57 protein-coding genes and 1 pseudogene (1 of these 58 only partly in view) are annotated in these 55,770 nt (G+C 64.5%); 29 read left to right on the top strand and 29 right to left on the bottom strand.

The window, feature by feature from the left end; all coding sequences use genetic code 11:
• Positions 1–1,235, top strand: partial view of a diaminopimelate decarboxylase gene (gene lysA / locus ACTRWG_RS11750; RefSeq protein ID WP_027235129.1) — the 3' portion only. 31 nt of this gene lie to the left of the window's left edge; only the last 1,235 of its 1,266 coding nucleotides appear in the window; the start codon falls outside the window, past its left edge; its stop codon occupies positions 1,233–1,235.
• A gap of 48 nt (positions 1,236–1,283) precedes the next feature.
• A complete protein-coding gene (locus tag ACTRWG_RS11745; RefSeq protein ID WP_027235128.1) occupies positions 1,284–3,896 on the top strand; it encodes a TIGR02302 family protein in 2,613 nt (870 codons plus the stop codon).
• A gap of 64 nt (positions 3,897–3,960) precedes the next feature.
• On the opposite strand, the gene ACTRWG_RS11740 is transcribed toward ACTRWG_RS11745, so the two are convergent.
• Positions 3,961–4,884 carry a zinc-ribbon domain-containing protein gene (locus ACTRWG_RS11740; RefSeq protein WP_027235127.1) on the bottom strand — a complete coding sequence of 308 codons (924 nt, stop codon included), beginning with the start codon at positions 4,882–4,884 and terminating at the stop codon, positions 3,961–3,963.
• Between the two features lie 220 nt (positions 4,885–5,104).
• Between ACTRWG_RS11740 and ACTRWG_RS11735 the strand changes: the two genes are divergently transcribed.
• Genes ACTRWG_RS11735 through ACTRWG_RS11720 form a run of 4 tightly spaced genes read left to right on the top strand, consistent with a single transcriptional unit; the run spans position 5,105 to position 8,007 of the window.
• Positions 5,105–5,782 carry a cell division ATP-binding protein FtsE gene (locus ACTRWG_RS11735; protein ID WP_027235126.1) on the top strand — a complete coding sequence of 226 codons (678 nt, stop codon included), beginning with the start codon at positions 5,105–5,107 and terminating at the stop codon, positions 5,780–5,782.
• Positions 5,779–6,678, top strand: a complete 900-nt coding sequence (locus ACTRWG_RS11730) for a cell division protein FtsX (protein ID WP_462829341.1) — start codon at positions 5,779–5,781, stop codon at positions 6,676–6,678. Before ACTRWG_RS11735 ends, ACTRWG_RS11730 begins: the two co-directional genes overlap by 4 nt.
• Positions 6,675–7,424, top strand: coding sequence for a lysophospholipid acyltransferase family protein (locus ACTRWG_RS11725; RefSeq protein ID WP_462829340.1), 750 nt, complete (start codon positions 6,675–6,677; stop codon positions 7,422–7,424). Before ACTRWG_RS11730 ends, ACTRWG_RS11725 begins: the two co-directional genes overlap by 4 nt.
• Positions 7,402–8,007, top strand: a complete 606-nt coding sequence (locus tag ACTRWG_RS11720) for a pyridoxamine 5'-phosphate oxidase family protein (RefSeq protein ID WP_027235123.1) — start codon at positions 7,402–7,404, stop codon at positions 8,005–8,007. Before ACTRWG_RS11725 ends, ACTRWG_RS11720 begins: the two co-directional genes overlap by 23 nt.
• A 118-nt stretch (positions 8,008–8,125) precedes the next feature.
• Here the strand turns inward: ACTRWG_RS11720 and ACTRWG_RS11715 are convergent, their stop codons facing one another.
• The 12 genes from ACTRWG_RS11715 to mdh all read right to left on the bottom strand — a co-directional run bounded on the left by ACTRWG_RS11715 (position 8,126) and on the right by mdh (position 20,831).
• Positions 8,126–8,434, bottom strand: coding sequence for an EthD family reductase (locus ACTRWG_RS11715; protein WP_259958496.1), 309 nt, complete (start codon positions 8,432–8,434; stop codon positions 8,126–8,128).
• Between the two features lie 78 nt (positions 8,435–8,512).
• On the bottom strand, positions 8,513–9,043 hold the full coding sequence (locus ACTRWG_RS11710) for a hypothetical protein (protein WP_462829339.1): 531 nt from the start codon (positions 9,041–9,043) through the stop codon (positions 8,513–8,515).
• A 54-nt stretch (positions 9,044–9,097) separates the two neighbouring features.
• Positions 9,098–10,489 carry a dihydrolipoyl dehydrogenase gene (gene lpdA / locus ACTRWG_RS11705; RefSeq protein ID WP_027235120.1) on the bottom strand — a complete coding sequence of 464 codons (1,392 nt, stop codon included), beginning with the start codon at positions 10,487–10,489 and terminating at the stop codon, positions 9,098–9,100.
• Between the two features lie 68 nt (positions 10,490–10,557).
• Positions 10,558–10,827: a hypothetical protein gene (locus ACTRWG_RS11700; RefSeq protein WP_027235119.1), complete on the bottom strand. Its 270-nt coding sequence runs from the start codon at positions 10,825–10,827 to the stop codon at positions 10,558–10,560.
• A gap of 226 nt (positions 10,828–11,053) precedes the next feature.
• Positions 11,054–11,446, bottom strand: coding sequence for an MAPEG family protein (locus tag ACTRWG_RS11695; RefSeq protein ID WP_027235118.1), 393 nt, complete (start codon positions 11,444–11,446; stop codon positions 11,054–11,056).
• Positions 11,443–11,742 (bottom strand): hypothetical protein, encoded by a 300-nt coding sequence (locus ACTRWG_RS11690; protein WP_129369869.1) that lies wholly within the window; start codon positions 11,740–11,742, stop codon positions 11,443–11,445. Before ACTRWG_RS11690 ends, ACTRWG_RS11695 begins: the two co-directional genes overlap by 4 nt.
• Positions 11,743–11,899: 157 nt before the next feature.
• The gene (odhB, locus tag ACTRWG_RS11685; protein ID WP_462829338.1) at positions 11,900–13,432 is read right to left on the bottom strand and encodes a 2-oxoglutarate dehydrogenase complex dihydrolipoyllysine-residue succinyltransferase; all 1,533 of its coding nucleotides are present in this window, start codon (positions 13,430–13,432) and stop codon (positions 11,900–11,902) included.
• 12 nt (positions 13,433–13,444) lie between these two features.
• Entirely contained in the window at positions 13,445–16,396 is a 2,952-nt protein-coding gene (locus ACTRWG_RS11680; protein ID WP_027235116.1) for a 2-oxoglutarate dehydrogenase E1 component, read from the bottom strand.
• A gap of 238 nt (positions 16,397–16,634) precedes the next feature.
• A complete protein-coding gene (gene sucD, locus ACTRWG_RS11675; RefSeq protein WP_027235115.1) occupies positions 16,635–17,519 on the bottom strand; it encodes a succinate--CoA ligase subunit alpha in 885 nt (294 codons plus the stop codon).
• Between the two features lie 13 nt (positions 17,520–17,532).
• Positions 17,533–18,360: a glycosyltransferase family 25 protein gene (locus tag ACTRWG_RS11670; protein WP_084299510.1), complete on the bottom strand. Its 828-nt coding sequence runs from the start codon at positions 18,358–18,360 to the stop codon at positions 17,533–17,535.
• Between the two features lie 12 nt (positions 18,361–18,372).
• A complete protein-coding gene (sucC, locus tag ACTRWG_RS11665) occupies positions 18,373–19,566 on the bottom strand; it encodes an ADP-forming succinate--CoA ligase subunit beta (protein ID WP_027235114.1) in 1,194 nt (397 codons plus the stop codon).
• A gap of 302 nt (positions 19,567–19,868) precedes the next feature.
• Positions 19,869–20,831, bottom strand: coding sequence for a malate dehydrogenase (mdh, locus tag ACTRWG_RS11660; protein WP_027235113.1), 963 nt, complete (start codon positions 20,829–20,831; stop codon positions 19,869–19,871).
• Between the two features lie 158 nt (positions 20,832–20,989).
• Here mdh and ACTRWG_RS11655 point away from each other — a divergent pair, with 158 nt between their 5' ends.
• Positions 20,990–21,745: a sulfite exporter TauE/SafE family protein gene (locus tag ACTRWG_RS11655; protein ID WP_462829337.1), complete on the top strand. Its 756-nt coding sequence runs from the start codon at positions 20,990–20,992 to the stop codon at positions 21,743–21,745.
• A gap of 77 nt (positions 21,746–21,822) precedes the next feature.
• Here the strand turns inward: ACTRWG_RS11655 and ACTRWG_RS11650 are convergent, their stop codons facing one another.
• Positions 21,823–22,137: a hypothetical protein gene (locus ACTRWG_RS11650; protein ID WP_259958505.1), complete on the bottom strand. Its 315-nt coding sequence runs from the start codon at positions 22,135–22,137 to the stop codon at positions 21,823–21,825.
• 349 nt (positions 22,138–22,486) lie between these two features.
• Between ACTRWG_RS11650 and ACTRWG_RS11645 the strand changes: the two genes are divergently transcribed.
• From ACTRWG_RS11645 to ACTRWG_RS11575, 15 genes are all read left to right on the top strand, one after another.
• Positions 22,487–23,341 carry an HpcH/HpaI aldolase/citrate lyase family protein gene (locus tag ACTRWG_RS11645; protein WP_462829336.1) on the top strand — a complete coding sequence of 285 codons (855 nt, stop codon included), beginning with the start codon at positions 22,487–22,489 and terminating at the stop codon, positions 23,339–23,341.
• 34 nt (positions 23,342–23,375) lie between these two features.
• On the top strand, positions 23,376–23,924 hold the full coding sequence (locus tag ACTRWG_RS11640; protein WP_260003118.1) for an NnrU family protein: 549 nt from the start codon (positions 23,376–23,378) through the stop codon (positions 23,922–23,924).
• Between the two features lie 22 nt (positions 23,925–23,946).
• Positions 23,947–24,150, top strand: a complete 204-nt coding sequence (locus tag ACTRWG_RS11635; protein WP_027235108.1) for a DUF1737 domain-containing protein — start codon at positions 23,947–23,949, stop codon at positions 24,148–24,150.
• A complete protein-coding gene (locus tag ACTRWG_RS11630; RefSeq protein WP_027235107.1) occupies positions 24,150–25,181 on the top strand; it encodes a MaoC family dehydratase in 1,032 nt (343 codons plus the stop codon). Before ACTRWG_RS11635 ends, ACTRWG_RS11630 begins: the two co-directional genes overlap by 1 nt.
• A gap of 126 nt (positions 25,182–25,307) precedes the next feature.
• The gene (locus ACTRWG_RS11625) at positions 25,308–26,009 is read left to right on the top strand and encodes a DUF1194 domain-containing protein (protein ID WP_027235106.1); all 702 of its coding nucleotides are present in this window, start codon (positions 25,308–25,310) and stop codon (positions 26,007–26,009) included.
• A gap of 194 nt (positions 26,010–26,203) precedes the next feature.
• Positions 26,204–26,587: a succinate dehydrogenase, cytochrome b556 subunit gene (gene sdhC, locus ACTRWG_RS11620; RefSeq protein ID WP_027235105.1), complete on the top strand. Its 384-nt coding sequence runs from the start codon at positions 26,204–26,206 to the stop codon at positions 26,585–26,587.
• A gap of 18 nt (positions 26,588–26,605) precedes the next feature.
• Entirely contained in the window at positions 26,606–26,977 is a 372-nt protein-coding gene (sdhD, locus tag ACTRWG_RS11615; RefSeq protein ID WP_008554201.1) for a succinate dehydrogenase, hydrophobic membrane anchor protein, read from the top strand.
• A 19-nt stretch (positions 26,978–26,996) separates the two neighbouring features.
• Positions 26,997–28,802 carry a succinate dehydrogenase flavoprotein subunit gene (sdhA, locus tag ACTRWG_RS11610; RefSeq protein ID WP_027235104.1) on the top strand — a complete coding sequence of 602 codons (1,806 nt, stop codon included), beginning with the start codon at positions 26,997–26,999 and terminating at the stop codon, positions 28,800–28,802.
• Positions 28,803–28,813: 11 nt separating this feature from the next.
• Entirely contained in the window at positions 28,814–29,593 is a 780-nt protein-coding gene (locus tag ACTRWG_RS11605; RefSeq protein WP_027235103.1) for a succinate dehydrogenase iron-sulfur subunit, read from the top strand.
• A 113-nt stretch (positions 29,594–29,706) separates the two neighbouring features.
• A complete protein-coding gene (locus ACTRWG_RS11600; RefSeq protein ID WP_027235102.1) occupies positions 29,707–29,976 on the top strand; it encodes a hypothetical protein in 270 nt (89 codons plus the stop codon).
• Positions 29,977–30,021: 45 nt separating this feature from the next.
• Positions 30,022–30,732, top strand: coding sequence for a ZIP family metal transporter (locus ACTRWG_RS11595; protein ID WP_027235101.1), 711 nt, complete (start codon positions 30,022–30,024; stop codon positions 30,730–30,732).
• 106 nt (positions 30,733–30,838) lie between these two features.
• Complete coding sequence (locus ACTRWG_RS11590) at positions 30,839–31,024, top strand: hypothetical protein (RefSeq protein WP_154667759.1); 186 nt, start codon at positions 30,839–30,841, stop codon at positions 31,022–31,024.
• 72 nt (positions 31,025–31,096) lie between these two features.
• Entirely contained in the window at positions 31,097–31,291 is a 195-nt protein-coding gene (locus ACTRWG_RS11585; RefSeq protein ID WP_027235100.1) for a hypothetical protein, read from the top strand.
• 323 nt (positions 31,292–31,614) lie between these two features.
• Positions 31,615–32,784, top strand: coding sequence for a type III PLP-dependent enzyme (locus ACTRWG_RS11580; protein WP_409359724.1), 1,170 nt, complete (start codon positions 31,615–31,617; stop codon positions 32,782–32,784).
• Between the two features lie 102 nt (positions 32,785–32,886).
• The gene (locus ACTRWG_RS11575) at positions 32,887–33,744 is read left to right on the top strand and encodes an urea carboxylase-associated family protein (protein WP_027235098.1); all 858 of its coding nucleotides are present in this window, start codon (positions 32,887–32,889) and stop codon (positions 33,742–33,744) included.
• Between the two features lie 206 nt (positions 33,745–33,950).
• On the opposite strand, the gene deoD is transcribed toward ACTRWG_RS11575, so the two are convergent.
• From deoD to ACTRWG_RS11560, 3 genes are all read right to left on the bottom strand, one after another.
• A complete protein-coding gene (gene deoD / locus ACTRWG_RS11570; protein ID WP_462829335.1) occupies positions 33,951–34,655 on the bottom strand; it encodes a purine-nucleoside phosphorylase in 705 nt (234 codons plus the stop codon).
• A gap of 18 nt (positions 34,656–34,673) precedes the next feature.
• On the bottom strand, positions 34,674–34,991 hold the full coding sequence (locus ACTRWG_RS11565; RefSeq protein WP_027235096.1) for an H-NS histone family protein: 318 nt from the start codon (positions 34,989–34,991) through the stop codon (positions 34,674–34,676).
• Between the two features lie 119 nt (positions 34,992–35,110).
• Positions 35,111–37,078, bottom strand: coding sequence for a protein meaA (locus ACTRWG_RS11560; protein WP_027235095.1), 1,968 nt, complete (start codon positions 37,076–37,078; stop codon positions 35,111–35,113).
• A 210-nt stretch (positions 37,079–37,288) separates the two neighbouring features.
• On the opposite strand from ACTRWG_RS11560, the gene ACTRWG_RS11555 reads away from it, so the two are divergent.
• The 7 genes and pseudogenes from ACTRWG_RS11555 (at position 37,289) to ACTRWG_RS11525 (ending at position 45,419) form a co-directional block, all read left to right on the top strand.
• Positions 37,289–38,401, top strand: coding sequence for an acyltransferase family protein (locus ACTRWG_RS11555; RefSeq protein ID WP_462829334.1), 1,113 nt, complete (start codon positions 37,289–37,291; stop codon positions 38,399–38,401).
• Between the two features lie 30 nt (positions 38,402–38,431).
• The gene (locus tag ACTRWG_RS11550; protein ID WP_027235093.1) at positions 38,432–39,862 is read left to right on the top strand and encodes a 1-acyl-sn-glycerol-3-phosphate acyltransferase; all 1,431 of its coding nucleotides are present in this window, start codon (positions 38,432–38,434) and stop codon (positions 39,860–39,862) included.
• Positions 39,863–39,975: 113 nt separating this feature from the next.
• The gene (gene ccrA / locus ACTRWG_RS11545) at positions 39,976–41,256 is read left to right on the top strand and encodes a crotonyl-CoA carboxylase/reductase (protein ID WP_027235092.1); all 1,281 of its coding nucleotides are present in this window, start codon (positions 39,976–39,978) and stop codon (positions 41,254–41,256) included.
• A gap of 371 nt (positions 41,257–41,627) precedes the next feature.
• Positions 41,628–42,347, top strand: a complete 720-nt coding sequence (locus ACTRWG_RS11540; protein WP_027235091.1) for a helix-turn-helix transcriptional regulator — start codon at positions 41,628–41,630, stop codon at positions 42,345–42,347.
• A 94-nt stretch (positions 42,348–42,441) separates the two neighbouring features.
• A complete protein-coding gene (locus ACTRWG_RS11535; RefSeq protein WP_027235090.1) occupies positions 42,442–43,083 on the top strand; it encodes an acyl-homoserine-lactone synthase in 642 nt (213 codons plus the stop codon).
• Between the two features lie 63 nt (positions 43,084–43,146).
• Positions 43,147–44,685: an ATP-dependent DNA helicase gene (locus ACTRWG_RS11530; protein WP_027235089.1), complete on the top strand. Its 1,539-nt coding sequence runs from the start codon at positions 43,147–43,149 to the stop codon at positions 44,683–44,685.
• Positions 44,682–45,419, top strand: a pseudogene (locus ACTRWG_RS11525) (SDR family oxidoreductase). Before ACTRWG_RS11530 ends, ACTRWG_RS11525 begins: the two are co-directional and overlap by 4 nt.
• 178 nt (positions 45,420–45,597) lie before the next feature.
• Here the strand turns inward: ACTRWG_RS11525 and ACTRWG_RS11520 are convergent.
• The 12 genes from ACTRWG_RS11520 to ACTRWG_RS11465 form a co-directional block, all read right to left on the bottom strand.
• Positions 45,598–46,383: a TIGR02186 family protein gene (locus ACTRWG_RS11520; protein ID WP_027235087.1), complete on the bottom strand. Its 786-nt coding sequence runs from the start codon at positions 46,381–46,383 to the stop codon at positions 45,598–45,600.
• 2 nt (positions 46,384–46,385) lie between these two features.
• The gene (locus ACTRWG_RS11515) at positions 46,386–47,309 is read right to left on the bottom strand and encodes a sulfite exporter TauE/SafE family protein (protein WP_027235086.1); all 924 of its coding nucleotides are present in this window, start codon (positions 47,307–47,309) and stop codon (positions 46,386–46,388) included.
• A 333-nt stretch (positions 47,310–47,642) separates the two neighbouring features.
• A complete protein-coding gene (locus ACTRWG_RS11510; RefSeq protein ID WP_027235085.1) occupies positions 47,643–48,608 on the bottom strand; it encodes an ABC transporter permease in 966 nt (321 codons plus the stop codon).
• Positions 48,608–49,702: an ABC transporter permease gene (locus tag ACTRWG_RS11505; RefSeq protein WP_027235084.1), complete on the bottom strand. Its 1,095-nt coding sequence runs from the start codon at positions 49,700–49,702 to the stop codon at positions 48,608–48,610. Before ACTRWG_RS11505 ends, ACTRWG_RS11510 begins: the two co-directional genes overlap by 1 nt.
• A 137-nt stretch (positions 49,703–49,839) precedes the next feature.
• Entirely contained in the window at positions 49,840–51,369 is a 1,530-nt protein-coding gene (locus ACTRWG_RS11500; RefSeq protein WP_259958526.1) for an ABC transporter ATP-binding protein, read from the bottom strand.
• The gene (locus tag ACTRWG_RS11495; RefSeq protein ID WP_259958527.1) at positions 51,366–51,719 is read right to left on the bottom strand and encodes a nuclear transport factor 2 family protein; all 354 of its coding nucleotides are present in this window, start codon (positions 51,717–51,719) and stop codon (positions 51,366–51,368) included. Before ACTRWG_RS11495 ends, ACTRWG_RS11500 begins: the two co-directional genes overlap by 4 nt.
• A 17-nt stretch (positions 51,720–51,736) precedes the next feature.
• Positions 51,737–52,732: a BMP family lipoprotein gene (locus ACTRWG_RS11490; RefSeq protein ID WP_259958529.1), complete on the bottom strand. Its 996-nt coding sequence runs from the start codon at positions 52,730–52,732 to the stop codon at positions 51,737–51,739.
• A gap of 155 nt (positions 52,733–52,887) precedes the next feature.
• A complete protein-coding gene (locus tag ACTRWG_RS11485; RefSeq protein WP_462829333.1) occupies positions 52,888–53,313 on the bottom strand; it encodes a GNAT family N-acetyltransferase in 426 nt (141 codons plus the stop codon).
• Positions 53,306–53,902 carry a tRNA (adenosine(37)-N6)-threonylcarbamoyltransferase complex dimerization subunit type 1 TsaB gene (gene tsaB, locus ACTRWG_RS11480; RefSeq protein ID WP_462829332.1) on the bottom strand — a complete coding sequence of 199 codons (597 nt, stop codon included), beginning with the start codon at positions 53,900–53,902 and terminating at the stop codon, positions 53,306–53,308. The genes ACTRWG_RS11485 and tsaB overlap by 8 nt, the downstream gene beginning before the upstream one ends.
• A gap of 21 nt (positions 53,903–53,923) precedes the next feature.
• Positions 53,924–54,490, bottom strand: a complete 567-nt coding sequence (locus tag ACTRWG_RS11475; RefSeq protein ID WP_027235078.1) for a NifU family protein — start codon at positions 54,488–54,490, stop codon at positions 53,924–53,926.
• Positions 54,491–54,559: 69 nt separating this feature from the next.
• Positions 54,560–55,159 carry a DsbA family protein gene (locus tag ACTRWG_RS11470; RefSeq protein WP_462829344.1) on the bottom strand — a complete coding sequence of 200 codons (600 nt, stop codon included), beginning with the start codon at positions 55,157–55,159 and terminating at the stop codon, positions 54,560–54,562.
• Positions 55,160–55,180: 21 nt separating this feature from the next.
• The gene (locus tag ACTRWG_RS11465) at positions 55,181–55,636 is read right to left on the bottom strand and encodes a universal stress protein (RefSeq protein ID WP_027235076.1); all 456 of its coding nucleotides are present in this window, start codon (positions 55,634–55,636) and stop codon (positions 55,181–55,183) included.
• Between the last annotated feature and the right edge of the window lie 134 nt (positions 55,637–55,770).

The following is a 55,770-nucleotide window of genomic DNA, read 5'->3' as shown; positions in this document are numbered from 1 at the left end:
TTTTCGCCGAAGACGTTCCCATCTCCGAGATCGCCGCGGCGGTGGGCACTCCGTTCTATGTCTATTCCACCGCGACCCTGCTGCGCCATTTCCGCCTGTTCGACGAGGCGCTGGAGGGCACCGATCACCTGGTCTGCTTTGCGATGAAGGCGGCAAGCAATCAGGCGATCCTGAAGACGCTGGCACAGGCGGGCGCAGGCATGGATGTGGTCAGCCAGGGCGAATACCTGCGCGCCAAGGCTGCGGGCGTTCCCGGCGACAGGATCGTCTTTTCCGGCGTCGGCAAGACGGCAGAGGAAATCCGCGTGGCTTTGACCGGCGGTATCCGCCAGTTCAACGTGGAATCCGAGCCGGAGATGGAGGTGATCAGCGCGGTGGCGCAGGAACTGGGCACCAAGGCCCCGATCACCATCCGGGTGAACCCGGACGTAGACGCCAAGACCCACGCCAAGATCGCCACCGGCAAATCCGAGAACAAATTCGGCATCCCGATTGCCCGCGCCAAGGAGGTCTATGCCCGCGCCGCCGCCCTGCCGGGGCTGGAGGTGGTGGGGATCGACGTCCACATCGGCTCCCAGCTGACCGATCTGGACCCCTTCCGGCTGGCCTACCAGAAGGTGGCGGAGCTGACGGAAACCCTGCGCGCCGAGGGCCACAACATCCGCCGCTTGGATCTGGGCGGCGGTCTTGGCATCCCCTACGAGCGCTCCAACAGCGCGCCGCCCTTGCCGGTGGAATACGGCCAAATGGTCAAGGAAACCCTCGGCCACCTCGGCTGCGAGATCGAGATTGAGCCGGGGCGGCTGATCGCGGGCAACGCGGGCCAGCTGGTCAGCAAGGTGATCTATGTGAAATCGGGCGAGGGGCGCGATTTCCTGATCCTGGATGCGGCGATGAACGACCTGATCCGCCCGGCGATGTATGAGGCGCACCACGACATCATCCCGGTCAGTGAGCCTGCGGCGGGCACCGAGAGCCAGACCTATGACATCGTCGGCCCGGTCTGCGAGACCGGCGATACCTTTGCCAAGCAGCGCGGCCTGCCGCCCCTGGCGGCGGGCGATCTGGTCGCCTTCCGCAGTGCGGGTGCCTATGGCGCAGTGATGGCGAGCGAGTACAACTCCCGCCCGCTGATCCCCGAAGTGCTTGTCCATGGGGATCAATTCGCGGTTATTCGCCGGCGCCCGGACTATGAAGAGATGATAAACCGCGATACCATCCCGGAGTGGCTCTGAAGCGATCCGGGCGCGATCCGGCGCGGGCCATCCTGAAACGAGGCCCGAATGCCCTTTGACAGACGTGCCGATCCTGTCCTGAAACGCCTGCGCTGGCCTGTGGCTCTGACGCGGGCGGGACTCGTGGCCGAACGCGCCATGCGCGCCTTCTGGCCGCTGGCCTCGGTGCTGATGGCGGCGCTGGCGGCGCTGATGCTGGGGCTGCACCAGCTGCTGCCGGACACCGTGGTCTGGATCAGCGCCCTTGCGGCAGTGCTTGCCGCCGCAACGGCCGTTGGCTGGGGCGCCTGGCGGTTCCGCTGGCCGTCCCGGGAGGCGGCGCTGGAGCGGCTGGACCAAACTTTGCCCGGCCGCCCCGTCAGCGCCTTGCTGGACACCCAGGCCATCGGCGCGGAAGATGCCGCTTCCATCGCCCTGTGGCAGGCGCACCAGCGCCGGATGGCCGAGGCCGCGGCCCATGCCCGCGCCCCCGCGCCTGATCTGAACGTCGCCTCCGCCGACCCCTATGCGCTGCGCTATGTCGCGGGGCTGTTTATGGCGGTTGCGCTGTTGTTCGGCTCGATCTGGCAGGTGGCCTCGGTCAAGGATCTGGGCACCGGCGGACCGGCTGCGCTGAGCGGCCCCGCCTGGGAGGGCTGGGCAGAGCCGCCCGCCTATACCCGCCTGCCGGTGCTCTATCTGAACGACCAGCCTGAAGGGGCGCTGAAACTGCCGGAGGGCAGCCGTGTCACCCTGCGCTTTTATGGCGAGGTCGGAGCGCTGACCCTGTCGGAGAGTGTCTCGGGCCCTGCCGGGGATCAGCCGTCGGCGCCCGAAGGTGCAGTGGCCTTTGACGTGACCCGCAACGGCGGCTTTGCCATCGAAGGCAGCGGTGGGCGCAGCTGGCAGGTGGAGGTGATCCCGGACCATCCTCCAGGCATCGCGGTGGCGGGCCAGCCGGAGCTGGAAAACGACGGTTACACCTCGCTGGCGTTCAGCGCCCGGGATGATTACGGCGTCGCCGGCGGGCAGGTGCGGGTCACCCTGGATCTGGCCGCGGTGGAGCGGCAGCACGGGCTGGCCGCTGATCCCGACCCGCGCGAGGCGCTGGTGCTGGACCTGCCGCTGCCGCTTTCCGGATCCCGCGAGGAATTCACTGAAAAGCTGATCGAGGATTTCGCCCGTCACCCCTGGGCCAATATGCCGGTTGTCTTCACCTTCTCCGCAATGGACGAAGCCGGCCAGTCTGCCGCGGCGGCGGGCTTTGGTGCGGATATGGTCACCCGCCGCTTCTTCGACCCGCTGGCGGCGGCGGTGATCGAACAGCGCCGCGACCTGTTGTGGGCGCGCGCCAACGCGCCGCGAGTGGCGCAGATCCTGCGCACCCTGTCGCACCGCCCGGACGGGCTGTTCCGCGACTATGGCGACTATCTGCGGCTGCGCACCATTCTGCGGCGGCTGGAAAGCTACACCGTGAGCGGCTCCGTCGCTGAACCGCGGCAGGAGGAGATTGCCGCCGCGCTGTGGGATCTGGCGATCCAGCTGGAGGAGGGCGACGTGGGCGATGCGCTGGAGCGGATGCGGCGGGCGCAGGAGCGGCTGAGCCAGGCGATGCGCGACGGTGCCAGCGAGCAGGAGATCGCCCGCCTGATGCAGGAACTGCGCGAGGCAACCCAGGATTATCTGCGCCAGCTGAGCCGGATGGCCGAGGCAGAGGGCGAGATGATGGATCCGGGCGACATGCCCGAGGACATGATGACGCTCAGCCAGGATGACCTGCAGGCGATGATGGACCGCATCCAGGAGCTGATGGAGCAGGGCCGCATGGCCGAGGCCGAACAGGCGCTGCGCGAGTTCCAGCAGATGATGGAAAATATGCGGATGACCCGCTCGCAGCAGGGCCAGGGACAGGGTGACGAGGGCCGCGAGGCGATGGAGGGGCTGGCGGAGACCCTGCGCGAGCAGCAGGGGCTGTCGGACCAGGCGTTCCGCGACCTGCAGGAACAGTTCAACCCCGGCGCCCGCAGCGGCGAGAGCCAGGGCAATGAGGGCCGCGACGGCGGTCTGGGCCGCGGCCAGAGCCATCAGGGCGGCCAGGGCGGCGACAGCGGCGCAGGCGAAGGCGGCGAAGGGGCCGACAGCCGCAACCCGGATGGACAGGGCGGACAGGGCGGCAATGGCCGCGAACAGCCGGGGCAGGGCGGCTCTCTGGCGGACCGCCAGCAGGCCCTGCGCCAGCAGCTGCAGCAGCAGCGCGACGGGCTGCCTTATCTGAGCGGCGAGGCGGGCGAAGCGGCGCGTGAGGCGCTGGACCGCGCAGGCCGCGCCATGGAAGGGGCCGAGGATGCCTTGCGCGGCGGCGACAACGCCGAGGCTATCGACCGCCAGTCGGATGCCATGGAGGCGCTGCGCGAAGGGATGCGCAGCTTGGGCGAGGCGCTGGCGCAGCGTGATGACGGCCAGCGCAACGGCCAGGGCCAGCCATCGGCCACGGCGCAGGGCGAACGGCTGGACCCGCTGGGCCGCAGCAACGGTTCGGTGAATGACGGCGGCAAGGTCGGCGAGGGCAATGCCTACCGCCGGGCCTGGGATTTGCTGGAGGATATCCGCCGCCGGGCCGGCGAGCGTGAACGCAGCGAGCGCGAACGCAGCTATCTGCAGCGGCTGCTGGACCGGTTCTGAGCGCCAGCAGCCAGCGCCCCGGACGCTCTGTCAGCCTGAAAGTCCGGAAAGGACGCGAAGCGCGTTACTGCGCGCTGATCAGCGTTTTCGCCTGCGCATCCAGCCACAGCCGCATCTGATCCACCCAGCTGACATAGCTGCTGAGGGCGGACTCTGCCAGCGGCACCTTTTCAGCAATCAGCGCCGCATTGTCATAGATCATCACCATCGCCAGCGCTGCAATCAGCGAGAGCGAAAAGCCGCGGGCAAAATTGTTCTTGCGCCGCACCGGCGGCGCTTCCGCAGCGGCCTGAGGGGCAGGCGCCGCGCTGCCGCCAGAGCGCAGAGTGGAGTTGATCTCTTCGATGTCCGGCAGCAGCTCCTTGCGGGAGCCGCTCTCGGCGGCGGCCAGCTGGCGCGGGTCCTCGCCGCGCATCCGGGCCATCCGGTCGCGCGCCTGGCGGCTGCGGCGGGCGGCCTCGTCTTCGGGGGCGGTGGCCTCCTCCAGCCCCAGGTCGGGCTGGGTCTCCAGGCTTTGGCTTTCCGCCGCCCGCAGCGAGGCTTCGCGCTCCGCCTCCTCGCGCAGGATATCCGTCAGGGCAGGATCCAGGCCGCGTGCCCGCTGCGGCTGCAGTTCGGCCTGCTGCTGCGGAATGTCCTCTGCGGCGTCCTGCGCAAAGCCGCCCGGACCGTCCTGGCGGCTGTTTGCGAAAAAGTCTGCGGCCTCCTCTTCGATGCCGCCGCGCTCTGGGGCAGGTTCCGCGGCATTTTCGGCGGCGTCCTCGGGGGCCTGCTGCGGGGCGCTGTCCGCGGCGTCCTGTTCCGGCTCCTCCGCTGCCTCAGCCGGGGCGGGGGCGTCATCTGCCAGGGGAGCTGCCGCGGTTTCCCCGGCGGCCGCCTGGAACCAGGTCTGGCCGCAGTTGGAACATTGCACATCCCGCCCCTCGGCAGGGATCACATCCTCCGGCACTTCGTACTCGGCTGCGCAATTCGGGCAGGTCAGGCGCATCATGCTCTCCTCGGCACCATCCCGCCGCCTTGCAGGCGGGCGGGTTGTTTTTCAACGGATTATATGAGGCCGCGTGCCCCGGCGAAAGAGACAATCCGCGCGATGCCCCCGCCCTTGGCTTCACGGCAACAGAGCCCCCATTGAAACATCCGGCCCCTTGGGGCAAAACACCGGAGCAAAATACCGGGGCGCTGAATTGGGGCGCATTCAGGGGGCGGCAGTGATCGAGCTGGAAAATGTGGGCTACAATTACGGCGGCGGCGAGCTGCTGGATGCCGTGTCGGTTCAGCTGGCGCCGGGCTCCTTCCACTTCCTGACCGGGCCGTCCGGCGCAGGTAAAACCACGCTGCTGAAACTCTGCTACGGCGCGCTGACACCGACCTCGGGCCGGGTGCGCGCCTTCAACATGGATGTGCACGGGCTGGACCGCGACCAGATGGCCTATCTGCGCCGCCGCGTCGGCGTGGTGCATCAGGACTGCCGGTTCTTGGACCATCTGCCGGTGATGGAGAATATCGCGCTGCCGCTGCTGGTGTCGGGCCGCGAACTGAACCACGAGGAGGCCAACCTGCGCGAGCTGTTGAATTGGGTCGGTCTCAGCGAGCGCGCCCATGCGCTGCCGCCGGAGCTGTCGGGCGGCGAGCGCCAGCGGGCGGCGCTGGCGCGCTCGGTGATCCTGTCGCCCGATGTGATCATCGCTGATGAGCCGACGGGCAACGTTGATTGGGAAATGTCGCAGCGGCTGCTGCAGCTCTTGGTGGAGCTGAACCGGATGGGCAAGACGATCCTGGTCGCCACCCATGACCTGTCGCTGATCCGCGCCGCCAAGAACCAGGTGCAGGCGCGGGTGCTGCGGATTTCCAACCGGCAATTGCAGCTTGCGGGGGCGGACCTATGACCGATGGCAAGCTGCGCAAGCTGGTGCTGGGCGACACTCAGGCCAACCGGGTGGTGCCGCCCACCGGCTTTACCGCACAGCTGACGCTGTTTGTGGCGGGCGCGATGGCGTTCCTGGCGGTGTTTGCCCTGGCACTGTCCTTGGCCTCCGGCCGCCTGGCGGACCGTTGGGCGTCGGAGCTGGCGCGCGCAGCGACGCTGCGCATTAACGCCCCGGCCGAGCAGCGCGCGGCGCAGACCGACGCCGCGCTGGAGATCCTGCGCCAGACCCCCGGCGTGGCAACCGCGCGGGCGCTGACGGGCGAGGAGCAGGCGGCGCTGCTGGCGCCCTGGTTCGGTTCCAGCCTGCCTGCGGGCAGCCTGCCGCTGCCGCAGCTGATCGAGGTGACCGCGGATTATCCCGGCTATGACGCCCAGGGGCTGCGGCTGCGGCTGCAGGCCGAGGTGCCCGGTGCGGTGCTGGATGATCACACCCGCTGGCGCGAGCCGCTGGTGGATGCGGCACGTTCGCTGCGCCGCCTGGCGTGGGTGTCGATCCTGCTGATCGGCGGCGCCACCGCGGCGATGATCACCCTGGCCGCCAATGCGGCGCTGGCGGCCAACGCCCAGGTGATCGAGGTGCTGCGCCTGGTCGGGGCGCTGGACAGCTATATCGCACAGGCCTTTATCCGCCGCTTCACCCTGCGGGCGCTGACCGGCGCCGCGGCGGGTGTGGTGCTGGGCATGATCGGGGTCTGGCTGATGCCGGAAGCCTCGGATGAGGGCGGTTTCCTGACCGGCCTCGGATTTCAGGGCTGGGGCTGGCTGGTGCCGCTCCTGATCCCGCCGCTGGGCGCGCTGGTCGCCTTTGCTGCCACCACCCGCGCCGCCACCAAACGTTTGGGAGAGCTGTCTTGAAGAACCCGGTCCAATGGCTGCGCTCGGCAGTCTTTCTGGTGCAGATGTACCTGGCGATGCTGGTTCTGGGGGTGGTGTTTGCGCCCTGGGCTGCGGTCTCGCCCAAGGGCGCGCGCTTGGCCTGCAAGTCCTACGCCCGCTGGGTGCTGTGGACCGCGCGCTGGATGGTTGGCATCCGCTCCGAGGTGCGCGGCGTGGTTCCGTCCGGCGAGGTGATCGTGGCGGCCAAGCATCAGAGTTTCCTGGACATCCTGATCATCTTCAACGCGGTGCCCTCTGCCCGGTTCATCATGAAGCGCGAGCTGATGTGGACGCCGGTGATCGGGGTTTATGCCAAACGCCTGGGCTGCGTGCCGGTCAACCGCGGCAAGCGCGGCGCGGCGATTGCCAAGATGGTCAAGGACGTGGCTCTGCAAAGCCGTGAGCCGGGCCAGCTGATCATCTACTCCCAAGGCACCCGCGTGGCGCCCGGCGCCCGCAAGCCCTACAAGATCGGCACCGCGGTGCTTTACGAGGGCCTGAGCCAGCCCTGCGTCCCGGCCGCCACCAATGTGGGCGTGTTCTGGCCGCGCACCGGCATTTACCGTAAACCGGGCCTGGCGGTGGTGGAGTTCCTGGAGCCGATGCTGCCGGGAATGAACCGCGACGAATTTATGGCGCAGCTCGAAAACCGGGTGGAGCGCCGGTCGGACGAATTGATGAGAGAAGCCGGATTTGAACCAGATGCAATACCTCAGCAGCATTGAAGAACTGGAGGCGCTTTACGGGGAACCGGGAGCGCCTTCTTTACGTAAGGTGGCGCGGCAGATGACGCCGCTGTACCGCAAGTGGATTATGGCCTCAAAACTGTGCATGCTGGCGACCGTCGGCCCGGAAGGGACCGACGACAGCCCGCGCGGCGATGACGGCCCGGTGGTGCAGGAACTGGACCCGGGCACCCTGGCGCTGCCCGACTGGCGCGGCAACAACCGGCTGGACAGCTTGCGCAACATTGTGCGCGACGGGCGGGTGTCGCTGATGTTCCTGGTGCCGGGATCGAACAACGTGGTGCGTGTCAACGGCACCGCCCGGCTGACCGCCGACCCGGATCTGCGCGCGCGCTTTGAAAAGAAGGGCAAGCTGCCGGCCACAGTCATCGTGATTTCGATTGGCGAGATCTATTCCCAATGCGCCCGTGCGATGCTGCGGGCGGGCACCTGGAGCGGTGCCGACGAAAGCGCCGGCCTGCCGACTATGGGCGACATCCTGGCCGAGCAGACAGCAGGCGAGGAAGGCGGCGCCGGATACGACAAGAGCTGGAACGCCCGCGCCGCCGAAACCATGTGGTGAGCAGGCGGCGGGGCGCTCAAGGACGTTCGAACGTCCTTGGCAAAACTCTATGAAGAATTTTGCAGCCAGCGAGGCTGCGCCCCCTGGCTGCCCGTTGCGCTGCCTGGGAGCTGTCCGGTCAGCTGATGACCTCGCCAATCAGCATCTGCGGCTTCACATCGGTGAAATTCGGAATGTCCTCCAGCGCGGGCCCTGCGGCCTTCATCGCGGCGTCCATGGCGGCCTGATCGGAAAATGTCATCGTTGCAATGGCATAAAACGGTGCCGGTTTGTCCGGCCCGCCTGCCAGTCCCTTGGTGACAATGATCGTCTGGATATGCGGTCCCATGTGCTGGTCCACGATCTTCATATGGGTGTCCGCATAATAGGCGTGGTCGAAATTGGTTCCCTCTGTGACGGGGTAGATGACTTGCAACGTGACGGGCATGAAGGTGTCTCCTGCGGCTTATGCACTTCGGGGCAGTAGAGCGGGGTTTGGCGTCAAATGCCAAAGGTATTTTGGCGTCTATTTATGGCTTGAGCGAGGGATCATAAGGCTGACCAAACTCCCCGAGCGCTCGCCCCGGTCCGGAAATACGTAAACAGATACTCCCCAGCGCTGAGGCGAGGCCACTTGTCCCTTCATCCATGCTCGAAACAGTACATCGTCGCCCAATGTTGCTTTGGGGTCGAATGCCAGTTCCGGGAATTCAGAGGCTACGACCTGTTCGATGCCGGAGGCCAGCACGTCGCCTTCGGCTTGTGTGAGAGCATTCGGAGCGTTCGTCGATATGGTGCAGGAGTGTTCACCCAAGACAAGGAAGCTCGCGGAAACTGGATCTGCCCACCGCCTCTCCTGCGGAAACATATCCGTCTTGATCAGACCCAGGTCTGCAGGCGGGGTATCCAGTCCACCCAAGTAGTAGGGAACACAGGCTTGTGTAAAAAGCTGAACAGTGCGTTCAACGCGGTTGGGCTCGCCGAGCATCACCCTGGAAAGGAGCAAGCCCGCTGCGAGACCTGCTGCGCATAATGGCAGTAAAATCTTGAGTTTCAAACAATAGTCCTGAAATGGACCCGGCCCCATTTTAGGGGGGCCGGGCTGTAACAATCAGCTATGGATCGGCCCGTCGCCGCAGGCCAGCGCCGCTTCGCGGACCGCTTCGGAGTAGGTCGGGTGCGCGTGGCAGGTCAGCGCCACATCTTCGGCAGAGGCGCCGAACTCCATTGCCACGCACAGCTCGTGGATCAGGTCGCCGGCCGCGGGGCCGATGATCGCGGCGCCCAGGATGCGGTCGGTTTCCTTGTCAGCAATGATCTTGACGAAGCCGCCCTCGGCCTGGTGCACGGCCTTGGCGCGGGCGTTGCCCATGAACATGAACTTGCCGACCTTGATCTTCTTGCCCTCGGCCTTCAGTTCGTCCTCGGTCGCGCCCACTGTGGCCACTTCCGGCGTGGTGTAGACGACGCCCGGAATGACGCCATAGTTCACGTGGCCGTGCTTGCCCGCGATCACCTCGGCGACCGCCATGCCCTCATCCTCGGCCTTGTGCGCCAGCATCGGGCCTTCGATCACGTCGCCGATGGCATAGATGCCCTTGATGTTGGTGGCCCAGTGGTTGTCGGTGGCAATCTGGCCGCGCTTGGTCATCTTGATGCCAAGATCGTCCAGCCCCAGCCCTTCGGCATAGGGTTTGCGGCCGGTGGCCACCAGCACCACATCGGCGTCCAGCGTCTCCTCATCGCCGCCCTTCTTGGGCTGGTACTTGACCTTGGCCTTGGTCTTGGAGGTTTCCACCCCCTGCACCGCGGCGCCCAGGATGATTTTGAGGCCCTGCTTCTCCAGGATCCGCTTGAAGGAACGCTGCACGTCTTTGTCCATGCCGGGGCAGACCGCGTCCATGTATTCCACCACGGTCACCTCGGAGCCGAGACGGGCGTATACAGAGCCAAGCTCCAGCCCGATCACGCCGGCGCCGATCACCGCCAGTTTCTTGGGGATCTTCGGCAGCTCCAGCGCGCCGGTGGAGGAGACCACGATCTTCTCGTCGATCTCGACGCCCGGAATGGAGGCAGGCACCGAGCCAGAGGCGATCACGATGTTCTTGGCCTCATGCACGTCGTCGCCGACCTGCACCTTGCCGGCCGCCGGGATCGAGGCCCAGCCCTTGATCCAGTCGATCTTGTTCTTCTTGAACAGAAACTCGATGCCGCCGGTGTTCTGGCCGATCACCTCATCCTTGTAGGCCTTCATCTGGTCCCAATCGACCGAGGGGCTTTTGCCCTTGAGGCCCATATGGGCAAAGTTGTGCTCTGCCTCATGCAGCAGATGGGTCGAGTGCAGCAGCGCCTTGGAGGGGATGCAGCCCACGTTCAGGCAGGTGCCGCCGAGGGTCTCGCGGCCCTCGACAACAGCTGTCTTCAGTCCCAGCTGGGCGCAGCGGATGGCGCAGACATAGCCGCCGGGGCCGGCGCCGATTACGATGACGTCATATTGGGACATGGGTCGGTTTTCCTCTTTTCTCCCCGGTTCCGTTTGCCGGAACAAGCTAGGGGATAGTTGTTTTATGATCAGACCGGGGTCAACATCTTGATCGAGATATTGGTGACCCCGTCGCGTTCAAGGTGCATGGCAAGTTCCTCCGAGCCGAAGAAGGCGCGTGCCTTTTCCAGGTCGTTGATGGCGAACAGCGCCACAGCGTGGTTCTTGCGGTCCGGATCGCTCCAGACGTTCATGTCGGTGATGCCAGAGGCCTGCCGGTTGCGCTTGTCCTGCCGGAACACGGTCAGCCAGGCGTTGAAATCGGCCACATCGGCCTGCCAGAGAACATGAGTTGCCATCGGTGTTACTCCTTTTTCCGTTCTGGAAGCAGGATGCACCGGATGGGGCGGGGAGCGCTTTGATTCCACTCAACTGACGGGGGGCTTGAGGCATTACCTTCCGAATGGGGGCGCTGCCCCCGGCCCATGCGCAGTGGGGCTCCGCCCCGTTCGGCCCTGAAACCGCCCCCCAGGCGGTTTCCAAGACGGGCCTCACCCCCCGGAGTATTTTTGTAAAGGTGAAAGCTCATGCGAGGAGCACCCCCGCGAGCATCGCGGCTAAGCCGCTGGTGGCGATGAGCCAGATGGCGGTGCGCAGATAGGGCAAGCCGCTGAGGTAGGCAGGCAGGTAGAGGGCGCGGCCCCCAAGATAGGTGTAGATCCCGGCGGAGATCAGCGCGCTGTGCAGACTCGCCAGTTCCGCCACCAGCGCCAAGCTGATGAAGACCGGGGCGGTTTCCAGAAAGTTGGTGAAGGCCCGCTGCGCCCGGCCCGCCAGCGCGCCGCGGCTGACGGTGGTGTCGCGCGGGCCTGCGGTCCATGCGTTGCCGACGGATAGCTTCAGCAGGAAGCTGTCGCAGCTCACGTGGATCAGGGCGAGGATCGAGAGGCAGACAAGGCCCCAGAGCGGGAGGGTCATTGGGTTGAACTGCATTCAAGTTTGACACTCTTGACTTCTTCCCGGCGTCCATTGACAGCACTTATGATGCTGAAAATAGCTATTCCCATCAAAAGCCCGGCACCAAATGTTGGTTCGCCTTTGTTCGGCCCCTCAGCTGTCACCCAACCCAACCAGTTAAATGCGATTGAGGTGAGCACCATTACAGAGAAAAATATGGGTACGACTACTAGGAAGAAACTCCAATGGCGGGATTTTCCGGTCAGAAAGAGGTGTGTGCCGCAGGTTCCGCAAAGGTGAAAATCGGTCTTGTTCACACCCCTCCAAGGGTTGGTCCGCATCATAGCCAGCGTTGACTGAATGCGCCCGCAATCGGGGCACTTTATCCCGCACCAGCGCGCCCAATAGCTGGGTCTTTCACCAATTTTGGGCGCGCTGATTTTGTAGGGCTGGCTAGGCTTTCCCCTCAATGGATTACAGATCCATCAGCAGGCGGCGCGGGTCTTCCAGCGCTTCCTTGACGCGGACCAGGAAGGTCACGGCGCCTTTGCCGTCGACGATGCGGTGGTCGTAGCTGAGCGCCAGATACATCATCGGGCGGATCTTGATTTCGCCGTTCACCACCATCGGGCGGTCCTGGATCTTGTGCATGCCCAGGATGCCGGACTGCGGCGGGTTCAGGATCGGCGAGGACATCAGCGAGCCGTAGACGCCGCCGTTGGAGATGGTGAAGGTGCCGCCCTGCATTTCCGCCATCGACAGCTTGCCGTCACGGGCGCGCTTGCCCTTCTCGGAGATCGCCTTTTCGATCTCGGCAAAGGACATCCGGTCGGCGTCGCGGATCACCGGCACCACCAGGCCCTGCGGGGTGCCCGCGGCAACGCCCATGTGCACGAAGTTCTTGTAGACGATGTCGGTGCCGTCGATCTCGGCGTTGACCTCAGGCACTTCCTTCAGCGCGTGGCAGCAGGCCTTGGTGAAGAACGACATGAAGCCCAGACGCACGCCGTGCTTCTTCTCGAACTGGTCCTTGTACTGATTGCGCAGCGCCATCACCTCGGTCATGTCCACCTCGTTATAGGTGGTCAGGATCGCGGCGGTGTTCTGGGCGTCCTTCAGGCGCTTGGCGATGGTCTGGCGCAGGCGGGTCATCTTCACCCGCTCCTCGCGTGCCGCATCGTCGGCTGTGACCGGGCCGCGCACCTGGGCGGGGGCCGGGGCGGATGCAGGTGCGGATTTGGCAGCGGCCAGGGCAGCCACGACGTCTTCCTTCATGATGCGCCCGTCGCGCCCGGTTCCCTTGACCTGACTGGCGTCGATGCCGGCTTCTGCCATTGCCTTCTCCGCCGAGGGGGCGTTTTTGACGCCAGCGCCCGGCCCGGTGCCAGTGCCGCTGGCAGCATCTGCGGCGGGTCCGGCATCGGTGCCGCCCGCAGCGCCGGCGTCTCCCGCCGACATGACCGCCAGCTTGCCGCCGGCGTTAACGGTGGCGCCTTCTTCGGCCAGGATTTCGGTCAGCACGCCGGCCGCGGGCGCGGGCACTTCGACGGACACTTTGTCGGTTTCCAGCTCGCAAAGCATCTCGTCCTGCGCGACGCTGTCGCCCACCTTCTTGAACCAGGAGGAAACGGTCGCCTCGGATACCGACTCGCCAAGCGCGGGGACCATGACCGGCACCGGGGCGCCGTCGCCGCCGGAGGACGCATCGGACGGAGCCGGTGCTGCCGTAGCCTTGCTGTCAGAAGCGGCCGGGGCTGCGGCGGTGCCGTTTGCCTCGGTCAGGGTGGCCAGCAGCGCGTCGACGCCGACGGTTTCGCCTTCGCCGGCCACGATCTCGCCCAGGGTGCCGGCCGCGGGCGAGGGCACCTCGACCGTCACCTTGTCGGTCTCCAGCTCGCAGAGCATTTCATCGGCATTGACGCTGTCGCCGGGTTTCTTGAACCAGGTGGCCACGGTGGCCTCGGTCACGGATTCGCCCAGGGTGGGTACGCGGACTTCGGTTGTCATGTCTCTTTATCCTCAGATGCTCAGCGCTTCGTTCACGAGGGCTGCTTGTTGGGCTTTGTGTTCGCTGGCCAGGCCGGTTGCGGGCGAGGCCGAAGTGGCGCGGCCGGCATACAGCGGCCGGGTGTGCTTGGCGCCGATCCGGGTCAGGACCCATTCGATGTTGGGTTCGATAAAGGTCCAGGCGCCCTGGTTCTTGGGCTCTTCCTGGCACCAGACCATTTCCGCCTGCTTGAAGCGTTCCAGCTCCTTCACCATGGAGATCGCGGGGAACGGGTAGAACTGCTCAATCCGCATCAGATAGACGTCGTCGATGCCGCGGGCGTCGCGTTCCTCCAGCAGGTCGTAGTAGACCTTGCCCGAGCACATGACGACGCGCTTGATCTTGTCATCGGCGGCCAGCTGGGTGTCGGAGTTGCCTTTCTGCGCGTCATCCCACAGCACCCGGTGGAAGCTGGAGCCGGTGGTGAAGTCCTCGGCGTTGCTGACCGCCAGCTTGTGGCGCAGCAGCGATTTCGGGGTCATCATGATCAGCGGCTTGCGGAAGGTGCGGTGCAGCTGACGGCGCAGGATGTGGAAGTAGTTCGCGGGCGTCGTGCAGTTGGCCACGATCCAGTTGTCCTGGCCACACATTTGCAGGAAGCGTTCCAGGCGGGCGGAGGAGTGCTCCGGCCCCTGGCCCTCGAACCCGTGCGGCAGCAGGCAGACAAGGCCCGACATCCGCAGCCATTTGCTCTCGCCCGAAGAGATGAACTGGTCGAACATGATCTGGGCGCCGTTGGCGAAGTCGCCGAACTGGGCCTCCCACAGCGTCAGCGCATTGGGTTCGGCCAGCGAGTAGCCGTACTCAAACCCCAGCACCGCGTATTCGCTCAGCGCCGAGTCGATCACCTCGTACTGGGACTGGCCCGCGCGGATGTTGTTGAGCGGGTAGTAGCGCTCCTCGGTCTCCTGGTTGACGATGCCGGAATGGCGCTGCGAGAAGGTGCCGCGGGTGGCGTCCTGGCCCGCCAGGCGCACCGGGTAGCCTTCCAGCAGCAGCGAGCCGAAGGCCAGCGCTTCGCCGGTGGCCCAGTCAAAGCCCTTGCCGGCTTCGAACATTTTGCCGCGGGCATCCAGAAAGCGGCCAACGGTGCGGTGCAGCGGGAAGCCGTCCGGCACTTGGCTCAGCGCTTTGCCGATCTCCGCCATGGTCTCTGGCGCGATGGCGGTGCGGCCGCGCTGATAGTCGGCATCTTTTTTGTCCAGATGCGACCAGCGCCCGTCCAGCCAGTCGGCCTTGTTGGGCTTGTAGTCCTTGCCGGTCTCGAACTCTTCGTTCAGATGCGCCTGGAAGGCGGCCTTCATGTCCTCGATCTCGCCCTCGGGGATGAGGCCATCCTTGACCAGCCGGTCAGTGTACAGAGTCAGAGTCGTCTTGTGGCCCTTGATCTTCTTGTACATCAAGGGGTTGGTGAACATCGGCTCATCGCCTTCGTTGTGACCGAAGCGGCGGTAGCAGAAGATGTCGATGACCACGTCCTTGTGGAACTTCTGGCGGAATTCGGTTGCCACCTTAGCGGCGTGGACCACCGCCTCCGGGTCATCGCCGTTGACGTGGAAGATCGGCGCCTCAACCACCAGTGCGTTGTCGGTGGGGTAGGGGGAGGAGCGCGAGAAATGCGGCGCGGTGGTGAAGCCGATCTGGTTGTTCACCACGATGTGCATGGTGCCGCCGGTGCGGTGGCCGCGCAGGCCGGAGAGCGCGAAGCATTCCGCAACAACGCCCTGGCCGGCAAAGGCGGCATCGCCGTGCAGCAGGATCGGCAGCACCTCGGTGCGGTCGCTGTCGCCCAGCTGGTCCTGCTTGGCGCGGACCTTGCCCAGCACCACCGGGTTCACCGCCTCCAGGTGGGAGGGGTTGGCGGTCAGGGAAAGGTGCACGCTGTTGCCGTCGAATTCCCGGTCGGAGGAGGCGCCGAGGTGGTATTTCACGTCGCCGGAGCCATCCACGTCTTCGGGTTTGAAGCTGCCGCCCTGGAATTCGTTGAAGATCGCCCGGTAGGGCTTCTGCATCACATTGGCGAGGATGTTGAGGCGGCCGCGGTGCGGCATGCCGATCACGATGTCCTTGACCCCCAGCGCGCCGCCGCGCTTGATGATCTGCTCCATCGCCGGGATCAGGCTTTCGCCGCCATCGAGGCCGAACCGCTTGGTGCCGGTGTATTTGACGTGCAGGAACTTCTCGAAGCCCTCGGCCTCGACCATCTTGTTGAGGATCGCCTTGCGGCCTTCGCGGGTGAAGCGGATTTCCTTGTCGTAGCCCTCGATCCGCTCCTTCAGCCAGGCGGACTGCTCGGGGTCGGAGATGTGCATGTATTGCAGCGCAAAGGTGCCGCAGTAGGTGCGCTTCACGATCTCCACGATCTGGCGCATGGTCGCGACCTGCAGGCCCAGCACATTGTCGATGAACACGGGGCGGTCCATGTCGGCATCGGTGAAGCCATAGGTCTTGGGGTCCAGCTCCGGGTGCGGGGTGGCGGCGCGCATGCCCAGCGGGTCGAGGTCGGCGGCCAGATGGCCGCGGATCCGGTAGGCGCGGATCAGCATCAGGGCGCGGATCGAGTCCAGCACTGCGCGCTGCACCTGATCGTCCGTCAGCTTAACGCCCTTGGCAGCGGCCTTGTCGCGGATCTTCTTGCCGGCTGCCTTGGCCTCAACCGGGGCGGGCCAGTCGCCGGTCAGCGCGCCGGTCAGGTCATCGGCGGGCATCGGCGGCCAGTCATTCCGCGCCCAGGAGGGGCCGGTGGCCTCGGCCTTCACGTCAAGTTCGGCATCGCCCATCTGGCGGAAAAACTCGGCCCAGGCGGCATCCACCGCGTTCGGGTCATTGGCGTATTGGGCATAAAGCTGCTCCAGATACTCCGCATTGTGCCCCTGCATGAAGGAGGAGGCGCGGAAGAGGTCGTTGGGGCTTTGATCGGTCATTTTGGTGCCTCTTGCGGGTTGGGACCGTATTTGTTCTGGCCTTAGGCCACTCCCGGCAGGGTGGTGCGCAGGAGTTTCAAATGGATGAATGTGCCGCAGAACCTTGCGGCCAATCCGGTATGGCAAACCGTCTTGGCGGCGAGGTCCCTCAAAGAAAGAGCTGCCTTGGGAGTAGGGTATGCCCGGCGAAGACCGCCGGGCATTTTCCGCTTTGAGGTATGCAAAGCGGACACGGGCATTACTTGCCGATCGCTTTCAGAACCGCTTCGCCCAAGCCCGCCGGGCTTTCGGCGACCACGATGCCTGCGGATTTCATCGCTTCGATCTTGTCCTCGGCGCCGCCCTTGCCGCCGGCGACAATTGCGCCCGCGTGGCCCATGCGGCGGCCCGGAGGGGCGGTGCGGCCGGCGATAAAGCCTGCAACCGGCTTCTTGCGGCCCTTCTTGGCCTCATCGGCCAGGAACTGCGCGGCCTCTTCCTCGGCGGAGCCGCCGATTTCACCGATCATGATGATGCTCTCGGTCTCGTCATCGGCCAGGAACCACTCCAGCACGTCGATATGCTCGGTGCCCTTGATCGGGTCGCCGCCGATGCCCACGCAGGTCGACTGGCCCAGGCCCACATCGGTGGTCTGCTTCACCGCCTCATAGGTCAAGGTGCCGGAGCGGGACACAACGCCGACGGTGCCGCGCTTGTGGATGTGGCCGGGCATGATGCCAATCTTGCAGGCGTCCGGGGTGATCACGCCGGGGCAGTTGGGGCCGATCAGAACCGACTTGGAGTTTTCCAGGGCGCGTTTCACCTTCATCATGTCCAGCACCGGGATGCCTTCGGTGATCGCCACGATCACTTCCATTTCGGCGTCGATGGCTTCCAGGATCGAATCCGCGGCAAACGGCGGCGGCACGTAGATGACAGAGGCGTTGGCTTCGGTTTTCGCCTTGGCTTCATGCACGGAGTTGAAGACCGGCAGGTTCAGGTGGGTCTGGCCGCCCTTGCCGGGGGTCACGCCGCCGACCATCTTGGTGCCGTAGGCGATGGCCTGTTCGGAGTGGAAAGTGCCCTGCGAGCCGGTGAAGCCCTGACAGATGACCTTGGTGTTTTCGTCGATGAGGACTGCCATGTTTTTGGTTCCTTCAAGCGGTATGAGTGTGTTGGGTCTGCGGGGTGGCCAGAGAACGGCCGTCGAAGCGGATTTTTTCGAGAGTGGCCCGCCCCAAGACCACACTGGGAAGTATTCGGAAGCCGCCGCGGAATTCATAAATCCCGCGGCGGAATTTCTGGCGGAACAGCGGCCAGCCCTTGGGCCGGTGGCGCGCTGGTCCGATGGCGTGTTCGTCCGGCGCGTCGTTGCCTTGTTCAGCAAGCGCCGGCTGGATCTGGTAGACCTTGATGCCGCGCGCAGCCGTTGAGGCGTCAAAGTTGAACAGCAGGTTGTCCAGCGTGATGCAGAACGGGCGGCTGTCCAGCAGGTGTTGCGCCGCTTGCCGGGAGATCACATAGGCCGCACCGCCGGCGTGGCGGGACAGCAGCTGGCGCACCTCGCGGCCCAGATGGGTGGCGCCGCCCTTGCCAAGCGCCACCTGCAGCTTGCGGCTGCGCCAGCGCTCGAACTTGACGATGCCGGCATCCGCAGGCCACCAGGAAAGGTCCGCCAGCCAGGCGCCGGTGTCGGGTGACAGGAAGACGTCATCCTCCAGGATCAGCGCCACATCGGCGTCTGACGCCAGGAAGGCCTCCCAGGCCTTGGCATGGCTCAGGGTGCAGGCCATGTCCTTGGTCTGGAAATAGCCCCAGTTGCCCTCAGGTGCGCACTGCTTGAGCATCTCCTCGCGGCTGACGGCAGTGCTGTCCACCGCGTCAACCCGCGTGGCCGCAAGCCCGGCCTGATCCAGCTCCCGCTGCATCAGCGCCGCCCGGCCTGTAGCCTGCCGCAAGCCTATGAGGTAGACAGCCGCCTTCACCGGATCAGGCCCTTAGCCCTTAACTGCCTTCACGATCTTCTCGGCGCCGTCTTTCAGGTCGTCCGCAGCGATCACGTCGAGGCCGGAGGTGTTGATGATCTCCTTGCCCTTCTCGACGTTGGTGCCCTCAAGACGGACCACCAGCGGCACCTTCAGGCCGACTTCCTTCACTGCGGCGACCACGCCCTCGGCGATAACGTCGCAGCGCATAATGCCGCCGAAGATGTTGACCAGGATGCCTTTGACGTTTTCGTCGGAGGTGATGATCTTGAACGCCTCGGTCACCTTCTCCTTGGTGGCGCCGCCGCCGACGTCGAGGAAGTTGGCAGGCTCCGCGCCGTAGAGCTTGATGATGTCCATGGTGGCCATCGCCAAACCTGCACCGTTCACCATGCAGCCGATCTCACCGTCCAGCGCAATGTAGTTCAGGTCGTATTTGGAAGCTTCCAGTTCTTTCGGGTCTTCCTCGGTGGTGTCGCGCAGCTCTGCCACGTCGGCGTGGCGGTAGACCGCGTTGCCGTCAAAGCCGACCTTGGCGTCCAGCACCTTGAGGTTGCCGTCGTCGCTGACGATCAGCGGGTTGATTTCCAGCATCTCCATGTCCTTCTCGACGAAGGCTTTGTAGAGCTGGCCCATCAGCTTGACGCACTGCTTGACCTGCTGGCCTTCAAGGCCCAGCGAGAACGCGATGCGGCGGCCGTGGTAGGCCTGGTAGCCGGTGGCCGGATCAACGGAGAAGGACAGGATCTTTTCCGGGGTGGCGGCGGCCACTTCCTCGATGTCCATGCCGCCCTCGGTGGAGCAGACAAAGGAGATGCGCGAAGTCTGGCGGTCCACCAGCAGGGCCAGGTACAGCTCACGCTTGATGCCGGAGCCGGCTTCGATGTAGATGCGGTTCACCTGCTTGCCCGCCGGGCCGGTCTGATGGGTGACCAGGGTGCGTCCCAGCATCTTCTTGGCTTCTTCGGCAGCTTCCTCCACCGATTTGGTCAGGCGCACGCCGCCCTTTTCGCCGGCATCCGCTTCTTTAAAGGAGCCTTTGCCACGGCCGCCTGCGTGGATCTGTGCCTTCACGACCCACAGCGGTCCGTCGAGCTCACCGGCGGCGGTTTTGGCTTCCTCGGCCCGCAGCACCACGCGTCCGTCGGACACCGGCGCGCCGTAGCTGCGAAGAAGGGCTTTGGCCTGATATTCGTGGATGTTCATCTGAAACTGTCCCGTCTGGCTGCAATTGTCTGCTGTTCAATAGGCCGTGTTAAAGCCAAGTGTTAAAGGCTTATTTGACGGGAGACGGGGAAATGGTGAAGATTTTCAGGTTTTGTGATCACAGGTTTTGGGGGTGTGATCACAATTTGCCGGAGGCTTAACGGCGGTGATTCGAGCCTTGGCCGGAAGGCCGCCGCCGCCGCATCATGGGCCAAAAGCGTCAGCCGCCGGACCGGGACGCTGCGGCAAAAGAAAAGGGCCCGCCAGACGCGGGCCCTTTGAATAGCGGCAAGGTGCGGCGCTTAGGCCAGCGAGCTGTCGATGCCCTTGCAGGCCTCAACCAGGCCCTTCACGGCGTTGACCGAGTTGTCGAACATGGTCTGTTCTTCTTCGGTCAGCTGGATGTCGACGATCTTCTCGATGCCGCCGGCGCCGATCACGGTGGGCACGCCCACGTACATGTCGCTGACGCCGATTTCGCCGGTGCAATAGGCGGCGCAGGGCAGCACGCGCTTCTGGTCTTTCAGATAGGCCTCGGCCATTTCAATGGCGGAGGTCGCCGGCGCATAGAAGGCGGAGCCGGTTTTCAGCAGGCCGACAATCTCGGCGCCGCCGTCACGGGTGCGCTGCACGATGGCGTCGAGCTTGTCCTGGGTGGTCCAGCCCATCTTGACCAGGTCGGGCAGCGGGATGCCGGCCACGGTGGAGTAGCGCACGGACGGCACCATGGTGTCGCCATGGCCGCCCAGCACGAATGCGGTGACGTCTTTCATGGAGACGCCGAATTCCTCGGCCAGGAAGTGGCGGAAGCGTGCGGAGTCCAGCACGCCGGCCATGCCGCAGACCTTGTTGTGGGGCAGGCCGGAAAACTCGCGCAGCGCCCAGACCATCGCGTCCAGCGGGTTGGTGATGCAGATGACAAAAGCGTCCGGCGCGTGGTCGCGGATGCCTTCGCCCACGGATTTCATCACCTTCAGGTTGATGCCCAGCAGGTCGTCGCGGCTCATGCCCGGCTTGCGCGGCACGCCGGCGGTGACGATGCAGACGTCGGCGCCTGCGATGTCCTCATAGGACTGGGTGCCCTTGAGGGACGCGTCGAAGCCCTCGGACGGACCGGATTCTGCAATGTCCAGCGCCTTGCCTTCGGGGATGCCTTCGGCGATGTCAAAGAGAACAACGTCGCCCAGTTCCTTGAGGGCTGCGAGGTGCGCGAGGGTGCCGCCGATCTGACCTGCGCCGATGAGGGCGATTTTGGGTCGTGCCATTGGTAAATGTCTCCGGTCCGGTTGAAATTTCCTGATGCCTACGGCGTAAACCCGGGCCGTGCAAGGGTTCTGCGCTGCGGCATAGGGTGCGGTATACTTGCGTATGCCGAAGTGATACCGCTAAACGGTCTTTAATTCAGGGCTTTCAGGGGCGGGCTATGGCGGCATTTGATGCGATGTTTTTCGTTTTTGCCATTCCTGCGGTCGTTTTTGCGGGCGTCTCCAAGGGCGGTTTCGGGTCCGGCGCCGCCTTTGCCTCGGCGGCGATTCTGGCGCTGGTGCTGGACCCGGGTATGGCGCTGGCGCTGATGCTGCCGCTGTTGATGCTGATCGACGTTGCCACGCTCAAACCCTACTGGGGACGCTGGAACCTGGGCGCGGCGCTGCTGCTGATCGCGGGCGGGCTGCCGGGGGTGGCGCTGGGGGCGTGGCTTTACACCTCAGTGGATGCCGATGCGATGCGGGTGCTGATCGGCGCGGTGGCGGTGGGGTTCGTGCTGTGGCAGCTGCGCGCCCGGCTGGGCCTGCGGGCCGTTGCGGCGCGGCCGCTGTCGCGCCTTGCGGGCCTTGCCGCCGGGCTGGCGGTGGGGTTCACCAGTTTTGTCAGCCATGCGGGCGGGCCGCCAGCGGCGGTCTATCTTCTCGGCCTGAGGTTGCGGAAGACCGAGTATCAGGCCAGCACGGTGCTGATTTTCTGGGCGATCAACATTGCCAAGGCGGTGCCTTATGCCGGGCTGGGGCTGTTCACACGTGAAACGCTGATGCTTGATCTGATGCTGGCGCCCTTTGCCCTGCTCGGCGCCTGGCTGGGGGTGAAGCTGCATCACAGCATCCCGGAGCGCTGGTTCTTTACGCTGACCTATGTGCTGCTTGTGGTGACCGGCACCAAGCTGATCTGGGACGGGCTGGCCTGAAGCCCCCTTCAGGCGCAGCCCGCCGTGGCGTCCCCGGCCGCTGTCGCCGCAGCCTGGAAACCTGCCTCAATAACTGCTCAGACGTCGCTGTCCGTGTTTGGCAGTGCTTCTGCGAGCACTTCATAGGACTGACCGGAGGCGACCAGGCAGGTCATGCCGTTGGGGGTTGTCACGGTGATGGTCCAGCTGCCGGTTTCGTCCGACGCAAAGGTCTCCATCACCATGCCTTGCTGGCCCATGCCGATACTTTGGCGGCTTTCGCCGTATTTCTCGGCCAAACGCTTCACTACCGTGTCGCGCGGCGCGCAGTTGCGGCTTTGCGCGGCGGCGGGGGCCGCGGCCAGGGTCAGGGCGGCCAGGGCGGCCGGCAGTGCAAATATTGTCCTTTTCATCTCGTTTTACCCTTTCCGGAACGGCCGGACAGAGCAGGGTGCCGGACGGCAGCCCCCGTATCCCTGAGCGGGCCGGTGTGTGACGCTGTTGATGCTGCAGGCCCCATGCCTGCGGGCAGCAGGGGCGGCCTGAAGAGGCGGCGGGGATCCTGTGCCGTGGTACCTTAAATTGTGCCTGTCAGGTGCTGATAAGTGGTTAATCCTGAGGCCGCTGGTAAAGCACGCGCATTTTCAAGGGCTTGCTGCAATTGCGGGGAAAGTTACGCTGCGCTGCGGCGGAATTGTACTTGAAAGTATACAATCGAATCTGTACCGCTTTACGCAATAAAATAACTTTTGGAGAGCTTGCATGGACCCGCGCGCGCGCCCCTACCGTTCGGTTTTATATATTCCCGGTTCCAAGCCGCGCGCGCTGGAGAAGGCCAAGACCCTGCCGGTGGACGCGGTGATCTTTGATCTGGAAGACGCGGTGTCGGTCGATGAAAAACCCAATGCCCGCGCGACCCTGGCGCAGGCGCTGGAAGCGGGCGGGTTTGGTGCGCGGATGAAGATCGTGCGGATCAACGGGCTGGACACCGAATGGGGCCGCGAGGATGCCGCCGCGGCGGCCAAGATGGATTGCGACGCGATTCTGCTGCCCAAGGTGAACTCCCCTGCCGATCTGGACGCGCTGGCAGAGATCACCGGGGACATCCCGCTGTGGGCGATGATGGAGACGCCGCGCGGGATGCTGAATGCCGCCGCCATCGCCGCGCACCCCAAGCTGCAAGGCATGGTGATGGGCACCAATGACCTGGCCAAGGAATTGCAGACCCGCTACCGCCCGGACCGGCTGCCGATGATGGCAGGGCTCGGCCTGTGCCTGCTGGCGGCCAAGGCCGAGGGGCTGGTCATCGTCGATGGTGTTTACAATGCCTTCAAGGACGCCGAAGGGCTGGCCGCCGAATGCGCCCAAGGCCGCGACATGGGCTTTGACGGCAAGACCCTGATCCACCCGGCGCAGGTGGAGACGGCCAATGCCGCCTTTGCCCCGACCGAGCGGGACATCGAAACATCGCGCCGCCAGATTGCCGCATTTGAAGAGGCGCAGGCCGCAGGCCAGGGTGTTGCGGTGGTCGACGGCAAGATAGTCGAGAACCTGCATGTGGCGACGGCGCGTGAGATCCTTGCAAAAGCGGATGCAATCGCCGCGCTTTCCGCATAGGTGTTAACAAGTTTAACATCTAAGAGGGGCTGAAATGGCGCTTTTGATCCTGGGACTTCTGCTGTGGTGGGGCGGCCACCTGTTCAAACGGCTGGCGCCGGATATGCGCGCTTCGATGGGCAATGCCGGGCGCGGCGTCGTGGCGCTGGTGCTGGTTGCCGGCATTGTGCTGATGGTGCTGGGCTACCGCGGCACGGAATTCATCCATGTCTGGGCGCCGCCGTCCTTCATGGTGCATATCAACAACCTGCTGGTGCTGATCGCCATCTATATGATGAGCCCGGCACCCAAGAAAGGCGCGTTGCTGAACGGCATGCGGCATCCGATGCTGGCGGGCTTCAAGCTGTGGGCCGCGGCGCATCTGCTGGTCAATGGCGATCTGGCCTCGATCATCCTGTTCGGCGGCCTGCTGGCCTGGGCGGTGGCTGAGGTCATCGTGATCAACCGCTCCGAACCGGACTGGCAGCCTGGCCCCAAGGGCACGCTCGCCAAGGACGGGATGTTCTTCCTGGCCTCGATTGTGCTGCTGGCGGTGATCGGCTACGTCCACGGGCTGATCGGGCCTTCGCCGTTTCCGGGATAGGTCCTGAGCAGGAGAGGAAGCCATGAAACTGTACCGATTTTTGTCCGAGGACGACACCTCTGCCTTCTGCCACAAGGTGACCGATGCGCTGAACAAGGGCTGGGAGCTGCATGGCAGCCCGACCCAGGCCTTTGATCCCGTCAAGGGGATCATGCGCTGCGGCCAGGCGGTGGTGAAAGAGGCGGACGGAACCTACACCCCTGAGACCAAACTGGGAGAACACTGATGGCCAAGACCAATCCGGGCCGGTTTTTCGAAGACTACACCGTCGGCGAAGTGATCCGCCACGCGGTGCCCCGCACGGTGTCGGGCGGGGAGCGGGCGCTGTACCACGCGCTGTATCCGGCGCGTCATGCGCTTTTTTCTTCGGATGAGTTTGCCCGGGCCTCTGGTCTGCCCTCGGCGCCGCTGGATGATCTGGCGGCCTTCCACGTGGTGTTCGGCAAGACGGTGCCGGACATATCCCTCAATGCGCTGGCGAACCTCGGCTATGCCGAGGGGCGCTGGCTGCTGCCGGTGTACCCCGGCGACACGCTGCGCTCTGAATCCGAGGTGATCGGGCTCAAGCAGAACTCCAACGGCAAGTCGGGTGTGGTCTATGTGCGCACCCGCGGGCTGAACCAGCGCGATGAATGCGTGATGGAATACGTGCGCTGGGTGATGGTGCGCAAACGCGACCTGGACGCCCCGGCACCGGAGACGGTGATCCCGGAGCTGAACAAGGTGATCCCGGCAGACCAGCTGGCGGTCCCGGCGGGGCTGGATTTCTCCAATTACGATTTCACCCTGGCAGGCGAGCCGCATCGCTGGGGCGACTATGAGGTGGGCGAGACCATCGACCATGTGGATGGCGTCACCATCGAGGAAGCCGAGCACATGATGGCGACCCGGCTGTGGCAGAACACCGCCAAGGTGCATTTCGACACGACCGCGCGCCCCGATGGCACCCGGCTGATTTATGGCGGCCATGTGATCTCGATGGCGCGGACGCTGTCGTTCAACGGGCTGGCGAATGCGCAGATGATCGTCGGCCTCAATGGCGGCGCGCACGCCAACCCCTGCCTGTCGGGCCTGACCGTGCGGGCCTGGTCTGAGGTGCTGGACAAGGCCGACACCGCGGCGCCGGGCGTTGGCGCGATCCGGCTGCGGCTGGTGGCCGCCAAGGGAGGCGCGCCGTTCGAGCTGAAGGGCGAGGACGGCAAGTACCTGCCGGATGTGCTGCTGGATCTGGATTACTGGGCCCTGATGCCGAAGTGACCGGGCAGGGGGCGTTGCCCCCTCGCGCCGCTGGCGCTCACCCCCAGGATATTTTCCGCCAGGTGAACAGGGGAAGCTGGCAGAAATGTGATGACCCTTAGCGCGGTTGCCGCTTAAGCTGGTTTCATGCGGGTCTTGCAGCTTCTGGTTTTCTCCATGTTCTCCCTTTGGCCGCTGCGCGCAGCGGCCTGCGATCTGGCATTGGTGCTTGCGGTGGATGTTTCCGGGTCCGTCGATGCCGAGGAATACCGCATTCAGATGGACGGTTTGGCGGCCGGCCTGCGCGACGGGGTTGTCTCTGAGGCGCTGGTCAAGGCGCGCGCCCGGGTGCTGCTGCTGCAATGGTCCGGCCAATCACGCCAGGAGGTGACGCTGCCCTGGGCTGAGGTGCGCAGTTTCAGTGATGTCGAGGCGCTGGCGCAGCGGATCGAACAGGCACCGCGGCCCTGGCGCAATTACTCCACTGCCGTGGGCGAGGCACTGTTTCTGGCGGTGGAGCAGTTTACCGAGGTGGCGGAGTGCACGCGCAGGGTGATCGACATTTCCGGCGACGGGTTTTCCAACGAAGGCGTCGAGCCGCGCGAGGCGCATGGCGCGCTGTCTGCCCTGGGCGTGACCGTGAACGCTATCGCGATTGAGCAGAGCGAGCCGGACCTGACCGCCTATTTTTTTGAGAACGTGATCCGCGGCGATGGGGCCTTTGTGGTCACGGCCGCCAGCTTTGCCGATTACCCGTCGCGCATCCGCAAGAAACTGGTGCGGGAGGTCGCGCGCCAGACGGCCTTGGGTCCGCAGCAGGGCGGCAAAGCGGTGGCGGCTTTGCAGTGATTTGCAGAAGGGGCTCTGATTCTGCAAAAGATTTTCAATGAGCGGTTTTGTGATCACTAAATATTTGCTGTGATCACAACACGTGGCCTTTTAGCGCCAACAGCACGGAAACCTGCCGTTTTTAACCGTTCGGTTGGGTGACACGCCGTAAAAATCGGCTAAAACGTCGTCAGCCAACCTGAAAAGGAGCCAACATGGCCGATGTCAATCGGGGCAACCGCCCGCTTTCGCCGCATTTGCAGGTCTACCGGCCGCAGCTGACCTCTGTGACGTCGATCCTGACGCGGATCACCGGCAACGCGCTGATCGTCTCGGCGCTGCTGATCGCCTGGTGGTTCCTGGCCGCCGCTACCTCTGCCGACTATTTTGCCACCGCCAACGGCCTGCTGACCAGCTGGTTCGGCGATCTGGTGATGACGCTGTCGGTGCTGGGCCTGTGGTATCACACGCTGGCCGGCATCCGGCACCTGATCTGGGACAACGGCTATATGCTGGAGCTGGAGCAGGCCGAGAAGCTGGGCTGGGGCGTGGTGATCGGCTCTGCCGTCCTGACCGTACTCACCATTATCATCGTCTAAGCTCAAAGGACACACGCGATGCGATATCTGACTGACCGCAAACGCGCCGTTGGCATGGGCGCTGCAAAATCCGGAACCGCGCACCACTGGTCGATGCAGGTGAGCGCTGTGGCGCTGCTGATCCTGGTGCCGCTGTTCGTTTTCACCTTCGGCTCTGCGCTGGGCGGCTCTTACGAGGAGATCACCGCCTATTACTCCCGCCCGTTTCCTGCACTGGTGGCCGTGCTGACAATCTGGGTCGGCATGATGCACTTCAAATCCGGCGCCCAGATCATGATCGAGGACTATGTCCATGGCCTGAAAGGCCGCCTGGCGATCATTCTGGTCAAATGCCTGTCCTACGCCGTCGCCGCGACCAGTGCCTATGCGCTGATCCGCCTGGCCCTGTAACGCTCCGAGGTTTCCATCAATGGCTGCTTACGAATACGAAACACATGAATATGACGTGGTCGTGGTTGGCGCCGGCGGGGCTGGCCTCCGCGCGACGCTGGGCATGGCGGAGCAGGGGCTGCGCACGGCCTGTGTGACCAAAGTGTTCCCGACCCGCTCCCACACCGTGGCGGCGCAGGGCGGCATCGCCGCGTCCCTGGGCAACATGGGCCCGGACAGCTGGCAGTGGCACATGTATGACACCGTCAAGGGCTCCGACTGGCTGGGTGACACCGACGCGATGGAATACCTCGCCCGCGAGGCGCCCAAGGCGGTTTACGAGCTGGAGCATTACGGCGTGCCGTTCTCGCGCACCGAGGAAGGCAAGATTTATCAGCGCCCGTTCGGCGGCCACACGACTGAGTTCGGCGAAGGCCCCGCGGTGCAGCGCACCTGTGCGGCGGCTGACCGGACCGGCCACGCGATCCTGCACACGCTCTATGGCCAGAGCCTCAAGAACAACGCCGAGTTCTACATCGAGTATTTCGCCATCGACCTGATCATGTCCGACGACGGGCAGTGCCAGGGCGTTGTCTGCTGGAAGCTGGATGACGGCACCATGCATGTCTTCAACGCCAAGATGGTGGTGCTGGCGACCGGCGGCTATGGCCGTGCGTATTTCTCCGCCACCTCGGCGCATACCTGCACCGGCGACGGCGGCGGCATGGTGGCCCGTGCTGGCCTGGCGCTGCAGGACATGGAGTTCGTGCAGTTCCACCCGACCGGCATCTACGGCTCCGGCTGCCTGATCACCGAGGGCGCGCGGGGCGAGGGCGGCTACCTGACCAACTCCGAGGGCGAACGCTTTATGGAGCGCTATGCGCCCCAGTACAAGGATCTGGCGCCGCGCGACTATGTCAGCCGCTCGATGACCATGGAGATTCGCGAAGGCCGCGGTGTGGGCGCCGAGGGCGACCATATCCACCTGAACCTCTCCCACCTGCCGGCCGAGGCGCTGGCGGAGCGGCTGCCGGGCATTTCGGAAAGCGCAAAGATCTTTGCCGGCGTGGACGTGACCAAGGAGCCGATTCCGGTTCTGCCCACCGTGCATTACAACATGGGCGGTATTCCGACCAACTATTGGGGCGAGGTTCTGAACCCGACCGAAGATGATCCGACCGCGGTAGTCCCGGGCCTGATGGCCGTGGGCGAGGCAGGCTGTGCCTCGGTGCATGGCGCCAATCGTCTCGGCTCCAACTCGCTCATTGACCTGGTGGTCTTTGGCCGCGCCTCCGCCATCCGCGCGGGCAAGGTTGTTGATCCGGAGACATCGAACCCGGTGCTGAACCAGGCCTCTGTCGACATGGCATTCGACCGTTTCGACACCCTGCGCAATGCCAATGGCGGCATCCCGACCGCTGACCTGCGGCTGGAGATGCAGAAGTGCATGCAGGCCGACGCAGCCGTGTTCCGCACCTCCAAGACCATGGCGGAAGGCGTCGAGAAGATGACCGCGATTGCGGCCAAGCTCGATGACCTGAAGGTGACCGACCGCTCGCTGGTCTGGAACTCCGACCTGATGGAGACGCTGGAGCTGACCAACCTGATGCCGAACGCGCTGGCCACCATTATCGGCGCCGAAGCCCGCAAGGAAAGCCGCGGCGCGCATGCGCATGAGGACTTCACCGACCGCGACGACGAGAACTGGCGTGTCCACACCGTCTCCCGCGTGGAGGGCAACAAGGTTGATCTGTCCTACCGCCCGGTGGTGGTCGACCCGCTGACCACCGAGGATGAAGGCGGCATCAGCCTCAAGAAAATCGCGCCCAAGGCGCGGACGTTCTAAGGAGACAGATCATGGTTCAACTCAGCCTCCCGAAGAACTCCAAGATCACCACCGGCAAGACCTGGCCCAAGCCGGAAGGCGCCAGCAATGTGCGCAAGTTCAAGATCTACCGCTGGAACCCGGATGACGGCAAAAACCCGCAGGTCGACACCTACTTCGTCGACATGGACAGCTGCGGCCCGATGGTCCTGGACGCGCTGATCAAGATCAAGAATGAGATCGACCCGACCCTGACCTTCCGCCGCTCCTGCCGCGAGGGGATCTGCGGGTCCTGTGCGATGAACATCGACGGCATCAACACGCTGGCCTGTATCTATGGCATGGATGAGATCAAGGGCGATGTGGCGATCTATCCGCTGCCGCATATGCCTGTGGTCAAGGACCTCATTCCCGACCTCACGCATTTCTATGCCCAGCACGCCTCGATCATGCCGTGGCTGGAGACCAAGACCAACCGCCCGGCGAAAGAGTGGAAGCAGTCCATCGAGGACCGCAAGAAGCTCGATGGCCTCTATGAATGCGTTATGTGCGCCAGCTGCTCGACGTCCTGCCCGAGCTACTGGTGGAACGGCGACCGCTACCTCGGGCCGGCCGCGCTGCTGCACGCCTACCGCTGGATCATCGACAGCCGGGATGAGGCCACGCCTGAACGCCTTGACCAGCTGGAAGATCCGTTCAAGCTGTACCGCTGCCATACCATCATGAACTGCGCCAAGACCTGCCCCAAGGGCCTGAACCCGGCCAAGGCGATTGCGCATATCAAGAAGATGATGGTCGAGCGCACCGTCTGAGCGCGGCAGGGCTGATCCGCAAGGATCCGCCGCCCCGTACGATGAAATTTGCATGGCCCCCGGTTTCCTGCGAAACCGGGGGCATGTTCTTTAGCTGGCATTGGAATTCGGGCATGAAACTGATGGTACTTGCCGCGGGCGCGCTGAGCGTGCTGGCGGGCTGCATGACAGCCACCGACCACGACCGTATTGGAGGCCAGCTGGCAGCGACGGATGCCAAGATCCCCGGCTGTATCGCGGCCGCGGGTATCACCGGGCAATACCGGGTGCGCACGGCGTTTCTAGGCCATGGGGCAGGGACAACGGTGCTGCGCACGGTCCAGCCGGGGGTCAACGTGACCGAGGCGCAGGCGGCACAGGCGACCTCCTGTATCAACACCTGATCCAAATCGGTTGAGCGGCGGCGGCAGCCGCCCTAAGGTGCCGGAATGCAACCGCATTTCTACGCCATTCTTCTCGCCGGCCTGGCCGGTCTTTCGATGCCGCTGGGCGGGTTTCTTGCCTGGTGCGAGCATATCCGAAACCCGGTCCTGCGCGACGAGGTGCTGCACGCCATCGCAGCCTTTGGCGGCGGTGCGCTCACCTCTGCGGTAGCGCTGGTGCTGGTGCCGGAGGGGGCGCAGGCGCTGCCAGCCGTTCTTGCTGTGCTGTTGTTTGCGGCGGGCGGAGGCGTGTTCTACCTGGCCGACACCGTGCTGCAAAAGCACGGCGGCAGCGGCGCCCTTCTGCTGGCGATGCTGCTGGATTACGTGCCCGAGGCGATGGCGCTGGGGGCGATGCTGGTGGCGGATGCCGCCACCGCCTGGCTGCTGGCGCTGATGATCTTTCTGCAAAACCTGCCGGAGGGCTTTGCCGCCTTCCGCGAGGTCTGGAGCGGTGACAGCCCGGCCTGGCACGTGCTGCTGGCCTTCGTGGGGCTGGCGGCGCTGGGGCCGGTCTGCGCCCTGACTGGGCTCGTCTGGCTGGCAGAGGCGCACGCGGTGCTGGGGGCAATCATGGTTTTTGCAGCGGGCGGCATTCTCTATCTGCTGTTTCAGGACATCGCGCCCAAGGCCCATTCAAACCGCAGCAGCGTGCCTGCACTGGGCGCGGTTGCAGGCTTTGCCCTGGGGCTGGCCGGGCACCTGCTGACGGTGTAATGCTGACCCTTGGCCTGCTGCAATGCAGCAAGTGCATGGCGCCTTTGCAGAAACGGCGGCTGCACCCCGGGCGTGCAGGGGGTAGTTTGGCCCTTGAGGGAGGATCGTGCCAGACTATGGAGGCAACCCGATGAACCCGGTGAATTTGCAGCAGGACCCGAAGGATAAGGCCCGTCAGGCCGCGCTGGAGGCCTTGGAGCAGGCGTTTGCCTATTACACCCCGGAACCGCTGCCCGCGGCGGCCGAGGTCGAAGCTGTGGATGGCGTGGTCGAATACTACCAGGCGGCCTGAGGTGCGGCGCGGCGTGACCGCTTTGCGGGGCATTCCGGTTGAGCCGGCGGCGGCTGCGGCGTAGACAGGGGAATGCCTGTTCTGCTGCTTGTCCTTATGGCGGGCGTGTTCGCCTATTTCCTGTGGCGCCGCCACGCCACCAGCCTGACCCGCAACTGCCGCTGGCGCCAGCAGCGCGCCCAGGGCCAGTGGCGCTGCAGCTATTGCGGCGCTGCGGAACCGGGGGATGCCGCCCCGCGCATCTGCCGCGATCCGCGCCGCACGTGATAACCGCACTTTGCAGCCTGCAGCGATGAGCTCCCGCGCCCGCAGGCGCCCCGGCTGCGCCGGAACGCCTTCTGTGCAGGGCCCAACGGCGAGACGCCTTTTCATAAGGCGCCGGAGCAGGCGGGAGCCTCTCGGCCCGTGCATGGCAGACCCGCAAAAAATAATGCTTGAAAGACTCACCTCTTTGCCCGATATGGGCTGACAAGACGCCAACGCACGCGCCTCTGTCGAAAGGGGTTTTACTCCCCTAAGGTTACGTAGCGACGGTAACGTCTCTGACAGAACTGAGCGGTCATATATGGCCGGGTCTTTTGGAGATGACCATGAACGTACACGTAGCCGGGCAAACTGCTCGCGATTCCGTATCTGTATCCCGTCACCTGCAGTACATTGCGCAATCCCGCTTCGACCGGCCGACCCTGGTTGTCGACAGCCAGGCGGTGGCCCGCCAGTATCAGGCGCTGGACCGCGGCCTGGGCCGGGCGCGCATCCACTATGCCGTCAAGGCAAACCCGGCGCCGGAAGTGCTGGAAACCCTGGTCCGCCTTGGTTCCAACTTTGACGCGGCCAGCCGCGCCGAGATCGAGATGTGCCTGGCGGCCGGCGCGCGGGCTGAGCAGATCACCTTCGGCAACACCATCAAACGCCCCTCGGACATTGCCTTTGCCCATAGCATCGGCATCACCCATTTTGCCGCCGACGCCCAGGAAGAGCTGGAAAAGCTAGCCGAATTCGCACCGGGCGCGCATGTTTGCCTGCGGGTGATCGTCGAGGCCTCGGGCGCCGATTGGCCGCTCAGCCGCAAGTTCGGATCGTCGGCGGCCATGGCGCTGAGCCTGATGGACACCGCCGCCGGGCTTGGCCTCAGCGTGCACGGCCTGTCGTTCCACGTGGGCTCGCAGACCCGCGATCCGCTGATGTGGGCGCCGGTGCTGGATCAGGTGGCAGAGGTCTGGACCGCGGGCCGCGCGGCCGGCCATGACCTGAAGCTGGTGAACATCGGCGGCGGCTTCCCGGCTTCTTACAAGGCCGAAGTGATGGGCGCCGAGGACTATGCCCGCGCGGTGATGGAGCAGGTCAATGCCCGCTTCCCCGATGCTGCCGAAGTGATGGCGGAGCCGGGCCGCGGCCTGGTGGCCGAAGCCGGCGCAATTGCGGCCGAGGTGCTGCTGGTCTCCCGCAAGCATGCCGATGACATGTTCCGCTGGGTCTATCTGGACATCGGCAAATTCTCCGGCCTGGCTGAAACCATGGATGAGGCGATCCGCTACCGGATCTCCACCAGCCGCGACCACGAACCGACCGGCCCCTGCGTGCTGGCCGGCCCCTCCTGCGACAGCGCTGATGTGCTGTATGAAAAGCAGCTGGTGCAGCTGCCGCTGGGCCTGAAAGCGGGCGACCGCGTGGTGATCCACTCCTGCGGCGCCTATACTTCGACCTATGCCTCGGTCGGCTTCAACGGCTTCCCGCCGCTGGACGTGGTGGTGATCTGACCTCCGCCCTCCGGCGCTTGTGATCTGTACGGCCCGCCGCAGGGCTTGAAACCCTGCGGCGTTGCCGTCTTGATGGGACAAACGCACAAGAAGGTTTGCCCCATGACAATCCCCCCCGAAGCCCCCGCCGACGCGGACGCCCGCCGCGCGGTCAAGCCGGTGATCTGCTACCCCAATGACACTCTGCCGGTTCCGGATCTGCCGCTGTACCGGCAGGCGCGGCAAGGGGCGGTGAAAACCGGGGAGGTGCTGGTGCAGCCCCGCGATGCCGCCTGTTTCGAGGTGCCCGCCGGGCATTTCTTCAGGATCACCTCGGTGGAGGGGCCGCAGGTGGGCGATTTGAACCTGTGGAACAGGGCCGACCTTAGCGAGCGGTTCTACTCGGGCAAGACCCGCGCCCTGCACGGCACCCATCTTACCAAGGGAGAGCGGATGTGGACCAGCTTTCCGCATCTGCGCCCGATGGCGACCATCACTGAGGACACACTGGGCTGGTACGGGATCGACCAGTACGGCGGGGCGGTGCATGACGTGATCGGCACCCGCTGCGACCCCTACACCGGCAACCTGCTGGCGGGCAGCCAGTACCACCATTGCTGCCATTCCAACCTGACCAGGGCGCTGGCCGGTCACCTGGGGCTGCCGCCGGAGGAGGCGGAACCGCATGTGCATGACGTGCTGAATGTCTTTATGTGCACCGGTTTTACCCGCGATACCGGCCAGTATTTCATGAAGGCAAGCCCGGTGCGGCCCGGTGATTACCTGGAGTTCTTTGCCGAGATCGACTTGCTGGGGGCGCTCAGCGCCTGCCCGGGCGGGGATTGTTCGGCTGAGCATTCCAGCGATACGGCGGCCTGCTATCCGCTGCTGGTCGAAATCTTTGCGCCGGCCAATGGCGCGCTAGGCGATTGGAAAAGCCCGCCGCGAAATGGGTATGACCGCAGCCACGGCCTTGGCTGAGCCGGCAATATTGGCTTAGCTTTCCGGCAAGAGGACAAAATTGGCGCAATATCTTCATGGAAGCAGGCAAGATGATTAATTGCCGTGACCGAAAACACCATTAGGCACGTGTTTTCCACGTGCAGAAAATGAAGCCAGGTCTTTCAGGCCGTAAAAAAGGGCAGGGCGAAAGCCGCTGCCCTTACTGATTATCAAAATGAAAACTTTCAGCCGAACGCGGCCTCAAGTGCAATTTCCACCATATCGCCAAAGCTGCGCTCGCGCTGATCAGAGGGCAGCGCCTCGCCGGTGCCCAGGTGATCGGACACGGTCAGCACTGCCAGCGCCCGGCAGCCGTGGCGGGCCGCTAGCGTGTACAGCTCTGCCGCTTCCATCTCCACGCCAAGAATGCCATGGCGCACCATCTGCTCGTTCAGGTCCGGGCGTTCGTCATAGAACACATCCGAGGAGTAGATGCCGCCGATTTGGGTTCCCGCGCCGCGCTTGGCAGCCGCCTGGGCCGCCGCCTGCAACAGGCCCCAGTCGGCGCAGGGGGCAAAGTTCAGCTCCCGGAAGATACCGCTGGACGGGCTGTTGAGGGTTGTGGCCGTCATTGCCAGGATCACGTCCCGGAGCTTGACCTTGTCCTGCATGCCACCGCAAGAGCCGATGCGGATCAGCGTCTTGGCGCCATAGTCCCGGATCAGCTCGTTGGCATAGATCGACAGCGAGGGCATCCCCATACCGCTGCCCTGAATGCTCACCCGGTGGCCGTTCCACGTGCCGGTGTAGCCCAGCATGCCGCGCACCTCATTGACCAGCTTGGCATCTTTCAGAAAGGTCTCAGCCGCCCATTTGGCCCGGTAGGGGTCGCCGGGCATCAGAACGGTTTCTGCCATGTCGCCCTTGGCGGCGCCGATATGAATGGTCATCGCTCAGCTCCAGCCAGCTCAGATTTCCAGATCGGAAATATCCTTGCCGGCGGTCAGCGCGGCATGGACCCAATGCGGTTTGCGGCCCCGGCCGGTCCAGGTTTCTTCGGGGTTTTCCGGGTTCCGGTATTTCGGAGCGGCCTTGGTTTTCTTTACGCCCTGGCGCGACGCAGTCGCGATCTCATCCAGCGAGAAACCGTATTTTGCGGCAGCCTCCTCGGCGGCTTTCAGGGCTTCCTGGCGTTCGCGCAGTTCTGCTTCCTGCAGGGCTTTATCAACATCGCTTTGAAGCTGCAGAAGCTCTTTTCTGCTCATTGCCGAAAGGTCGAAGGTCATTCTGAACTCCATATATAAAATGACATACCGGAAAAACCGGTATGTCATTCCTTATGGACTGAATACCAGACGCGTTTCAGCATCTTTTTTATCGGTTCGCAGAAAACTGCCGGTAAAAGTCAATTCACTGCAATTTCCGGTGGCCTTGCCAGGTCGACAATGTCGCTCATAATTGAATTGAGTTCGAAATCCTTGGGCGTATATACGCGAGCGACACCCATTGATTTCAGCTTTTGCGCGTCCTCGTCCGGGATAATGCCGCCGACAATCACCGGCACATGGTCCAGGCCGGCGTCGCGCATGCGCTGCATCATTTCCTCGACCAGCGGCAAATGGCTGCCCGACAGGATCGACAGGCCCACCACATGGGCGTCATCATTTTGCGCCGCTTCCACCAGTTCCGCCGGTGTCATGCGGATGCCGTCATAGGTGATGTCCATGCCGCAGTCGCGGGCGCGGAAGGCGATTTGTTCGGCACCGTTGGAATGGCCGTCCAGGCCCGGCTTGCCGACCACGAACTTGATGCGGCGGCCCAGCACGTCGCTGACCGCGTTCACCGCATCGCGCAGGTCGTCCAGCCCTTCGGTCTTGTTCGACACAGAGGCCGACACGCCGGTCGGGCCGCGGTAGGTGCCGTAGACCTTGCGCATTTCCTCGGCCCATTCGCCGGTGGTGACGCCGGCCTTGGCGGCAGCAATTGACGGCTCCATAACATTGGCGCCGCTTTGCGCCGCGGCGCGCAGCGCGGCCAGGGCCGATTGCACTGCGTCATTGTCACGCTCGCCGCGCCAGGCGTTCAGCCGTTCGATCTGCTCCTGCTCTACAGCCGGGTCGACTACCATGATGCCGCCGTCCTCGGTCTGCAGCGGCGAGGGCTCGCCCTCGGTCCATTTGTTGACGCCGACCACCACGGTCTCGTTCTTCTCGATCCGGTTCAGGCGTTCGGCGTTGGAATCGACCAGCCGGCCCTTCATGTATTCGATCGAGGCCACCGCGCCGCCCATGGATTCCAGGTTCGCCAGCTCGGCGCGGGCGCCTTCCTTCAGCTCTTCGACCTTGGCATCGACCGCCGGGTTGCCGTCGAACAGGTCGCCGTATTCCAACAGGTCGGTTTCATAGGCCAGGATCTGCTGCATCCGCATTGACCACTGCTGGTCCCAGGGGCGAGGCAGGCCAAGCGCCTCGTTCCAGGCCGGCAGCTGCACCGCGCGGGCACGGGCCTTCTTCGACAGCGTCACCGCCAGCATCTCGATCAGGATGCGGTAGACATTGTTCTCAGGCTGCTGCTCGGTCAGGCCCAGCGAGTTCACCTGCACGCCATAGCGGAAGCGGCGGAACTTGGGATCCTCCACGCCATAGCGGTCGCGGCAGATCTCGTCCCACAGGTCAACAAAGGCGCGCATCTTGCACATCTCGGTGACGAACCGGATGCCCGCGTTCACGAAGAAGGAGATGCGCCCGACCATCGCCGGGAAGTCCTCCGGCGCGATGCGCGGTTTCAGCTCATCCAGCACCGCCTGCGCGGTCGCCAGGGCAAAGGCCAGCTCCTGCTCCGGCGTCGCGCCGGCCTCCTGCAGGTGGTAGGAACACACGTTCATCGGGTTCCACTTGGGCACGTTGGTATAGCAGTACTCCGCCACATCCGCGATCATCTTGAGGCTCGGCTTGGGCGGGCAGACATAGGTGCCGCGGCTCAGGTATTCCTTGATCAGGTCGTTTTGCACCGTGCCCTGCAGCTTGGAGACATCCGCGCCCTGTTCCTCGGCCACCGCGATATACAGCGCCAGCAGCCAAGGCGCTGTGGCGTTGATGGTCATCGAGGTGTTCATCTGCTCCAGCGGGATCTGATCGAACAGCGCCCGCATGTCGCCAAGGTGGCAGACCGGCACGCCGACCTTGCCCACTTCGCCGCGCGCCAGCACGTGGTCGCTGTCATAACCGGTCTGGGTCGGCAGGTCGAAGGCGACGCTAAGGCCGGTCTGCCCCTTGGCCAGGTTGGCGCGGTAAAGCGCGTTGGACGCCTTGGCCGTGGAGTGGCCGGCGTAGGTGCGGATCAGCCAGGGGCGGTCTTTTTGCATCTGCGGCATGTCGGGCCTCGCGAGTCAGAGTGTCGGTAATTTTATTTCGTCGCGATGATGTAAACTGCAATTTTCAACCCGTGTCAATTCGCTGCGTTGCGGCATTTACCGCGCTGACACCCGGTTATGCGGTTAACCATCAGCAAGCGCGCGGTTGAGGTGGAGCTGAATGCGGACTAACGTCCTTTAAGTTGAATCTATTTTTAGAAGAATTTTGCTTTGAAGAACTCTTTAACCGGGCGGCGCCTTGCCGAGATCGACGGTCTGCGCGCCGTCGCCGTGCTGGCGGTTGTGCTGTACCACTATTTTCAGGCCTACCCTCAGCACTATCCCTATGGCGCGGGCCTGCTGCCCTTGGCGAAATACGGCGATTTGGGTGTCGCGCTGTTTTTCGTGATTTCCGGCTTTGTCATCACGCTGTCGCTAGCCGGCCAGCCGGGGCCGTGGCAGTTCGCACTGAAGCGTCTGGTGCGGCTTTGGCCGGCGCTGGCGGTTTGCTCCATCCTGACCTTTGCCTTTGTGCACAGCTTTGACAGCGGCTTCAGCCGGGAGGTGCAGGGCGGGCTGAGCGGCTTTGCCGCCTCCTGGACCTTCACGTCGCAGCGCTTCTGGCACAGCGCCTTCGGGTTCGATGGCTATGTCGATGTGGTGTATTGGACCCTCGCCATTGAAATCCGCTTCTACCTGCTGGCGGCTGTGATTTGCTGGCTGGCGCCCGCCGGACGCTTTGCGGCGGTGGCGCCATTGGTGCTGCTGCTGATGCAGTCCCTGTTTGCAGCGGTCCAGTTCGCGGTCCCGGGGCTGGTGCCGCAGGTGCTGATCGAGACGCTTTTTCTGGCCTATGCGCATCTTTTCGCGGCGGGCATCACCTTTGCCGCGGTCTATACCGGGGCGCGCGGCAAGCGGCAGGCGGCGCTGATCTTCTGGAGTTACTCGGTTGCAATTTACCGCGCCGAAGACGGCTGGGAAGCGGCATTCCTGGCGCTGATCTTCCTGGCGGTTGCTGCGTGCGCCCTGCGCGTGCGGGCGGCCAGGCTGCTGGCGTGGCGGCCGCTGGCGGGGCTGGGAGTGATCAGCTACCCGGTTTACCTGCTGCACAATTACATCGGCGTGACCCTGCTGTCCTTGCTGCCGGCGGGGCTGTCAGGCGCGGTCTATGTGCTGGCCGCGGGCCTGGTCCTGGGGGGCATTTTGCTGCTGTCGAACGCTGTTCACCAATTGGTCGAACTGCCGTCTCAACAAGCCGTCCGGTCCTTTCTTGAGCGCCGCGCTGACCGCGGCGGGGAGATGCAGCTTGCACCAGGGCCGGAAGCCGCGGCAAAAGGCTTGTAAACCGGGCAGGCTTGGGCAAGGCTTTGCGGGATGACGCAGACCGTGGAACTGCCGCTGTGGCTTTTTGTGCTGATCGTGGCCTTCGCCGCGGTGACGTTTGCGTCGCATTTCCTGTTTCCCTCGGTGCGCTGGTTCTTCCGGCGGCGGCTGGAGCGCGCGGTGGCGCGTCTGAACCAGCGGCTGGAGCGCCCGATCGAGCCGTTCAAGCTGGCCCGCCGCCATGACATGATCCAGCGGCTGATCCACGATCCGCAGGTGGCGCAGGCAGCGGCGGATCACGCGGCAGCGGAAGGCATCCCGGAAAATGTGGCGTCTGAGCAGGTGCGCCGCTACGCGCGCGAGATCGTGCCCGGGTTCTCTGCCTTCGCCTATTTCGGCCTCGCCATCCGCGCGGCACGCCTCCTGTCCAACGCGGTGTACCGTGTGCGTCTGGGACATCAGGATGAGGAGGCGCTGCGCGCCATCGACCCCAAGTCCACCGTGGTTTTCGTAATGAACCACCGCTCCAACATGGATTACGTGCTGGTCACTTATCTGGCGGCAGAACGTTCGGCACTGTCTTATGCGGTGGGGGAGTGGGCGCGGGTCTGGCCGCTCAGCCGTCTGATCCGGGCGATGGGCGCCTATTTCATCCGCCGCCGCTCACGCAATGATCTCTACCGCAAGGTGCTGGCCGCCTATGTGCGCCTCGCCACCCGCGGCGGCTCCACCCAGGCGATGTTCCCCGAGGGCGGCCTGAGCCTGGACGGCGCATTGGCCCCGCCCAGGCTGGGGCTGCTGAAATACATCGTCGAGGGCTATGATCCGGACGGGCGCGACGTGGTCTTTGTGCCAGTGGCGCTGAACTATGACCGGGTGCTGGAGGACCGGATCCTGACCTCTGCCGCCAAGGCGGGCGAGCGCCGGTTCCGCGCCCGCATCGGGCTCGTGGCGCTGCGGCTCTTGCGGCAGCTGTGGCTGTGGATGACCGGGCGCTATCACCGCTCCGGCTATGCCGGGGTGAATTTCGGCCGCCCGCTCAGTCTGGCCGGGTTCGGGGCCGGGCGCGAGGGCGACATCACCAAGCCGCTGGCGCGGGAGCTGATGCAACGGATCAGCGCCATTGTTCCAGTGCTGCCGGTGCCGCTGATCGCCGCCCTGCTTCTGCGGCACGGCGCCCTCAGCCGGGCCGCCCTGGAGCACCGGCTGGAGGATCTGATCGCGGCGATGCCGCTGGCGCATGTCCATATGCCGCGGGAGAATCTGTCCTATGCAGCCGGGACCGGCCTGCGGCAGCTGCTGCGGCGCGGGCTGGTCGCCGAATCCGAGGGCCGGTTTGCCCCGGTCGAAGACCGCCGCGATCTGCTGGCGTTCTATGCCAATTCCATCCGCCACCTGCTGCCCCAAGACGGCGCGCAGCCGGACGGGGACCGTGATCTTTCTGCACCTGCTAACCTCAATGCTGCATCCGCAAGGTCATAAAATTACCCAAACGCCGCAAAAGTGGTTGCAATATTACTCTGCCAATCCTATCCCTCAGATAACCGCTGCGATTCTGCACCGCGGCAAAAGGACAGGATACAAAGGAGGCCATCATGGCATTGGATACCCAGACTGACGTCATGTCGTACGAGGCGCCCGAAAAGGATCTCTATGAAATGGGGGAAATTCCCCCGATGGGCTATGTGCCCAAGAAGATGTACGCATGGGCGATCCGCAAGGAGCGTCACGGCAACCCCGATACCGCGATGGTGCAGGAGGTTGTCGACGTGCCGGAGCTGGACAGCCACGAGGTGCTGGTCCTGGTTATGGCAGCCGGCGTCAACTACAACGGCGTCTGGGCCTCCCTGGGCAAGCCGATCTCGCCGTTTGACGGCCACAAGGCGCCGTATCACATTGCCGGCTCCGATGCCTCGGGCATCGTCTGGGCGGTTGGCTCCAAGGTCACCCGCTGGAAAGTCGGCGACGAGGTGGTCATCCACTGCAACCAGGACGATGGCGACGACGAGGAATGCAACGGCGGCGACCCGATGTATTCGCCCAGCCAGCGCATCTGGGGCTATGAAACCCCGGACGGATCGTTTGCCCAGTTCACCAACGTGCAGGCCCAGCAGCTGATGCCGCGCCCCAAGCACCTGACCTGGGAGGAAAGCGCCTGCTACACGCTGACGCTCGCCACCGCCTACCGGATGCTGTTCGGCCATGAGCCGCACGACCTGAAGCCGGGCCAGAACGTGCTGGTCTGGGGCGCCTCGGGCGGCCTCGGCTCCTATGCGATCCAGCTGATCAACACCGCCGGCGCCAACGCCATCGGCGTGATCTCCGACGAAAGCAAGCGCGACTTTGTCATGGGTCTGGGCGCCAAGGGCGTTCTGAACCGCAAGGACTTCAACTGCTGGGGCCAGCTGCCCACGGTCAACACCCCGGAATATGCCGAGTGGTTCAAAGAGGCGCGCAAGTTCGGCAAGGCGATCTGGGACATCACCGGCAAGGGCGTGAACGTCGACATGGTGTTCGAGCACCCGGGCGAAGCAACCTTCCCGGTCTCCACTTTCGTTGTGAAAAAGGGCGGCATGGTCGTAATCTGCGCCGGCACCACCGGCTATAACCTGACCTTTGACGTCCGCTACATGTGGATGCACCAGAAGCGCCTGCAGGGCTCGCACTTCGCCCATCTGAAGCAGGCTGCCTCCGCCAACAAGCTGATGGTGGAGCGCCGCCTGGACCCCTGCATGTCCGAGGTCTTCACCTGGAACGACCTGCCGGAAGCGCACATGAAGATGCTGCGCAACGAGCATCTGCCCGGCAACATGTCGGTGCTGGTGCAGGCGCCGAAAACCGGCCTGCGCACCCTGCAGGACGTGCTGGAGGCCTGATCCGGCAGCCTGAGGCGTTTTCAAACTTGCGACAAGCCCGCGAATCATATCCTTGGTTCGCGGGCTTTTTAATATATGACATGTTTCAGCGAAGGATTTCAGTCGGTTGCCTGCTGAGGTCTCGCTATTTCAGGGGAGGCGAGAGGCGCCGGCAAAAAAGGTGACTCTCTACGCTCCGGTTTTTGCGGCGTTTTTTTTGAGCATCGCACAACTGTTCACTCAAAATGAACGAAAGCGGAACCTTCGCATTGACCTCCAGGAGCTCCCCACTGCAAAAGAACAGGAACGACCGGCCAGCCCCGCGGCAGCACATTCTGCTACGGGCCTCCCTCAGAACGGGGCCGGACCTAAAGGGCAGCAGCACGTAATTCATGGCATACAAAGCAGAACTCGACCGCATTCTGGAGGCGCTTGACGCCACTGAAACCTTGGAAGGCCTTCAGCTGATCGTTGAGCAGGTCTGCGAGGTGTTCGGCGTCGATCATGCAATGTACCTCTGGGTCGAAACCGCCGGAAACCACTATTATTTCGGCACCTATTCCAAGGCCTGGACAGAACGCTATCTGGACAAGGCCTACTCGCGGGTCGATCCGGTTGTGGTGGGCTGCTACCAGCGCTTTCACCCGGTGGACTGGAAGCGTCTGGACTGGAACCCCAAACCGGCCCGCGAGTTCCTGAAAGACGCGCGGGAGCATGGCGTGGGCAATCAGGGCTATGCCATTCCCATCAGGGGGCCGAACGGCCAGTTCGCGCTCTTCACGCTCAGCCACAATTGCGACGACGCCGCCTGGGAAAAGCTGATCGCGAAATACAACCGCGATTTCATTCTGGTGGCGCATTATTTCAACCGCAAAGTGCTGGAGCTGGAACCCTCCCGCAGTGCAGAACAAGCGCAGCCGCTGTCGCCGCGGGAAGTTGACGCGCTCACGCTTCTGGCGATCGGCTACAGCCGGGCACAAGTGGCTCAAACCCTGGCCATCTCAGAGCATACCCTGCGGGTCTATATCGAAAGCGCCCGCTTCAAACTGGGCGCGATCAACACCACACATGCCATTGCCCGGGCCGTAAGTCTCGGTTTGATTGTGGTTTAACGGTATCGCTACCTCTTAAGGTGTAAATTTTCTCCGACGCCGATCCTAATGGTCGTATCCTTCCCCTGATTTTCTACCAAAAGGGGAATACACCATGCTGCGCTACGTATACGGCCACGATCTTCACAACCATGCGGACCTGGCTCATTCAATGTTCCTGGACCGGGCCGATCAGTTCAAAACGCGGCTTGGCTGGGATGTGCAGGTGAATGCCAACGGCGAGGAGCGGGATCAGTACGACGAACTGGACCCGCTCTACATGATCTGGGAAATGCCCGACGGCAGCCACGGCGGCTCCATGCGGTTTCTGCCGACCACCGGCCGGGTGATGGTGAATGAAATCTTCCTGGATCTCTGCGGCGGCGTCCCCATCTGCAGCCCGCTGATCTGGGAATGCACCCGGTTCTGCCTGTCGCGCAAGGCGCAGGGCAGGATCGCGGCAGGACTGATGCTTGGCAGCCTGGAAATCATGCGCAACTTCGACGTTCCCCATTACACGGGGGTGTTCTACCGCCACACGGCCCGCGCGTTCCGCAACCTGGGCTTCGCGCCTGAAATCACCGGCACCCAGGGCGGGGGGCGCAATCCCATCTGCATGGGCTTCTGGGAATATGCCGAAGACACCTATCACAGCGTGTCGCGCAAGGCGGGCATCCCGCCGGAGCTGTCGCAGCTGTGGTTCGACCGCTCCTTCGGCGGTGCCGGCGCGTCCGGCCCGGTGGCGCTCAGCGCCTGAACATTGCGCAAACCGGGGCCGGATCCTCTGGCGGACCCGGCGCCGCGGCTGTAGGGTCGCGCCATGACAGCTCTGCCCGTACAGTTCTCCGATGACCAGGCCGCCGCTTATGACAGCGTGACCGAACTCCTGCGCAACGCGGGGGTGGATCTTGATGACGGGCTGCTGCACCCGCCCCGCGGCGATGCCGGGGTGATGGCGGTGATCGGCAAGGCCGGATCGGGCAAGACGCTGCTGCTGGCTGAGCTGTACAAGGCGCTGGAACAGGCCGGGGTTGAGATCGTCTCCGGCGACTATGAAAGCCGCAAGAAGAGCGACGACCGCCGCACGCTTGCGATCCTGGCACCTACCAACAAGGCCGCCAGCGTGCTGCGCCTGCGCGGCGTGCCCGCCACCACCATCCACCGCATCCTCTATACCCCGGTATATGACCCGGAGTATGAGCGTATTGCCGAATGGCTGGCGGGGCAGGGGGAACAGCCGGACATCGAAGGCCTGAGCGAGGAGGCGCTGGCCCGTGCTGCGGCCTTCTATGAGAAGAACAAGTCGATCCCCGGCGCGCTGGCGGCTGCGGGATTGCGCGGCTCGGATTTCATCACCGGCTGGAAGCGGCGCGAGGATCCTCTCGACATCGGCTTTATCGACGAGGCGTCGATGCTGGACGACCGCCAGTTCGAGGATCTGAAGGAGATCTTTCCCAACCTGATCCTGTTCGGCGACCCGGCACAGCTGGCGCCGGTGAACCAGTCCGGCTCCATGGTGTTCGAAACCCTGCCGGAACCGCGCCAGCTGGTTCTGAACCGCATCCACCGGCAGGAGGCAGGCAACCCGATCCTGGACCTGGCCCATGCGCTGGCCGACCCGCAGCTTGGGTTCGAGGATTTCGAGCGGATGGTGGAGGACACCGCCCGCCGCGACGACCGTGTGGTTTGGGGGCAGCGGGTGGAGGTCGATCTGATGGCGCGCTCGCCGGTGCTGGTCTGGCGCAACAACACCCGCATCCGGCTGATCAACGCCTTCCGCGCTGTGCATGGCGCGCCGGAGGATCAGCTGATCGCGGGCGAGCCGCTGATCTGCGACGGTATCGAACTGCCGATGAAGCACCGCAAGAAACGCCTGGATCTGGAGGCCCGAGGGCTGATCAAAGGGGCGCAGGTGATCTTTCTCGGCCCCGGCCGCAAACCCGGCTTCTCCCGCCTGCACGTGATGGGGGCTGAGGACCCGCAGGTCTCTGCCGCCTCGATCGTGAAGATCGAAAAACCGGACGAGGAAGAGCCCTTCATCCCCTACGCGGCCCGCATGGGCGCGACCTTCCTGCACGGTGCAGCAGTGACCATCCACAAGGCGCAAGGCTCGCAATGGGACACCGCCCAGGTCTTTGCCCCGGATATCTACGCGGCCGCCCGCATGGGCCGGGTTGAGGCGGGACAACCGTTGTGGAAGCGGCTGGCCTATGTCGCCATCACCCGCGCGCAGGAGCGGCTGATCTGGGTCGTCCGCAACCGCCTCGCCAAGCCCACTGGCCCGTTGCCGGTGGACGATCTCAAAGCCATGCCTGCTGCCGCACTCACGCTCGAAGCACAGGAGGACACCCCCGCATGAGCCATTCGATCCTGATCACTGGCGCCAGCTCCGGCATCGGCCGTGCCGTGGCGGAGCTGTTCCTGGCCGAGGGCTGGCAGGTGGGCCTGGTGGCGCGCCGGGCAGAGAAGCTGCAGGAGGTAGCGCAGGGCTTTGCGAACGCCTAGGTGCTGCCCGCCGATGTCTCGGATCCGGCAGCGGTGGATCATGCGGTGAACAGCTTTGCCATGGCGGCCGGGCGGCTGGATGTGCTGTTCAACAATGCGGGCATCTTTACGCCGCCGGGCACTATCGACGAGATCCCGCTGGACGACTGGTTCGCGTCTGTGAACGTGAACCTCACCGGCATGTACCTGGCAGCCCGCGCAGCCTTCCGCCAGATGCGGCAGCAGTCGCCGCAGGGCGGGCGGATCATCAACAACGGTTCCATTGCCGCGCATGTGCCGCGGCCCCATTCAGCGCCTTATGCAGCCACCAAGGCGGCAATCACCGGCCTCACCAAAAGCCTGTCGCTGGACGGCCGCCCCTTTGATATCGCCTGCGGCCAGATCGACTTCGGCAACACCCGCACCCCGATGGTGGAGGATTTGAGCCAGCGCCACGCTGAGGCCAACCCGGACGGAGAGCCGATGCACACATTTGCGGTGGAGGACGCGGCGAGATCCGTGCTGCACATGGCCAATCTGCCGCTGGAGGCCAATGTGCAGTTCATGACGGTGATGGCCACCAAGATGCCCTATATCGGCCGCGGCTGAGCGCTCCCGCCCGTCGCTGGCGCATCGCAGATGCGCCGCTCCCGTTGGACGTGGCGCTGCGCTGGCGCGCAGCGGGCCTGCGGCGGCGGCGCTGCTGCATACGGGCCGCAGAGGCTTCATCTTTGCAGCAAATACTCCGGGGTGAATTGGCCGCAAGGCCAAGAGGGGCCGGCCCCTCTTAGCGGTTCCTGAGCAGGCTGAAGGCAGCGGAGGCGCCCCAGCCGGCGGCAACGGCGATCGCCAGCGACATCAGGCCGTAAAGGAACGGCTGCTCGCGCGAAAGCGAGTACAGGAACCGCTCCAGCCCTACCTTGCGCACGTCGATTGTGGTCTCATAGCTCGACACCACCTCGCCGCCGCGGGTCAGGAAGATCCGGGTCAGATAGCTGCCTTCGGTCAGATCCGCGGGCATTTCGATGGCAGTGCGGAAGAGGGTCTGCTCATCCACGGCCACCGTGTTTTCACGCAGGGAATAAAGCCCGTTCTTCTCGCGGATCCGCACCACCGCATCGGCAAAGGCCTGGGCGCCGCGGATATGCATGGCGGCGCCGACCGAGCGGATCGCGCGCTTGATCGAAATCCGGTAGCGCAGGTCTTCGGTGTCGGTCAGCACCTGGTCGAAGGGGGCGCTGGTGGCCACGGCATAGAACGCCGGAGCGGAGTCGACCAGCACGCTGTCGACGTTGACCCAGATCCCCAGTTTCTTTTCCTTGCGCCGCACCATGACGGAGGGGGCCGGGCCGGACACGGCGACCACCACTTCCAGCGGGTCGTCCTGCGGGATCGGGGTTTCGCGTTTCACCGCCCCGAACACCAGGATTTCCGACCCGTCGAAGGTGGCGGTGATCGCCACCCGGTCCTGGCTGAGACCGAGCACGACCTCTTCCTTGCCGGCTTTAGCTGCGGAGTGCGGCAGCAGGGCCAGGGCGGCGGCGGTCAGCGCGGACAGGAGCAGCTTGCGCATGATCAGTGCCCCCCGGGCTCACCCAGCGAGAAAATCTCGGAGGGTTGCAGCAAAAGGTCGAGGCCCAGCTTGACGCAGACCGCGATGACCATCAGCGCCAGCAGGATGCGGAGCTGTTCGGCCTTGAGGTAGACGCCGATGCGGGTGCCGATCTGGGCGCCGACTACGCCGCCGATAAGCAAGAGAACCGCCAGCACAATGTCCACGGTATAGTTGGTGGTGGCGTGCAGCATGGTGGTAAAGCCGGTGACCAGGATGATCTGGAACAGCGAGGTTCCGACAACCACCTTGGTCGGCATGCCGAGGATATAGATCATCGCAGGCACCATGATGAAGCCGCCGCCAACCCCCATGATCGCTGCCAGGATACCCACCGCGACGCCAACCAGGATCGGCGGGATCACCGAGATATAGAGGCCGGAGGTGCGGAAGCGCATCTTGAACGGCAGCGCATGCACCCAGCCGCGCTGGCGGCGCGGGGCGGGCGCTGCACCGCCTGCCTTCTTGGATTTGCGGATCGCGTTCAGGCTTTCGATGAACATAAGCCCGCCGACGACGCCCAGGAAGACGACATAGCAGAGCTTGACCAGCAGATCGACCTGGCCAAGCGCCTTGAGGTAGTTGAACACCACCACCCCAAGCGCCGCGCCCAGCAGGCCGCCGGCCTGCAGCACCAGCCCCATCTTGATATCGACCGTGCGCCTTCGGAAATGCGCCAGCACGCCGGAGAAGGAAGAGGCGACAATCTGGTTCGCTTCGGTGGCCACCGCCACCGCGGGCGGGATGCCGATGAAGAACAAAAGCGGCGTCATCAGGAAGCCGCCGCCAACTCCGAACATGCCTGAGAGAACACCCACCATTCCTCCGAGGCCCAGAAGAAGGAAGGCATTGACCGAGACCTCAGCTATGGGAAGGTATATCTGCATGATCTTTGTTAGACCGCAGACCGTTCAAAAATCAATGATCTATGCCGCTGTGCAGCGTGCAGGACTGATTTGACGCATCAAACTGGACTCAACTGTGGCCGCTCTGCACTGGTCGGGCAGGGCCCCGCGCCCGCAGGCGGCGCAAGGGATTTTTCGCTGAGGAGACCCCGGGGACAGGTCGAGGGAAGTTGTATCTTTACCGCGCCAAGGGCGAACGGCGCCTGCGCGCCGCTGCTGCCGCGGCCCTTGCGCCTGGAAAGACACTGGCTGGGATCAGTCCGGAAAAGAGACGCCCGGCGCGGGGCCGGGCATTCCAAGGGTTTCTTGCGGAGCTTAGCGCTCCTTGACGTAGGGCTGGCCGCCGGCGCGGGGCGGGATCGCCTTGCCGACGAAACCGGCCAGGATCACCACCGTCAGAACATAAGGCAGCGCATCCATCGCCTGAACCGGGATGACGATGCCGCCCAGTTCGATGTTCTGGAAGCGCAGGGCGATGGCCTGCAGCAGTCCGAACAGCAGGCAGGCGCCCATTGCGTGCCAGGGCCGCCACTTGGCAAAGATCAGCGCCGCCAGGGCGATGAAGCCGCGGCCTGCGGTCATGTCCTTGACGAAGCCCGCCTGCAGCGCCGTGGCCAGATAGGCGCCGGCGATGCCGCACAGCAGGCCGCAGATCATCACTGCGCCGTAGCGCAGGCCGACCACCGAAACGCCTGCGGTGTCCACCGCTGCCGGGTTCTCGCCCACTGCGCGCAGGCGCAGGCCGAACCGGGTGCGGAACAGGATCCACCAAGTCGCCGGAACCGCCAGGAAGGCGAGGTAGACCAGCACTGAATGGCCCGACAGCAGCTCGGAATAAACCGGCCCCAGCACCGGCACGCCCGACAGGCTGTCGGCAAAGGGGAGGGTGATCGGTGTGAACCGTCCGCCGCTGAACAGCGACGGGGTGCGGCCGCCCTGCTGGAACCAGTCCTGGGCAATCAGCACCGTCATGCCCGCAGCCAGAAAGTTGATCGCAACGCCGGAAATCAGCTGGTTGCCGCGGAAAGTGATCGACGCCACCCCGTGCAGCCCTGCCAGCACCAGGGAAGAGGCGATGCCCGCCAGCAGCCCCAGCCAGACGTTGCCGGTCACGGCGGCGACGGCGGCGGAGAAGAAGGCGGCCATCAGCATCTTGCCTTCCAGGCCGATGTCAAAGATGCCCGCGCGCTCGGAGTAGAGCCCGGCCAGGCAGGCCAGCAGCAGCGGCGTGGCTAGGCGGACAGTGGAATCCAGAATCTGGATGATCGTCAGGAAATCCATCAGTTCTGCCCCCTCCGCACCGCGAGGAAGATCTTCTCAAGCGGCATCCGCACCATGTTGTCGAGCGCGCCGGTGAACAGGATCACCAGGGCCTGGATCACCACGATCAGCTCGCGCGGGATCGAGGTCCAAAGCGCCAGCTCCGCGCCGCCCTGGTAGAGGAAACCGAACAGGATCGCTGCCAGGAACACGCCGAACGGATGGTTGCGCCCCATCAGCGCCACCGCGATGCCGATGAAACCGGCGCCTTCTGTGGCGTTCAGCACCAGGCGTTCCGCTTCGCCCATGACGTTGTTGACCGCCATCATCCCGGCCAGCGCGCCGGAGATCAGCATGGCGATCATGATGGTGCGCACCGACGAGATGCCGGCATAACGCGCGCCCGGTTCGGATTTGCCCAGGGAGCGGATCTCATAGCCCAGCGGCGTGCGCCAGATCAGCAGCCAGACGAACAGGCAGGCGCCCATGGCAACCAGCAGGCTGACATTGGCGGGGGCCGATTTGGAGAAGTTAATGCCGATCGGGGCCAGCAGCTCATGCAGGGAGGGCAGGTGAACGGCCTCGGGGAAGCGTTCGGTGGCCGGGTCCATCGAGCCTTCGGGGCGCAGAACGTTGACAAGCACATAGTTCAGCACCGCCGCGGCGATGAAGTTGAACATAATGGTGGTGATCACGATATGGCTGCCGCGCTTGGCCTGCAGATAGGCGGGGATGGCGGCCCAGGCAGCACCGAAGATCCCGGCGCCAAGGGCGGCAAATACCAGTGCAAGCGTCCAATGCGGCCAAGGGATCAGCAGACAGACCAGCGCCACGCCCAACCCGCCCAGCATCGCCTGGCCCTCGCCGCCGATGTTGAACAGGCCCGCGTGGGCGGCCACCGCGACCGCCAGGCCGGTGAACATGAAATTGGTGGCGTAATAGAGCGTATAGCCCCAGCCATAGGTGGAGCCCAGGGCGCCATCGACCATCAGCTTGACCGCGGCCACCGGGTCTTCGCCGATCCCGAGGATCACCAGGGCCGACAGGATTGCGGCCAGCAGCAGGCTGATCAGCGGAATCAGGACCACATCGGCCCATTTCGGCATCTTGTCCATTTACGCGGCCCCCGGTTTGGCTGTCACGGCTGGAGCGCGCAGCGGTCCGGCCGGCGCCCATCCGCCCCCATGGGCGGGCGCTTCGCTTCCGCCCGCGGACAGGCGCAGGCCTTTGTTGCAAGTCATCTTGTATTGCATCACGCGGCCTCCCCCGCGACACCGGCCATCAGCAGGCCGAGTTCTTTCTCATCGGTCTGATCCGCGGGCCGTTCGCCCATGATCATGCCGTCAAACATCACTGCAACCCGGTCAGCAAGCGACAGGATCTCTTCCAGCTCGACCGAGACCAGAAGGATCGCCTTGCCCTGATCGCGCAGCGCGACGATCTGCTTGTGAATGAATTCGATGGCGCCGATATCGACGCCGCGGGTCGGCTGTCCGACCAGCAACAGGTCCGGGTTGCGCTCAATCTCGCGCGCGACCACGATTTTCTGCTGGTTGCCGCCGGAGAAGTTCTTGGCCGCCAGCCACGGATCCGGCGGGCGCACGTCGAATTTCTCCATCTTAGCCTCGGTATCGGCCTGCAGGGCGGCGTTGTTTATCAGCACGCCGTTCTGATAAGCGGCATCGCGGTGATAGCCGAAGGCCACGTTTTCCCAGGCGTGGAAATCCATGATCAGGCCCTCCCGCTGGCGGTCTTCCGGAACATGGCCGATACCGGCGTCGCGGCGCGCCCTGGCATCCGAGCCCGGACCGTTCAGCGGCAGCGGCGTGCCGTGCAGCTTGATGCTGCCGGTGCCCGGACGCATGCCGCCCAGCACTTCCAGCAGTTCCGACTGGCCGTTGCCGGCCACACCTGCAATGCCGACGATTTCGCCCGCGCGCACAGTCAGGTCGATGCCCTTGATCCGCTCGACGCCGGCACTGTCCACCACCCGCAGGTTCTCGATCTCCAGGATCGGGGCGCCGGGCTGGGCGGGCACCTTGTCGACGCGCAGCAGCACCTTGCGGCCTACCATCAGCTCAGCCAGGTGCTCGGGGCTGGTCTCAGACGTCTTGACAGTCGCGGTCATCTGGCCACGCCGCATCACCGAAACCGTATCGGTGTACTCCATCACTTCCCGCAGCTTGTGCGTGATCAGGATGATGGTCTTTCCCTCTGTGCGCAGCCGGTCCAGGATGCGGAACAGCTGATCGGCCTCGGACGGCGTCAGCACGCCGGTCGGCTCGTCAAGGATCAGGATTTCCGCCTTGCGGTAGAGCGCCTTGAGGATCTCGACCCGCTGCTGCGCGCCGACGCCGATTTCGTCGATGCGGGCGTCGGGGTCCACGAACAGCTCGTATTCCTCCTCCAGCGCCTTCAGCTCCTTGCGGGCGCGGCGCAGCGAGGGCATCAGCATGCCGCTGTCCTCGGCGCCCAGCACGATGTTTTCCAGCACGGTGAAGTTTTCCACCAGTTTGAAATGCTGGAACACCATGCCGATGCCCGCGGCAATCGCCGCCTGGCTGTCGGGGATCTCGGTCTTCTTGCCGTTGATGAAGACCTCCCCTTTGTCGGCCTTGTAAAAGCCATAGAGGATCGACATCAGCGTCGACTTGCCCGCACCGTTTTCACCGATGATACCGTGAATGGTGCCGGGGGCGACGCGGATGGAGATGTCCTTGTTTGCCTGGACCGGGCCAAAGGCCTTGGAAATGCCTTTGAGTTCGATGGCGGGGGCAGTCAAGCGGGCTCTCCCATGCCTGTGAACCCGATCAGCCGCACCACCTTACCGTCTTGCAGATCGGCAAAATACTGGCCGCGCATCATGCGGTTGCCGTCTTTAAGGAAATCCACCGTGGCACGCGCGTGCCCGTGGTGTTCCGTGACGGCCACCACTTTGGCCTCGGCGCCCGGCATGTTCGCGCTGAACTGCGCGATATAGTCCAGGTAGGCGCCGCGGCCCTCGATGGGGGCGGGGGTGTTGGGATCGGAATAATAGAATTCGGGCCCGATCGCCGCGCCGGTTTTCGCAGCACGGCCTTCGGGGGTTGGGTCGCCCCAGGCCGCAAACAGAGTATGAAGTGAATCCGTCATGGCCTGGGGCTTTCTCTTTAGAAGCTCAGAACCGGGCAGCTGTCATCGGACATGTAGTCATGCACTTTGATCTCGCCCGAGGCGATCTTGGCAGCAGCTTCGTCCACCGCGGCCTTCATCTCATCGGTCACCAGGTCGGCGTTGTGCTCATCCATCGCATAGCCGACACCGCCATTGGCCAGGCCCATAACAGAGAAGCCGGTCTCCATCTCTGCGCCGTCGGTGAACGCCTCGAACACGGCGTTGCCGACGTTCTTGGTCATCGAGGTCAGCACCTTGCCCGAGTGCAGGTGGTTCTGGTTGCTGTCCACGCCGATCGACAGGATGCCTTCGTCGGCCGCGGTCTGCAGCACGCCCACGCCGGTGCCGCCGGCCGCGGCATAGACCACGTCAGCGCCCTGGCTGATCTGCGCCTTGGTCAGCTCAGAGCCCTTCACCGGGTCGTTCCAGGCTGCCGGGGTGGTGCCGGTCATGTTGGAAATCACCTTGGCGTCCGGGTTGGCCGCCTTGACGCCTTCGGCATAGCCGCAGGCGAACTTGCGGATCAGCGGAATGTCCATGCCGCCAATAAAGCCGACGGTGTTCGATTCCGACGCCATCGCGGCCAGCATGCCAACCAGATAGGAGCCTTCGTGTTCGTTAAAGACAACCGAGCGCACGTTGTCGCCTTCAACCACCATGTCGATGATGGTGAACTTGGTGTCCGGATAATCGGCTGCCACCTGGCCCAAGGCGTCAGCAAAGGCAAAGCCGACCATCACGATCGGGTTGGCGCCGGCCTCGGCAAAGCGGCGCAGCGCCTGCTCGCGCTGGGCTTCGGACTGCAGCTCGATCTCACGGTAGGTGCCGCCGGTCTCTTCGACCCAGCGCTGGGCGCCGTTGTGGGCGGCTTCGTTGAAGCTCTTGTCGAACTTGCCGCCCAAGTCGAAGATCAGCGCAGGCTCGGCCAGCGCGGCACCTGCGGTCAGGGCCAGCGACGCGGCTGCGCCCATCAGCGGTTTCATCAGGGTCATCAGGTTAACTCCCACTGTCATTTTTGTTGGATGCAGCGGGGCTTTTCCGCTGCCCGGCCCCGTTCAGGCCTTAGAGGGTGCGGCAATTTAGCCTGCAGGGCAGGGAGAGGGTCAACCGCTTTTTGACCATTTGGTGCGAAATCCGCGCAACTGGCCTAGCGTAAAGCTTTTCTCATCAGGATCGCATCCGCCGGTTTTGCCCCTTCCCGGCGGTAATATCCGGCCCGGCGCCCGCATTCCGCGAATCCGCAGGCGTTGTACAGCGCCTGCGCAGGGGCATTGTCAGCGGCCACTTCCAGGAACATCTTCGCCGCGCCCCGCGCGCGGGCGGCTGATTCCCAGTCCGCCATGCAGGCGCGGGCCAGACCCTGGCGCTGATGGGCGGGGCTGGTGGCGATGGTCAGCAGCTCTGCCTCATCCGCGATCACCCGCACCAGTGCAAAGCAGCGGGCATCGCCGGTGGCAAAGGTCAGCGGGCTGTCCAGCAGGGCGGCAAACTCCGCCGCTGACCAGGGCCGCGACTGGGTGAAGGCCGCGGCGTGGGTGGCGGCCAAGACCTCGGGTGTCAGCGGGTCAGCCATCAATCAGTGCCGGCGGCACATCGCTGGACGGCGCGGCATCGGCAGAGCGCAGGTATAATGGGGCAGGCGGTTCGGTCACTGTTCCGAACCGCCCGGCGGTGATGCGGGCAATGGCCTCGGCCATCCCCGCGGGGCTGGCCTCAGGCGCAAACGCCAGCCCGGCGCCGCGGGCGGCCTCCTCTGCCTCCTGGCACGGCATCAGACGCGGCGCTTCTCCGGGCAGGGCGGCGTAGACCTGATCGCGCGGCGCGGGCACCGCGGGCAGGGTGCCTGCGGCAGCCCGGGATTCAAACCCGTCAACGCCCACGGCCGGAATCTCCAGCCCCAGTGCAAGGCCGCGCGCAGCAGAAACCGCAATGCGGATGCCGGTGAAGTTGCCGGGGCCGACACCGACGCCAATGGCATCGAGGTCGGCCCACGCGGCGCCGCCCTCTGCCAGCACCTCCTCCAGCAGCGGCATCAGCCGTTCAGCCTGGCCGCGGGTCATTTCTTCCAGGCGGGACGCCAGCAGGACGTTCCCGCGCAGCAAAGCGGCCGCGCAATGCGCGGCCGATGTGTCAAATCCCAGAACCAGCGGTTCGGAGGTCATGCGTTGTCCTTTCGCAGCCGGTCAGACGGCAACCGGGCGCACCTCGGTGACTTCCGGGATGTAGTGGCGCAGCAGGTTCTCAATGCCCATCTTCAGCGTCAGGGTCGAGGACGGGCAGCCCGCGCAGGCGCCTTGCATGTGCAGGTAGACCACGCCGCGGTCAAAGCCGTGGAAGGTGATGTCGCCGCCGTCCTGGGCCACTGCCGGGCGCACGCGGCTGTCCAGCAGTTCCTTGATCTGGTTGACGATTTCGGCGTCTTCGCCGGAATGCTCAGCATGGCCGGAGGCCGGATCGGAAGAGCCGTCCGCCATCACCGGCTGGCCGGATTGGTAATGCTCCATCACTGCGCCCAGAATGGCGGGCTTGATGTGGTCCCAGTCCACTCCGTCCGCCTTGGTCACGGTCACGAAATCATTGCCGAAGAACACGCCGGTCACGCCCTCAACCGCAAAGATGCGGGAGGCCAGCGGCGATTTGCCCGCAGCCTCAGAGCTGGGGAAGTCGGCGGTGCCCACTTCCAGAACGGTCTGGCCCGGCAGGAATTTCAGCGTCGCCGGGTTGGGCGTGGATTCGGTCTGAATGAACATGTCGGGTCTCCGTTAAGCGTGCCCCCGATATGCGCCCTGCGGCCCGCCAAGTCAAGATTTGGAACTATTCTAAATTCGGGCGGCTGCGGCGTGCTCCAGGGCTTGCTCCAGCCGGTCGTCGCCCCAGAACAGCTCCGGGCCGCAGATGAAGCTCGGCGCGCCGAAAATGCCGGCCGCAATGGCCTCATCAGTCTGCGCCCGCAGCGCCGATTTGATGGCAGGTGACTGGGCGCGCAGCCTGAGCGCCTCGTCAAGGCCCGCCTGGCACAGGCAACCCTGCAGGACAGCGTCGCTGGAAATATCCGCGCCGTCGCCGAACTGCGCCTGAAACACCGCTTTTGCGAAAGCTTCGATGCGGTCCTGCTCCGCGGCGGCAAGTGCCAGACGCGCCGCCTTCAGTCCGTTTTGCGGGAATGGATCCGGGCGCCGGAAGGGCAGCCCGCGTGCGGCGCAAATCCGTTCCATGTCGCGCCACATGTAACGCCCCTTGGCGGGGTAGATGTTGAACGGCGAGGTGTCCCAGCCCTGGGCGGCAAACATCGGCCCCAGCAAGAACGGCTTCCAATCAACAGCAACCCCGCGTGCGGCAGCCAGCGCGCCGATCCGCATCACGCTGAGATAAGAATAGGTGGAGGCAAACTCGAACCAGAATGTGATCCTGCCGGTCATCGCCTCTGCCATTTCCCGCGCTCAGGTGATCGCTTCCAGCTTCTCTTTGCTCAGATCGCCGGGCACGATGGTGATCGGCACCGGCAGGGTGCCCGAGTTCTTGGTCAGCTGGGTGACCAGCGGGCCTGGCCCCTTGCGGCCGGTTCCGGCACCCAGCACCAGCACGCCGATTTCAGGATCGCCTTCGATGTAGTCGAGGATCTCCGGCACCGGCTCGCCTTCGCGGATCACCAGCTCCGGGTCAACGTTCTGGCGGTCGCGCATCCATTTGGCAAAGACTTCGAAATGCGCATGGATCCGCTCGCGGGCCTCTTCCCGCATCACTTCGCCGACGCCGATCCAGTGGTTGAACTCGTCCGGCGGGATCACCGACAGGATAGTGACGCCGGCGCCGGTATGCGCCGCCCGCATCGCGGCGAACCGCATCGCGTTCAGGCATTCGCGGCTGTCATCCAGTACCACAAGGAATTTGCGCATTTTCGCTCTCTCGTTGTTCCACCGCGGATCATGACGCAAGCGGGCGCATCAGGCAATAGAGCCAAAGCCTTTGAGCCGTTTCAGGAAACTGGCTCTAGGCCGGGGCGGGCAGCGCTCTCGCGCCCGCAGGATCT

This window comes from Leisingera sp. G5_S3_59_S7 (assembly GCF_054968485.1).
Note: the sequence above shows the minus strand (reverse complement) of the source record. Positions and strands in the feature narration are given on the sequence as shown.

Coding starts and splice junctions, on each gene's coding strand:
- ACTRWG_RS11745 (WP_027235128.1), top strand. CDS start 1,284: ATGCCCTTTGACAGACGTGCCGATCCTGTCCTGAAACGCCTGCGCTGG.
- ACTRWG_RS11740 (WP_027235127.1), bottom strand. CDS start 4,884: ATGCGCCTGACCTGCCCGAATTGCGCAGCCGAGTACGAAGTGCCGGAG.
- ACTRWG_RS11730 (WP_462829341.1), top strand. CDS start 5,779: ATGACCGATGGCAAGCTGCGCAAGCTGGTGCTGGGCGACACTCAGGCC.
- ACTRWG_RS11720 (WP_027235123.1), top strand. CDS start 7,402: ATGCAATACCTCAGCAGCATTGAAGAACTGGAGGCGCTTTACGGGGAA.
- ACTRWG_RS11715 (WP_259958496.1), bottom strand. CDS start 8,434: ATGCCCGTCACGTTGCAAGTCATCTACCCCGTCACAGAGGGAACCAAT.
- lpdA (WP_027235120.1), bottom strand. CDS start 10,489: ATGTCCCAATATGACGTCATCGTAATCGGCGCCGGCCCCGGCGGCTAT.
- ACTRWG_RS11700 (WP_027235119.1), bottom strand. CDS start 10,827: ATGGCAACTCATGTTCTCTGGCAGGCCGATGTGGCCGATTTCAACGCC.
- ACTRWG_RS11695 (WP_027235118.1), bottom strand. CDS start 11,446: ATGACCCTCCCGCTCTGGGGCCTTGTCTGCCTCTCGATCCTCGCCCTG.
- odhB (WP_462829338.1), bottom strand. CDS start 13,432: ATGACAACCGAAGTCCGCGTACCCACCCTGGGCGAATCCGTGACCGAG.
- ACTRWG_RS11680 (WP_027235116.1), bottom strand. CDS start 16,396: ATGACCGATCAAAGCCCCAACGACCTCTTCCGCGCCTCCTCCTTCATG.
- sucD (WP_027235115.1), bottom strand. CDS start 17,519: ATGGCAGTCCTCATCGACGAAAACACCAAGGTCATCTGTCAGGGCTTC.
- sucC (WP_027235114.1), bottom strand. CDS start 19,566: ATGAACATCCACGAATATCAGGCCAAAGCCCTTCTTCGCAGCTACGGC.
- mdh (WP_027235113.1), bottom strand. CDS start 20,831: ATGGCACGACCCAAAATCGCCCTCATCGGCGCAGGTCAGATCGGCGGC.
- ACTRWG_RS11655 (WP_462829337.1), top strand. CDS start 20,990: ATGGCGGCATTTGATGCGATGTTTTTCGTTTTTGCCATTCCTGCGGTC.
- ACTRWG_RS11650 (WP_259958505.1), bottom strand. CDS start 22,137: ATGAAAAGGACAATATTTGCACTGCCGGCCGCCCTGGCCGCCCTGACC.
- ACTRWG_RS11645 (WP_462829336.1), top strand. CDS start 22,487: ATGGACCCGCGCGCGCGCCCCTACCGTTCGGTTTTATATATTCCCGGT.
- ACTRWG_RS11640 (WP_260003118.1), top strand. CDS start 23,376: ATGGCGCTTTTGATCCTGGGACTTCTGCTGTGGTGGGGCGGCCACCTG.
- ACTRWG_RS11635 (WP_027235108.1), top strand. CDS start 23,947: ATGAAACTGTACCGATTTTTGTCCGAGGACGACACCTCTGCCTTCTGC.
- ACTRWG_RS11630 (WP_027235107.1), top strand. CDS start 24,150: ATGGCCAAGACCAATCCGGGCCGGTTTTTCGAAGACTACACCGTCGGC.
- ACTRWG_RS11625 (WP_027235106.1), top strand. CDS start 25,308: ATGCGGGTCTTGCAGCTTCTGGTTTTCTCCATGTTCTCCCTTTGGCCG.
- sdhC (WP_027235105.1), top strand. CDS start 26,204: ATGGCCGATGTCAATCGGGGCAACCGCCCGCTTTCGCCGCATTTGCAG.
- sdhD (WP_008554201.1), top strand. CDS start 26,606: ATGCGATATCTGACTGACCGCAAACGCGCCGTTGGCATGGGCGCTGCA.
- sdhA (WP_027235104.1), top strand. CDS start 26,997: ATGGCTGCTTACGAATACGAAACACATGAATATGACGTGGTCGTGGTT.
- ACTRWG_RS11605 (WP_027235103.1), top strand. CDS start 28,814: ATGGTTCAACTCAGCCTCCCGAAGAACTCCAAGATCACCACCGGCAAG.
- ACTRWG_RS11600 (WP_027235102.1), top strand. CDS start 29,707: ATGAAACTGATGGTACTTGCCGCGGGCGCGCTGAGCGTGCTGGCGGGC.
- ACTRWG_RS11595 (WP_027235101.1), top strand. CDS start 30,022: ATGCAACCGCATTTCTACGCCATTCTTCTCGCCGGCCTGGCCGGTCTT.
- ACTRWG_RS11585 (WP_027235100.1), top strand. CDS start 31,097: ATGCCTGTTCTGCTGCTTGTCCTTATGGCGGGCGTGTTCGCCTATTTC.
- ACTRWG_RS11580 (WP_409359724.1), top strand. CDS start 31,615: ATGAACGTACACGTAGCCGGGCAAACTGCTCGCGATTCCGTATCTGTA.
- ACTRWG_RS11575 (WP_027235098.1), top strand. CDS start 32,887: ATGACAATCCCCCCCGAAGCCCCCGCCGACGCGGACGCCCGCCGCGCG.
- deoD (WP_462829335.1), bottom strand. CDS start 34,655: ATGACCATTCATATCGGCGCCGCCAAGGGCGACATGGCAGAAACCGTT.
- ACTRWG_RS11565 (WP_027235096.1), bottom strand. CDS start 34,991: ATGACCTTCGACCTTTCGGCAATGAGCAGAAAAGAGCTTCTGCAGCTT.
- ACTRWG_RS11560 (WP_027235095.1), bottom strand. CDS start 37,078: ATGCCGCAGATGCAAAAAGACCGCCCCTGGCTGATCCGCACCTACGCC.
- ACTRWG_RS11550 (WP_027235093.1), top strand. CDS start 38,432: ATGACGCAGACCGTGGAACTGCCGCTGTGGCTTTTTGTGCTGATCGTG.
- ccrA (WP_027235092.1), top strand. CDS start 39,976: ATGGCATTGGATACCCAGACTGACGTCATGTCGTACGAGGCGCCCGAA.
- ACTRWG_RS11540 (WP_027235091.1), top strand. CDS start 41,628: ATGGCATACAAAGCAGAACTCGACCGCATTCTGGAGGCGCTTGACGCC.
- ACTRWG_RS11535 (WP_027235090.1), top strand. CDS start 42,442: ATGCTGCGCTACGTATACGGCCACGATCTTCACAACCATGCGGACCTG.
- ACTRWG_RS11530 (WP_027235089.1), top strand. CDS start 43,147: ATGACAGCTCTGCCCGTACAGTTCTCCGATGACCAGGCCGCCGCTTAT.
- ACTRWG_RS11520 (WP_027235087.1), bottom strand. CDS start 46,383: ATGCGCAAGCTGCTCCTGTCCGCGCTGACCGCCGCCGCCCTGGCCCTG.
- ACTRWG_RS11515 (WP_027235086.1), bottom strand. CDS start 47,309: ATGCAGATATACCTTCCCATAGCTGAGGTCTCGGTCAATGCCTTCCTT.
- ACTRWG_RS11510 (WP_027235085.1), bottom strand. CDS start 48,608: ATGGATTTCCTGACGATCATCCAGATTCTGGATTCCACTGTCCGCCTA.
- ACTRWG_RS11505 (WP_027235084.1), bottom strand. CDS start 49,702: ATGGACAAGATGCCGAAATGGGCCGATGTGGTCCTGATTCCGCTGATC.
- ACTRWG_RS11495 (WP_259958527.1), bottom strand. CDS start 51,719: ATGACGGATTCACTTCATACTCTGTTTGCGGCCTGGGGCGACCCAACC.
- ACTRWG_RS11490 (WP_259958529.1), bottom strand. CDS start 52,732: ATGACCCTGATGAAACCGCTGATGGGCGCAGCCGCGTCGCTGGCCCTG.
- ACTRWG_RS11485 (WP_462829333.1), bottom strand. CDS start 53,313: ATGGCTGACCCGCTGACACCCGAGGTCTTGGCCGCCACCCACGCCGCG.
- tsaB (WP_462829332.1), bottom strand. CDS start 53,902: ATGACCTCCGAACCGCTGGTTCTGGGATTTGACACATCGGCCGCGCAT.
- ACTRWG_RS11475 (WP_027235078.1), bottom strand. CDS start 54,490: ATGTTCATTCAGACCGAATCCACGCCCAACCCGGCGACGCTGAAATTC.
- ACTRWG_RS11470 (WP_462829344.1), bottom strand. CDS start 55,159: ATGACCGGCAGGATCACATTCTGGTTCGAGTTTGCCTCCACCTATTCT.
- ACTRWG_RS11465 (WP_027235076.1), bottom strand. CDS start 55,636: ATGCGCAAATTCCTTGTGGTACTGGATGACAGCCGCGAATGCCTGAAC.